The 56805-nt window shown below is 61.9% G+C and carries 54 protein-coding genes (2 of these 54 cut by a window edge); 30 read left to right on the forward strand and 24 right to left on the reverse strand.

The genetic code is table 11. The annotated features are described in order from the left end of the window. Positions 1 to 893, forward strand: partial view of an excinuclease ABC subunit UvrA gene (locus ACKAMS_RS05690; RefSeq protein ID WP_019745212.1) — the 3' portion only. 1468 nt of this gene lie to the left of the window's left edge; the window shows 893 of its 2361 coding nt (coding positions 1469-2361); the start codon falls outside the window, past its left edge; its stop codon occupies positions 891 to 893. A 13-nt stretch (positions 894 to 906) separates the two neighbouring features. On the opposite strand, the gene ACKAMS_RS05695 is transcribed toward ACKAMS_RS05690, so the two are convergent. The 6 genes from ACKAMS_RS05695 to ACKAMS_RS05720 form a co-directional block, all read right to left on the reverse strand. Then, positions 907 to 1890, reverse strand: a complete 984-nt coding sequence (locus ACKAMS_RS05695) for an intradiol ring-cleavage dioxygenase (protein WP_007731412.1) — start codon at positions 1888 to 1890, stop codon at positions 907 to 909. A gap of 66 nt (positions 1891 to 1956) precedes the next feature. Continuing rightward, entirely contained in the window at positions 1957 to 2883 is a 927-nt protein-coding gene (locus ACKAMS_RS05700; protein WP_097386919.1) for a PaaI family thioesterase, read from the reverse strand. A gap of 44 nt (positions 2884 to 2927) precedes the next feature. Further along, positions 2928 to 3710 (reverse strand): pirin family protein, encoded by a 783-nt coding sequence (locus ACKAMS_RS05705; protein WP_408988731.1) that lies wholly within the window; start codon positions 3708 to 3710, stop codon positions 2928 to 2930. 114 nt (positions 3711 to 3824) lie between these two features. Beyond that, on the reverse strand, positions 3825 to 4571 hold the full coding sequence (locus ACKAMS_RS05710; protein ID WP_020970713.1) for a pirin-like bicupin family protein: 747 nt from the start codon (positions 4569 to 4571) through the stop codon (positions 3825 to 3827). Between the two features lies 1 nt (position 4572). After that, a complete protein-coding gene (locus ACKAMS_RS05715; protein ID WP_020970712.1) occupies positions 4573 to 5538 on the reverse strand; it encodes a pirin family protein in 966 nt (321 codons plus the stop codon). 131 nt (positions 5539 to 5669) lie between these two features. Beyond that, positions 5670 to 6392 (reverse strand): IclR family transcriptional regulator, encoded by a 723-nt coding sequence (locus ACKAMS_RS05720; RefSeq protein ID WP_029256190.1) that lies wholly within the window; start codon positions 6390 to 6392, stop codon positions 5670 to 5672. A 138-nt stretch (positions 6393 to 6530) separates the two neighbouring features. Here ACKAMS_RS05720 and ACKAMS_RS05725 point away from each other — a divergent pair, with 138 nt between their 5' ends. From ACKAMS_RS05725 to ACKAMS_RS05750, 6 genes are all read left to right on the forward strand, one after another. Further along, entirely contained in the window at positions 6531 to 6980 is a 450-nt protein-coding gene (locus ACKAMS_RS05725) for a nuclear transport factor 2 family protein (protein ID WP_021345469.1), read from the forward strand. A 49-nt stretch (positions 6981 to 7029) separates the two neighbouring features. After that, positions 7030 to 7866, forward strand: coding sequence for an SDR family NAD(P)-dependent oxidoreductase (locus ACKAMS_RS05730; RefSeq protein ID WP_007731420.1), 837 nt, complete (start codon positions 7030 to 7032; stop codon positions 7864 to 7866). After that, positions 7859 to 8641 carry an SDR family NAD(P)-dependent oxidoreductase gene (locus ACKAMS_RS05735; protein ID WP_408988732.1) on the forward strand — a complete coding sequence of 261 codons (783 nt, stop codon included), beginning with the start codon at positions 7859 to 7861 and terminating at the stop codon, positions 8639 to 8641. Before ACKAMS_RS05730 ends, ACKAMS_RS05735 begins: the two co-directional genes overlap by 8 nt. After that, positions 8638 to 10095 carry an FAD-dependent oxidoreductase gene (locus ACKAMS_RS05740; RefSeq protein WP_408988733.1) on the forward strand — a complete coding sequence of 486 codons (1458 nt, stop codon included), beginning with the start codon at positions 8638 to 8640 and terminating at the stop codon, positions 10093 to 10095. Before ACKAMS_RS05735 ends, ACKAMS_RS05740 begins: the two co-directional genes overlap by 4 nt. 76 nt (positions 10096 to 10171) lie before the next feature. After that, positions 10172 to 11485 (forward strand): MFS transporter, encoded by a 1314-nt coding sequence (locus tag ACKAMS_RS05745; protein WP_007731424.1) that lies wholly within the window; start codon positions 10172 to 10174, stop codon positions 11483 to 11485. A 27-nt stretch (positions 11486 to 11512) separates the two neighbouring features. Further along, positions 11513 to 12001, forward strand: coding sequence for a nuclear transport factor 2 family protein (locus ACKAMS_RS05750; protein WP_042952875.1), 489 nt, complete (start codon positions 11513 to 11515; stop codon positions 11999 to 12001). A 69-nt stretch (positions 12002 to 12070) separates the two neighbouring features. Here the strand turns inward: ACKAMS_RS05750 and ACKAMS_RS05755 are convergent, their stop codons facing one another. Then, on the reverse strand, positions 12071 to 13711 hold the full coding sequence (locus ACKAMS_RS05755) for an ABC-F family ATP-binding cassette domain-containing protein (protein ID WP_092764343.1): 1641 nt from the start codon (positions 13709 to 13711) through the stop codon (positions 12071 to 12073). A 208-nt stretch (positions 13712 to 13919) separates the two neighbouring features. Further along, complete coding sequence (locus ACKAMS_RS05760; RefSeq protein ID WP_003940110.1) at positions 13920 to 14477, reverse strand: TetR/AcrR family transcriptional regulator; 558 nt, start codon at positions 14475 to 14477, stop codon at positions 13920 to 13922. A gap of 51 nt (positions 14478 to 14528) precedes the next feature. On the opposite strand from ACKAMS_RS05760, the gene ACKAMS_RS05765 reads away from it, so the two are divergent. The 11 genes from ACKAMS_RS05765 (at position 14529) to ACKAMS_RS05815 (ending at position 26017) form a co-directional block, all read left to right on the forward strand. Beyond that, complete coding sequence (locus ACKAMS_RS05765) at positions 14529 to 15488, forward strand: DMT family transporter (protein ID WP_070386419.1); 960 nt, start codon at positions 14529 to 14531, stop codon at positions 15486 to 15488. Beyond that, positions 15485 to 17080 (forward strand): amidohydrolase, encoded by a 1596-nt coding sequence (locus ACKAMS_RS05770; protein WP_408988734.1) that lies wholly within the window; start codon positions 15485 to 15487, stop codon positions 17078 to 17080. Before ACKAMS_RS05765 ends, ACKAMS_RS05770 begins: the two co-directional genes overlap by 4 nt. A 727-nt stretch (positions 17081 to 17807) precedes the next feature. Then, positions 17808 to 18749 carry an Ig-like domain-containing protein gene (locus ACKAMS_RS05775; protein WP_257209792.1) on the forward strand — a complete coding sequence of 314 codons (942 nt, stop codon included), beginning with the start codon at positions 17808 to 17810 and terminating at the stop codon, positions 18747 to 18749. Positions 18750 to 18967: 218 nt separating this feature from the next. Continuing rightward, complete coding sequence (locus tag ACKAMS_RS05780) at positions 18968 to 19468, forward strand: alternate-type signal peptide domain-containing protein (RefSeq protein WP_020970703.1); 501 nt, start codon at positions 18968 to 18970, stop codon at positions 19466 to 19468. Positions 19469 to 19490: 22 nt separating this feature from the next. Further along, positions 19491 to 20033, forward strand: coding sequence for a hypothetical protein (locus ACKAMS_RS05785; protein ID WP_408988735.1), 543 nt, complete (start codon positions 19491 to 19493; stop codon positions 20031 to 20033). After that, positions 20030 to 20770: a signal peptidase I gene (locus tag ACKAMS_RS05790; RefSeq protein WP_019745194.1), complete on the forward strand. Its 741-nt coding sequence runs from the start codon at positions 20030 to 20032 to the stop codon at positions 20768 to 20770. Before ACKAMS_RS05785 ends, ACKAMS_RS05790 begins: the two co-directional genes overlap by 4 nt. Positions 20771 to 20779: 9 nt before the next feature. Then, positions 20780 to 21385, forward strand: a complete 606-nt coding sequence (locus ACKAMS_RS05795; RefSeq protein WP_021345457.1) for a SipW-dependent-type signal peptide-containing protein — start codon at positions 20780 to 20782, stop codon at positions 21383 to 21385. Positions 21386 to 21393: 8 nt separating this feature from the next. Further along, complete coding sequence (locus ACKAMS_RS05800; protein ID WP_046380050.1) at positions 21394 to 21993, forward strand: signal peptidase I; 600 nt, start codon at positions 21394 to 21396, stop codon at positions 21991 to 21993. 1 nt (position 21994) lies between these two features. Next, entirely contained in the window at positions 21995 to 23053 is a 1059-nt protein-coding gene (locus ACKAMS_RS05805; protein ID WP_256921993.1) for a hypothetical protein, read from the forward strand. A 295-nt stretch (positions 23054 to 23348) separates the two neighbouring features. Further along, positions 23349 to 24632, forward strand: coding sequence for a hypothetical protein (locus tag ACKAMS_RS05810; RefSeq protein WP_408988736.1), 1284 nt, complete (start codon positions 23349 to 23351; stop codon positions 24630 to 24632). Further along, entirely contained in the window at positions 24632 to 26017 is a 1386-nt protein-coding gene (locus tag ACKAMS_RS05815; protein ID WP_370627621.1) for a lipase family protein, read from the forward strand. The genes ACKAMS_RS05810 and ACKAMS_RS05815 overlap by 1 nt, the downstream gene beginning before the upstream one ends. Positions 26018 to 26023: 6 nt before the next feature. Here the strand turns inward: ACKAMS_RS05815 and ACKAMS_RS05820 are convergent, their stop codons facing one another. Further along, positions 26024 to 27247 (reverse strand): cytochrome P450, encoded by a 1224-nt coding sequence (locus ACKAMS_RS05820; protein WP_042952863.1) that lies wholly within the window; start codon positions 27245 to 27247, stop codon positions 26024 to 26026. 185 nt (positions 27248 to 27432) lie between these two features. Between ACKAMS_RS05820 and ACKAMS_RS05825 the strand changes: the two genes are divergently transcribed. Then, positions 27433 to 27987 (forward strand): TetR/AcrR family transcriptional regulator, encoded by a 555-nt coding sequence (locus ACKAMS_RS05825; RefSeq protein WP_151531366.1) that lies wholly within the window; start codon positions 27433 to 27435, stop codon positions 27985 to 27987. 10 nt (positions 27988 to 27997) lie between these two features. Here the strand turns inward: ACKAMS_RS05825 and ACKAMS_RS05830 are convergent, their stop codons facing one another. Continuing rightward, the gene (locus ACKAMS_RS05830; RefSeq protein WP_019745186.1) at positions 27998 to 28951 is read right to left on the reverse strand and encodes a TauD/TfdA family dioxygenase; all 954 of its coding nucleotides are present in this window, start codon (positions 28949 to 28951) and stop codon (positions 27998 to 28000) included. Positions 28952 to 29135: 184 nt separating this feature from the next. On the opposite strand from ACKAMS_RS05830, the gene ACKAMS_RS05835 reads away from it, so the two are divergent. Next, positions 29136 to 30581, forward strand: a complete 1446-nt coding sequence (locus tag ACKAMS_RS05835; protein WP_408988737.1) for an aldehyde dehydrogenase — start codon at positions 29136 to 29138, stop codon at positions 30579 to 30581. A 64-nt stretch (positions 30582 to 30645) separates the two neighbouring features. Here the strand turns inward: ACKAMS_RS05835 and ACKAMS_RS05840 are convergent, their stop codons facing one another. After that, a complete protein-coding gene (locus ACKAMS_RS05840) occupies positions 30646 to 31803 on the reverse strand; it encodes an acyl-CoA dehydrogenase family protein (protein ID WP_408988738.1) in 1158 nt (385 codons plus the stop codon). A gap of 219 nt (positions 31804 to 32022) precedes the next feature. Here ACKAMS_RS05840 and ACKAMS_RS05845 point away from each other — a divergent pair, with 219 nt between their 5' ends. From ACKAMS_RS05845 to ACKAMS_RS05865, 5 genes are all read left to right on the forward strand, one after another. Further along, positions 32023 to 33171, forward strand: coding sequence for a TetR/AcrR family transcriptional regulator (locus ACKAMS_RS05845; RefSeq protein ID WP_408988739.1), 1149 nt, complete (start codon positions 32023 to 32025; stop codon positions 33169 to 33171). Between the two features lie 111 nt (positions 33172 to 33282). After that, positions 33283 to 34410, forward strand: coding sequence for an acyl-CoA dehydrogenase family protein (locus ACKAMS_RS05850; protein WP_408988740.1), 1128 nt, complete (start codon positions 33283 to 33285; stop codon positions 34408 to 34410). After that, complete coding sequence (locus ACKAMS_RS05855) at positions 34407 to 35477, forward strand: acyl-CoA dehydrogenase (protein ID WP_020909014.1); 1071 nt, start codon at positions 34407 to 34409, stop codon at positions 35475 to 35477. Before ACKAMS_RS05850 ends, ACKAMS_RS05855 begins: the two co-directional genes overlap by 4 nt. Then, a complete protein-coding gene (locus tag ACKAMS_RS05860; RefSeq protein ID WP_070386426.1) occupies positions 35474 to 36241 on the forward strand; it encodes an enoyl-CoA hydratase/isomerase family protein in 768 nt (255 codons plus the stop codon). Before ACKAMS_RS05855 ends, ACKAMS_RS05860 begins: the two co-directional genes overlap by 4 nt. 28 nt (positions 36242 to 36269) lie before the next feature. Next, positions 36270 to 36917 (forward strand): GntR family transcriptional regulator, encoded by a 648-nt coding sequence (locus ACKAMS_RS05865; RefSeq protein ID WP_019745179.1) that lies wholly within the window; start codon positions 36270 to 36272, stop codon positions 36915 to 36917. Positions 36918 to 37000: 83 nt separating this feature from the next. Here ACKAMS_RS05865 and ACKAMS_RS05870 read toward each other — a convergent pair whose 3' ends face one another. From ACKAMS_RS05870 to ACKAMS_RS05920, 11 genes are all read right to left on the reverse strand, one after another. Then, the gene (locus ACKAMS_RS05870; RefSeq protein WP_041816201.1) at positions 37001 to 38671 is read right to left on the reverse strand and encodes a class I adenylate-forming enzyme family protein; all 1671 of its coding nucleotides are present in this window, start codon (positions 38669 to 38671) and stop codon (positions 37001 to 37003) included. 31 nt (positions 38672 to 38702) lie between these two features. Next, positions 38703 to 39869: a thiolase family protein gene (locus ACKAMS_RS05875; protein WP_408988741.1), complete on the reverse strand. Its 1167-nt coding sequence runs from the start codon at positions 39867 to 39869 to the stop codon at positions 38703 to 38705. A gap of 49 nt (positions 39870 to 39918) precedes the next feature. After that, the gene (locus ACKAMS_RS05880; RefSeq protein ID WP_408988742.1) at positions 39919 to 41076 is read right to left on the reverse strand and encodes an acyl-CoA dehydrogenase family protein; all 1158 of its coding nucleotides are present in this window, start codon (positions 41074 to 41076) and stop codon (positions 39919 to 39921) included. Between the two features lie 24 nt (positions 41077 to 41100). Beyond that, positions 41101 to 41481: a MaoC/PaaZ C-terminal domain-containing protein gene (locus tag ACKAMS_RS05885; RefSeq protein WP_042952859.1), complete on the reverse strand. Its 381-nt coding sequence runs from the start codon at positions 41479 to 41481 to the stop codon at positions 41101 to 41103. Between the two features lies 1 nt (position 41482). After that, positions 41483 to 42670, reverse strand: a complete 1188-nt coding sequence (locus tag ACKAMS_RS05890; protein ID WP_019745174.1) for a lipid-transfer protein — start codon at positions 42668 to 42670, stop codon at positions 41483 to 41485. A gap of 30 nt (positions 42671 to 42700) precedes the next feature. Then, entirely contained in the window at positions 42701 to 43504 is an 804-nt protein-coding gene (locus ACKAMS_RS05895) for an SDR family NAD(P)-dependent oxidoreductase (RefSeq protein WP_020970686.1), read from the reverse strand. A 19-nt stretch (positions 43505 to 43523) separates the two neighbouring features. Beyond that, complete coding sequence (locus ACKAMS_RS05900) at positions 43524 to 44651, reverse strand: CaiB/BaiF CoA-transferase family protein (protein WP_020970685.1); 1128 nt, start codon at positions 44649 to 44651, stop codon at positions 43524 to 43526. A 30-nt stretch (positions 44652 to 44681) separates the two neighbouring features. Continuing rightward, the gene (locus tag ACKAMS_RS05905; protein WP_019745171.1) at positions 44682 to 45485 is read right to left on the reverse strand and encodes an SDR family NAD(P)-dependent oxidoreductase; all 804 of its coding nucleotides are present in this window, start codon (positions 45483 to 45485) and stop codon (positions 44682 to 44684) included. Between the two features lie 37 nt (positions 45486 to 45522). Then, on the reverse strand, positions 45523 to 45975 hold the full coding sequence (locus ACKAMS_RS05910; protein WP_408988743.1) for a MaoC family dehydratase N-terminal domain-containing protein: 453 nt from the start codon (positions 45973 to 45975) through the stop codon (positions 45523 to 45525). Positions 45976 to 46139: 164 nt separating this feature from the next. Further along, positions 46140 to 47672: a long-chain fatty acid--CoA ligase gene (locus ACKAMS_RS05915; protein ID WP_020970683.1), complete on the reverse strand. Its 1533-nt coding sequence runs from the start codon at positions 47670 to 47672 to the stop codon at positions 46140 to 46142. 37 nt (positions 47673 to 47709) lie between these two features. Further along, positions 47710 to 48876, reverse strand: coding sequence for a thiolase family protein (locus ACKAMS_RS05920; protein WP_084324865.1), 1167 nt, complete (start codon positions 48874 to 48876; stop codon positions 47710 to 47712). Between the two features lie 196 nt (positions 48877 to 49072). On the opposite strand from ACKAMS_RS05920, the gene ACKAMS_RS05925 reads away from it, so the two are divergent. The 5 genes from ACKAMS_RS05925 (at position 49073) to ACKAMS_RS05945 (ending at position 55127) form a co-directional block, all read left to right on the forward strand. Then, a complete protein-coding gene (locus ACKAMS_RS05925; RefSeq protein ID WP_408988744.1) occupies positions 49073 to 50563 on the forward strand; it encodes an MFS transporter in 1491 nt (496 codons plus the stop codon). Between the two features lie 10 nt (positions 50564 to 50573). Beyond that, positions 50574 to 51455: an acyl-CoA thioesterase gene (locus ACKAMS_RS05930; RefSeq protein WP_408988745.1), complete on the forward strand. Its 882-nt coding sequence runs from the start codon at positions 50574 to 50576 to the stop codon at positions 51453 to 51455. 42 nt (positions 51456 to 51497) lie between these two features. After that, positions 51498 to 53192 (forward strand): class I adenylate-forming enzyme family protein, encoded by a 1695-nt coding sequence (locus ACKAMS_RS05935; RefSeq protein ID WP_408988746.1) that lies wholly within the window; start codon positions 51498 to 51500, stop codon positions 53190 to 53192. A gap of 67 nt (positions 53193 to 53259) precedes the next feature. Next, a complete protein-coding gene (locus tag ACKAMS_RS05940) occupies positions 53260 to 54306 on the forward strand; it encodes a phosphatidylinositol-specific phospholipase C domain-containing protein (protein ID WP_202022750.1) in 1047 nt (348 codons plus the stop codon). Between the two features lie 44 nt (positions 54307 to 54350). Continuing rightward, complete coding sequence (locus ACKAMS_RS05945; RefSeq protein WP_020908998.1) at positions 54351 to 55127, forward strand: trans-aconitate 2-methyltransferase; 777 nt, start codon at positions 54351 to 54353, stop codon at positions 55125 to 55127. A gap of 27 nt (positions 55128 to 55154) precedes the next feature. On the opposite strand, the gene ACKAMS_RS05950 is transcribed toward ACKAMS_RS05945, so the two are convergent. Together ACKAMS_RS05950 and ACKAMS_RS05955 are read right to left on the reverse strand one after the other, a co-directional pair. Further along, on the reverse strand, positions 55155 to 56150 hold the full coding sequence (locus tag ACKAMS_RS05950) for a glycine betaine ABC transporter substrate-binding protein (RefSeq protein ID WP_019745161.1): 996 nt from the start codon (positions 56148 to 56150) through the stop codon (positions 55155 to 55157). Further along, positions 56147 to 56805 carry the 3' portion of an ABC transporter permease gene (locus tag ACKAMS_RS05955; RefSeq protein ID WP_003939758.1) on the reverse strand. The gene runs 160 nt beyond the window's last position, so 659 of the gene's 819 nt are visible here — the last part of the coding sequence; its start codon lies beyond the right edge, outside the window; the stop codon is at positions 56147 to 56149. Before ACKAMS_RS05955 ends, ACKAMS_RS05950 begins: the two co-directional genes overlap by 4 nt.

Consider the following 56805-nt stretch of genomic DNA (forward strand, 5'->3'; position numbering starts at 1 on the left):
GTGGAGCGAACTCACACAACCTCCAAGATGTAGATGTCGACGTACCGCTCGGTGTACTGGTCGTGGTGACTGGTGTGGCCGGATCGGGTAAGAGTTCGCTGATCCACGGCTCGCTCGCGAAACGCGAGGACGTGGTGTCGGTCGATCAGAGTGCGATCCGCGGCTCGCGTCGGAGCAACCCGGCAACGTACACCGGGCTGCTCGACCCGATCCGCAAGGCATTCGCGAAGGCCAACGGCGTGAAGCCGGCGCTCTTCAGTGCCAACTCCGAAGGCGCCTGCCCGACGTGCAACGGCAACGGCGTCATCTACAGCGACCTGGCGATGATGGCCGGCGTTGCCACTCTCTGCGAGGAGTGCGAAGGCAAGCGCTTCCAGGCGGAAGTTCTCGAATACAAATTCGGTGGCAAGGACATCAACGAGGTTCTCACGATGTCGGTGGCCGAGGCCGAGGAGTTCTTCGGCGACGGTGAGGCGAAGACGCTCGCTGCGCACAAGATCCTCGTCCGACTGGTCGACGTGGGGCTCGGGTACCTCACGATCGGCCAGCCGTTGACGACGCTGTCGGGCGGTGAGCGTCAGCGCATCAAGCTGGCGACGCACCTCGGCGAGAAGGGTGGCGTGTACGTCCTCGACGAGCCGACCACCGGACTGCACCTGGCCGACGTCGAGCAGTTGCTCGGCCTGCTCGATCGACTCGTCGATTCCGGTAAGTCCGTCATCGTCATCGAGCACCACCAGGCCGTGATGGCGCACGCCGACTGGATCATCGACCTCGGCCCTGGAGCCGGTCACGACGGCGGTCGGATCGTCTTCGAAGGCACTCCCGAGGAGCTCGTCGCCGACGGCTCCACCCTCACCGGAAAGCACCTCGCGGCATACGTCGGCGGCTGAGTCGGCTCCTACCTCAGGCGTCGATACCCAGGTTGATGACGGCGAGGTAGGAACCGTCCGACTGCTTCTCGACGGTCATGAGGCCGGTGTCGTCGTAGATACCGTCACTGGCGTTGTTCGTGTTGTTCTCACGACCGGTGTGCTCGCTGTACGGGGACTGCGAGTACACCTCGTCGAGAAGGGTCTCGTCGAAGAAGGTCTGCGACGTGAGGACCGTCTTCTTGTCGATGTGCACCTTGACGTGAATGTGGGTGGTGCGGCCCATGTACCAGCCGGGAAAGATCGTGGTGAACTGCGCGATGCCGTTTGCATCGGTGGTCTGGGCGCCGCGCAGGTAGGTGCCGTCGTCGGTGGTGGTGGCTTCGGTGTCGCCGACGCTGTACGAACCGTCGGAGGTCTCTCCGGAACCGCCCATGCCGCCGCCCATTCCTCCGGGTGCACCTGACGGAGGTTCGCCCATTCCACCTCCGGGTGCACCTGACGGAGGTTCACCCATCCCGCCGGCCGGGGGAGTTCCGCCACCGCCGCCGCCGTTGGCGCTCAGCGAACCGGATTCGAAGCCGGAGTACACGCCGCCGGCGTCGCAGTGCCAGATCTCGACGACGGCGTTGGAGACCGCGCCGATGCTGCCGTCGACGTTGCACTGGCTGTTGTCCTGCACGCGCATTGCCACCTGCAGTGTGGTGCCCGGACGGTCTTCGCGGATGTCGCCGCGAATGGAGTCGACGTCGAACCAGTAGGGGCCCTGTGTCTCTTCCTTGCTCATGACGCACTGCGGTGCTTTGGCCAGAAGTGCGGTGACGGCATCGCCGGACGTGGCCGCTGCGGAAGCGCCGGAAGTGGTTGTCGTCGATGCAGCCGCGGCCGAAGTCGTCGTGGCGGTGCCACTGTTACCGGAACAGGCTGCGATGAGCCCGCCGAGACTGATGGTTCCGCCGAGAGCGAGGGCCCGTCGACGGCTCACGCGTAGCCTGCTCGCTTCGATGTCTTTGTTCACGCCGCTGTACCTCCATTGTGTGGGCTGTTGTCTCAATGGTGGACGGGCGACCTGGTGCGGAACTGGTTATCCGCTGTGAACTTGCTGGGAGAGCATCTGGATGCTCGAGGTGGCCCGTACGTAGACCTGCCCGCCGGCGTCGACGATGCGCGTTTCGATCAGCGCGAGCCTGCGCCCGGCACGAATCACGGAGGCCTCGGCGCGTAAGACCGGCCCGCCGATGTCGGGTGAGCGCAGGAAGTCGATCTTGTGGTCGAGGACGCGATAGTCCTGATCGGAGCTGGTCAGGGTCTGTGCTGCCAGTCCCGTAATGGCGTCGACTGCCGAGATGAGGACACCACCCTGCACGGCGCCCAGCGGGTTGGCCATCCAGGCGACGGGTGCGAACTCCCCGACGACGGAACCTGGCGTCACGTCGACGACAGCAAGATCGAGTAGCCCGGCGAGCGGTCCGCGTTCGAGTTTGCCGCCTCGGATACCTTCGACGACGTCGGACCCCGACAACCCACTCAGGTTGCTCGTTTTCTCCGGCGTCGGGACCGGTAGCGGCGCACCGTCCACGTAGTCGTCGATTCCGACGACGGGTGGACGCGAGACCACCATTGCGCGGCCGGCCATCACGGCCAGGAGGGTGCCGTTCTCGTCGCGAAGTTGACCGGACGCGAGCCCGACGCCGTCGTCGAGATGCACGAGCGTGCCGGTGGCGCCGACGTCTGCGAGAGCGGGAATGTCGGCGCCCGCGCTGACCGTGACCTGCGCGAGCACGGATTGATGGCCCGAGGTCAGTCCCGAGTACACCGCGCCGCCCATGGCACCGTCGATCATGACGCCGATGGAACCGAGCACCGTCTTGCCACGGTGATCGTGGAAGCGCGGGCCGACTGCCTGCGCGAAGGCCAAGTCGCCCGGCACGACCGATACGGCGCGCACACCCATCAAGGTGTTGAGGGGGTCAAGTTGTGTGACGGGTGCGGCGGAGTTGTCGATGCTCATCCGTCGAGTATCTCCAGCGCGCCCAGTCCTGCCGAGACCGGGTCTCAACCACCGATACGTGAATGCATCTCCCAGACGAGGACTTCCGCCCGGGCATCGGAGGTCAGTTGCTGCCCACCCGAATCGCTCAACCGGACGGCATCACCCTCGTACAGTGTGCCGACGCCCTCCATCTCGGCAGTGCCCTGCGCAACGAAGACGTGCAGGAACGGTGCGCTGGGAAGATTCACGGAGGTGCCGGGCAGAATCCGCGCGACGTGCATGGCGGCGTTCTTGTTGTTGATGCGAATCGCCGAATGATCCTTGTAGCGCTCCATTCCGGAGGCCACCGGGATCAGACCGCCGCGCAGCAGTTCGTCGTCGATCTCGAGTTGTTCGTAGCCGGGAGTCAGTCCACCTTCGTCGGGTACCACCCACATCTGGATGAAATGCACGGGGTCGGAATGCTGTTCGCCGCCAATACGCCACGAATCGTTCTTCTCACTGTGCATGATTCCGGTGCCGGCGCTCATGCGCTGGGCGAGGCCTGGATAGATGACGCCGGTGTGGCCGATGGAATCCTGGTGCACGAGCGAACCGCGAAGCACCCAGGTCACGATTTCCATGTCCTTGTGCGGATGGGTATCGAAACCGGTTCCCGCCAGTACGGTGTCGTCGTTGTTGACGAGCAGCAATCCGTGATGAGTGTTGTCCGGATCGTAATGCTGTCCGAACGAGAACGAATGTTTCGAATCCAGCCAGGAGACGCGGGATTTCAAGCGATCACCGGAGCGGTGCACATCGATGTGCGGTGTCGTCCGTGGGGCCTGTGCTCGACCAGATGCCATGGCTCCTCCTTCTGTGCCACCGGGATCCATCACTACCGGATCCACCACTACCGGCATCCACCCTACGACGAACCTGCTGTGTAGTCCGAACATTGGGCGTACTCGGTGGTGTCGTCAGTTCGTCGACGCGTGCATCTCCCACACGAGTATCTCCGCATCGTCGATTCCCTCGACTCGTTGACCGCCAGTGTCCTTGAGTCGCAACGAATCTCCTGGTCCCAGCAATCCGACTCCCTCGACGTCGACAGTGCCGCTGGCGATGAACCCGTGCACGTACGGCGCATCCGGAAGAGATACCGACCCGCCGGTCTCGAGGCGAGCAACATGTAGTGCCGCATGTTTGTTGTGCAGGCCGATGGCGCTGTGACCGCGATGCGCAGGCATCCCCGATGCCAGGGTGATCAGGCCACCGCCGTCGAGTTCGGAGTTGATGTCGAGTTCCTGATAGCTCGGGGTCACTCCGGATTCGTCCGGCGGTATCCACATCTGAACGACGTGAACGGGTTCGGTGACGCGTGAGCCGTCGGCCCGGAAGCGATCGTTGCGCTCGGAGTGCAGGATTCCGGTACCGGCGCTCATTCTCTGCGCGAGTCCGCGATGGATGACGCCGGAGTGCCCAGCGGAATCCTGGTGAACCAGAGATCCGCTGAGCACCCACGTCACGATCTCGGTATCGCGGTGCTGATGAGTGTCGAAACCGGAGCCGGCTTCGATGATGTCGTCGTTGTTCACCAACAGAAGTCCGTGCGCGTACGCGGCGTGATCGAAGTTTCCGGCGAAGGGGAAACTGTGACGCGCGGTGAGCCAGCCGTAGTTGAGGTGCGCACGTTCGGCTGCTCGTTGGACGACCACCGACGACATGTCAGCTCAGCTTTTCGTGTGCTGCCGGGATGGATCCGAGGCGTCCGGCCTGGAAGTCCTCGAAGGCCTGCATGACCTCGGACTTGGTGTTCATGACGAACGGCCCGGCCATCGCGATGGGCTCACGAATCGGTTTGCCACCGAGGATGAATACCTCGAGGGATTCGGTCCGCGAATCCTGGCGATCGGAAGCGGCGACGGTGATGGAGTCACCGCGTCCGAAGACAGCCGTCTGCCCTACTCGAATGGGTCGACGCTCGGCTCCGACCGTTCCTTCGCCGGCGAGCACGTAGACGATGGCGTTGAACTCGGGGTTCCAGGGCAGAGTCAGGCTCGCACCCGGGGCAATAGTGGTGTGGGAGAGCGCGATGGGTGTGTACGTCGATCCGGGTCCGGCGTGGCCGGCGATGTCTCCGGCGATGACGCGCACCAAGGCTCCGCCGTCCGGCGAGGAAAGCAGGGCCACCTTGTTGCCCGTGATGTCCTGGTACCGCGGAGATGCCATCTTGTTGTCGCGAGGCAGGTTGACCCACAGTTGGACGCCGTGGAACAGGCCGCCGCTGAGGACGAGGTGCTCTGGCGGAGTTTCGATGTGAAGGATGCCGCCACCCGCGGTCATCCACTGGGTGTCGCCGCCGCCGATTACACCGCCGCCACCGTTGGAGTCCTGGTGCTCCATGATGCCGTCGATCATGTAGGTGACGGTTTCGAAGCCGCGGTGCGGGTGCCACGGAGTGCCCTTGGGCTCTCCGGGTGCGTAGTTGACTTCGCCCATCTGGTCCATGTGGATGAACGGGTCGAGGGCGGAGAGGTCGATGCCGGCGAACGCGCGGTGGACGGGAAAGCCTTCACCTTCGTATCCGACCGGTGCGGTGGTGATGCTCTTGACGGGGCGGTCGACTGCTGACTCTGCCGGCTCGTCGAGGCGGGGCAGGGCCAAGATGTTCTCGACTGTCACAGCAGGCATGTCGTACTCCTTGTATCCGTGAAGCTGATGTCAGGTAGTTGATTGTTCAACTATCTCATTCGGAGTCAACAAAGTCGAGCCCCGGGTATTCCCGGGGCTCGACTGGTGTTCGGATCAGCCTGTTGTCTGGATCAGCGCAACATGCTGCCGAGGGTTTTTGCCGCTGCCATGACCTCGGCGCCCAGGGCTGCTTGATCCTCGGAGTCGAACACGGAGATTCCGAGGCTGGAGATGGCGTCGCGGCGTCTGCCGGGGATGACTGCCGAGATTCCCAGGACGGACGGGATGACCTCCCCGACGGTCACTGCGTAACCCCGTGCGCGGGCCGCCGTCACTTCCTCTCGTTCCCCGCTCACCGGTGGGAGTGAGGCAAGAATGGAAAGCCCGGCGGAGCCGCGGTCGATCGGATCAACCTGCCCTGGATGAAACGCGACGTGAACCTTGGCGCTGCGCGGTTCGACCACCATCAGTGCGCGCACTTCGGTGTCGCTCTCGCGGACCACCAGGTGTGCTGTCGCCTCGGTGGCCTCGGCAAGTTCTTGAAGTATCGGGCGGGCCAGGGTTCGCAAATCCTGTTCCACCGGTTCGGCGAGGGTGACCAGTCCGGCGCCGAGAGTGACGCGCTTGAAGGAGTCTTTGCGGCACAGGTGATGAGCCTCGAGCGTGCGGATCAACCGATGTGCGACAGTCCGGTGGACTCCCACTCCGTCGGCAATGTCCGTGACTGACAAACCGTGCGGATAGGACGTCAGGAGTTCCAAGATCTCGAGTCCGTGGTGCAGCGTTTTCGACATGCTCGAGTCCACTTGAACTGCGCTTTTGCGCGGTCGGTGTTCCTCGCTCAGCTCTGACATCAAATCCCTTTCTTGACGTTTGTGAGGTATGCCACCTACGCTTTGAACATATCGCACAGTGTGTGCGATTATCGCACACTTTACGGAGCTGCACAACCTTCGGGTGGATGCAGCGCAGCGTGTTCGGAGAGAACCTTCATGAGCAACTATCGCGTCGTGGCAACGGAGGATGTTGTCGCAATCCAACAGCTGTACGGCCACCAGAGTCATTGCATAGACTCTGGGCGCCAGCAGGATTGGGCGCAGACATTCACGGCCAACGGTGAATTTCATTCACCCAGTTATCCGGAACCCGTGGTCGGTTTCGGCGACCTTGCAGCGTTTGCTGCTCGCTTTTACGCTGCTGCGGAAGCCGTCGACGAGGTGCATCGGCACGTTCTGACCAATCTCGTAGTCGAGGCGGTGGACGAGAGTGCTCTCGCAGTGCGCGGGTACCTGCAGATAGTTGCCACCGCTCGCGGCGGTGAATCGCGACTGGTGCGGATGACGACTGTCGATGACCGCGTGGTTCGGGTCGGTGAGGAATGGAAGATCGCCCGCCGCACCGTCTCCCGAGACGACGCACCTCGAGTGTCCGAACAAGGCTGAAGTACCGAAAAGTTTCTTGCACAACAATATTCAGTAGGAGAAGTACATCATGACCGAAAGCTCTGACCAGACGAACCCGGGCCGCACCGTTGTGACGCAGATGTCGGCGGTGTACCCGGAGTTGGCAGGCAAGGTCGCAGTGGTGACCGGCGCGGCTCAGGGTATGGGTGCGACGTTCGCCGAAGGGCTGGCAACACGCGGCGTACATGTCGTCGGTGCCGACATCAACGAAGAGCAGATGCTCGCCACGGCCGCACGAATCAATACGGACCTGGAATCGAATGCACTGGCGGACAAGCCGGGTCGCGTCGTCGGAGCTCGGGTCGACGTCACCAAGCCGGACGAGCACGAACTGCTTGCGCAGTTGGCGTTGAAGGAGTTCGGCCGGGTCGATTTCTGGATCAACAATGCGGGTATCTTCCCGTTCGCGCTGGCCGAGGAGATCACCCCGGAGCAGATCGGCGCAACGCTGAGTGTCAATGTCGAAGGAGTGCTCTACGGTGCTCAGGCAGCGGCACGCCACCTCGGTCCCGGCGGCGCCATCGTCAACATGTCCTCGGTATCTGCGCTGCGTGTGCGGAAGGGGAGAGGCGCTTACTGCACGTCGAAAGCTGCCGTCGCGCACCTCACTGAGTCGCTCGCAGTGGAGTTCGGAGACAAGGGTATTCGGGTCAACTCCATAGCGCCCGGCTACATCGACACGGCTATGACGAAGTGGGTCCAAGAAGATCCGATCGCGCTCGCGAACGCACTCGACGCGGTGCCGCTGCATCGTCTGGGCTCGCCCGAAGAGGTCTTCGGCCCGCTGCTGTTCCTGCTCTCGGACAGCGCGCGCTACGTCACCGGGCACAGCATTGCGGTGGACGGTGGTTCGCGGCATGTCTGAGTCCACGAAATATCCCGGCGTCGTTCTCGTTACCGGCGGTGCTGCCGGGATGGGAGCGCATCACGCGCGCACTCTCGCCGCGCGCGGTTCGCATGTCTGCATTGCCGATGTTTCGGATTCATCCGGCGCGGTCGACGACATTGTCTCCGCCGGCGGATCGGCGTCCGCTCATCTTCTAGACGTCACCGATGCCGAGGCCTGGGACCGGGTTGTCGACGAAATTCGCACCACCCGTGGGGAACTCGGTGGACTGGTCAACAACGCCGGCATCTCGCGTCGGCTCGAATTCATGGACACCCCGAACGACATCTGGGAACTGACCATGAAGATCAACCTCTTCGGTCCGTTCTACGGTATGAAGGCGGTGGCGCCGCTGATGCGCGAGAGTGGTGGCGGATCGATCGTCAACATCTCGTCCATCGCCGGTCAGATCGGATACTTCTCTCCGGCTTACTCGTCGAGCAAGTGGGGTTTGACCGGTCTGTCGAAGTCGGCCGCGGGCAACTTCGCGCAGTGGGGGATTCGCGTCAACTCTGTGCACCCGGGACTGGTCGGTACGTCGCTGCTCGGCGGCGCAAACGACTTCGTCGCCGCGTCACTGAAGTCGGTTCCCTTCGGACGCATGGGAACTCTCGACGAGATCACCGAAGCAGTGCTGTTCCTGCTCTCGAACAGTTCGACCTACACCACCGGTACGGAGCTCACCGTCGACGGCGGGTTGGTGTCGAACGGTCTTTACCACCGCATCATCGCGGAGACTGGAGAACTTTCATGACCGAGCACTGGGACGTCGTTGTCATCGGTGGCGGCGGAGCAGGCCTCGCGGCTGCGGTGTCCGCGGCAGAAGAAGGTGCATCCGTTCTGCTGTTCGAGTCCGAAACCGAACTCGGTGGATCCACTGCGCTTTCGGCCGGAATCTTCACGGCCGCCGGAACAAGCGTGCAGGCCGGCCTCGGCGTCGACGACTCGGCGGAGAAGTTCTTCCAGCACTACATGGACCTCAACCAGTGGATGCTCTCGCCCGGGTTGATTCGTGCGTTCTGCGAAAACGCGGGTCCGACACTGGAATGGCTCATCGGGCTCGGCGTCGAGATTCCAGCGGCGATCTCGGGTAACGCTCACCAACCGGGACTCGCCCAGGCCGGCGTCGAGGATGTCTGGCGCGGCCATGTGCCGAAGGATCAGGGATACGGACTGATTCAGGTGCTGGACAAGGCTCGTCGTAAGCACGGGATCGAGGTCATCTTCGGAACGCGGGTGCAGAAGCTGATCGAGGAAGACGGTCGGGTTGTCGGTGTTGTCGCCGACGACATCGAGGTACGTGCGGGCGCCGTCGTTGTTGCTTCCGGTGGATTCGCGCAAGATCCTGGCTTGGTGGCGCGCCACTTCCCGGACGCGAACAAGGCCGGAGACGCCTTGTTCGTCGTCGCAGCCGAGGGGAGTCGCGGAGACCATCTTCGTTTTGCCGAAAACCTCGGTGCTTCCGTGGCGGGCGACGGCTGGGGCCTGATGCTGCCCACGGTCTACTTCCAGCGATTCCATCACTGGCAGGCCGGTTTTCCGCCGAAGTCGCGGATCTACGTCAACCAGGACGGCCGTCGATTCATGGACGAGGACAGCTCGTACGCCGTCTCGACCGGCATCATCGACCATCAGGGTGGATACGGTTGGATGATCTTCGACGAGAACGCTCGCGTGAATCTGGCTCCGGGATATGCGGATTGGAATCCCGAACGCATCGAGGAAGAAGTTGCCGCCGGTGGCACGATTCGCGCGGATACGATCGAAGACCTCGCAGTGGCTACGGGTGTTCCGGTTGCGACGTTGACGCAAACCCTGCGTCGATGGAACGACCAACTGCCCAGCGGTCACGACGACGACTTCCTCCGTCATCGCACGCTGCGAAACAAGGGTGCCGTCGGCAACCCGGATCCTATTGCGACAGCACCGTTCTATGCCGCGAAAATCCTTCCGGCGGAGCTCGTATGCACGCACGCGGGAATGGAGATCAACACCGATGCGGCCGTGCTCGGCAGCACCGGAGTACCTATCGAGGGTCTGTACGCGGCCGGTGAGGCCGGCGCCGGAATCCTCGGACTGAGATACGTGGGCGGCGGCAATGCAGTTGCCAACGCTTTGACCATGGGCCGCGTAGCGGGACGTAATGCGGCGAATTACACCAGGACCAGCGCTGAGCGCGCACCGGTCCATTCCATCGCGCACTCCTGACGTCCGACGTCTGCGCGGCACCGAATCCAGTCAGTATCCAATCCAGGCAGGGAACAACATGTCAGAGAATGAGACCATGGCGAGAGCCGAATCCACCGAGGGCAGCAGCGTGGCAACCGAACGACAGTCGACGACGAAGGTAATTCGCGCGGCCATCGTCGGTACCGTCGTCGAGTACTACGACTTCGGTATCTACGGATACATGGCCACGACAATCGCCGCGCTGTTCTTCGTTTCCCACGACCCGAACGCAGCACTGCTCGGTACCTTTGCAGCATTTGCCGTGGCCTTCTTCCTACGCGTGCCCGGCGGAATCTTCTTCGGCCACATCGGCGACAAGTACGGCCGAAAGAATGCTCTCTCCTGGACCATCCTTCTGATGGTTCTGGCGACAGCAGGCATGGGCTTGCTGCCGACGTACGCCACGCTGGGTGTGTGGGCCACGTCCATCCTCGTTCTGGCTCGTTGCCTGCAGGGCTTCGCGGCCGGCGGTGAACTCGGCGGTGCCAACGCTTTTGTCTCCGAGTCCGCTCCCAAGCGGTGGCGAGCGACGCAGACGTCGATGGTCAATACCGGCACCTACCTGGGTTCGCTGGCTGCTTCGCTCATGGCCCTCGGCCTGACGTCGGTATTCTCGCAAGAGCAGATCCTCGAGTGGGCGTGGCGTATCCCGTTCCTGCTCAGCCTGCTGATCGGTGGCATCGGTATCTGGATCCGTAGCCAGATGGAAGACACTCCTCAGTTCGAAGAACTGCAGGACAAGGGTGAGACCAAGAAGCTTCCCATCCGTGAGCTGCTCAGCACCTCCGGTGGCAGCGTCGTCAAGATCATCCTGCTGGGCGCACTCATCACCGGTGGCTACTACATCGCCTCGGTATATGCCGCGACGTACCTGCAGACCACCGGCGGTCACTCGTCGCGCGTTGCCTTCCTTTCCACTTCTCTTGCGCTGGTTCTCGGCGTCATCACGTTGCCGATCTCGGGATACATGGCAGACAAGTACGGGCGTCGGCCGGTGCTGTTCGCCGGTAGTGCCGCCGCAGTGGTTCTCGGAATCCCGATGTTCATGATGATGGCCGGTTCTGGTATCTGGCAGGCGGTTGTCGGTCAGTCGGTGCTCTTCATCTGCGTTTCCGTTGTCAACGGTGCTTCGTACGTGACCTATGTCGAAATGCTGAAAGCATCTGTGCGGTACAGCGGTCTGGCCTTGGGTAACAACGTCACCAACATGTTCCTCGGTGGCACCGCGCCCTTCATCGCCACCTATCTCATCAGCTTGACCGGTAACTCTCTCGCCCCGGCCGGATACTTCGTGTTCTGTGCCGTGATCACCCTCGTCACGGTCTTCTTCATCAAGGAGACCAAGGGCGTTGAACTGCAGGTTGATTGATCACCTCGGGAGAACAGGAGACGGGCTGTGTCCCTCGCTGACAAGCAAGAAATCACCGAAGTTCTGTATCGCTACGCTCGGGCCGTCGATCGGAAAGATTTCGACAGCGTAGCCTTCTGCTACTTCGACGACGCGATAGACAACCACGGTGGTTACATCGGAACTGTCGACGGGCTCATCGAAGACATGAAGCTCAGGCACAAGACGATCGACTCGTCGATTCACTGCATTTCCAACATACTGATCGACGTCAACGGCGATGTCGCTCAGTGTGAGTCGTACTGTTTGTGTTTTCTGCGGCAGGAGCGTTCCGGTACGGATTCGGTGCAGACGCTTGCCACGATCAAGTGCCGTTACGTCGACAGGTTCGAAAGGCGCCGTGGTGAGTGGCGAATCGCCGATCGGATCGTCGTGTTCGACGAATCCCGTGAAGACGTGATCGAAAACGTTCTGCCCACTGACTGGGTGACCCAACGCCGATCCTTCGACGATCCGGTGTACACCAGGACGCCTTGACCAGTAGTGCAGACGAAAGGCCTTCACACACGATGTGTGTGAAGGCCTTTCGCCTGTTCACTGGTCGTGTCAGCCCACTGCGTCCGGTGCGGCGACCTCGGTCAAACGGCCGTCCGAGAGCCTGAGCCAGCGTTCGACCTTGACCTCGGCCAGGAATCTCTCGTCGTGGCTGACCACCACGAACGCCCCCTGATATGCATTCAGGGCACTTTCGAGTTGAGCAACGCTCACCAAGTCGAGGTTGTTGGTCGGCTCGTCGAGAAGAAGCAATTGCGGGGCCGGATCGGCGAAGAGAACGCATGCCAACGTAGCCCGCAGCCGTTCACCGCCCGAGAGTGCAGCGACGGGTAGGTGAGCACCCGCACCCCGAAAGAGGAAGCGCGCCAGGATGTTCATGCGTTCCGGGGCCGGAAGGCCTGGAGCCGACAATGCAAAGTTCTCGGCGACGGTGCGTGCGGGGTCGAGTAGGTCGAGCCTCTGCGACAGATATGCCACCCGGCCGTCGGCTCGCTTGACCTCACCGGAAGTCGGCGCAACATCCCCGTTGACGATGCGAAGTAGCGTCGACTTTCCGGCGCCGTTCGGCCCGGTCAACGCGATACGCTCCGGTCCTCGAATGGCCAGGTCAATGCCGGGGTCGGCGAAGATCTCACGATCGCCGAACGCGAATTGCATTCGCTCACCAAAGAACACCATGCGTCCGGCGGGTACGTGAGTGCCTGGCAGTTCGAGCGAAATCGTCTGGTCGTCTCGAAGAGCGCGGCCCGCTCTGTCGAGTCGGTCCTTTGCCGCGTCGACCCGGGCGAGGTGTGTCTCGTTCGCCTTGCCGGCCGACTCCTGAGCATTGCGCTTCATGGTCCCCGCAAAGATCTTGGGCAAGCCCGCGTTCCCGAGATTGCGGGCAGCGTTACTTGCGCGTCGTGAAGCGCGTTCTCGGGCCTGCTGCAGTTCGCGCTTCTCGCGTTTGACGTCCTGCTCGGCGTTGCGGATGTTCTTCTCCGCCACCTCGCGAGCCGAGCGTGCCGCAGCTTCGTAGTCGGTGAAATTGCCACCGTAGAAGCTGATCTCGCCGCTGTGAAGTTCGGCGATGCGGTCCATACGGTCGAGTAGTCCTCGATCGTGGCTGACTACCAACAGACAGCCACTCCAGTCGTCGAGAACGTCGTAAAGTCTGCGGCGCGCGTCAAGGTCGAGATTGTTGGTGGGTTCGTCGAGGAGAAGGACATCGGGGCGTCGCAGGAGTTGAGCCACCAGTCCGAGCGAGACGACCTGCCCGCCGCTCAGAGTGTCGAGACGACGATCAAACGTCATGTCACTCAAACTGAGTCGGCCGAGTTGGGCTCGGGTCCGCTCTTCGACGTCCCAGTCGGACCCGATTGTCGTGAAGTGTTCTTCTCGTGTGTCTCCGGATTCGACAGCGTCCAGCGCAGCGAGCGTCGGGGCGATGCCCAAGACCTCGGCAACGGTCAGATCGCCCGTCAGTGGAAGGTCTTGCGGAAGGTATCCGAGAACGCCGTCGACGGACACACTGCCGGCGCGTGGGCGGAGTTGACCGGCGATCAATCTGAGCAGAGTGCTTTTCCCGACGCCGTTCTGGGCAACCAGCCCGGTTCGGCCACCGGGCACCGTGAAGGACAATTCGTCGAAGACCGGAGTGTCGTCCGGCCAGGCAAAAGACAGATTCGAGCAAACGATGTAGGTATCGGACATGAATAGACCTCAGGTGTCGTGCGGGCGCGGCAACGCTGCTCCGCAAAAAGTCGGGTAAGTGAACGACAACATGGCCACTACGGCAGCGCTCCGAGGCGTCTGCCGGTGGCCGTCATGCCCGGTTTTATCCGGAGATGTCGAGTTCACCAACCATGTCTGATCCTTTTTGGTCTGTGCGGTTTCATCCGACGATAACAGGAGCCGGTATTTACATACGAGCAATACCGGCGCAGAGAAGTTCGACCAGTCTTCGATACACCCGATCCGGGTCGGTGCCGGCCGGTTGGCCCTCTACCGATTCGAGGATGCAGAAACCGTGCAGCGCGCTACGAAGAGACCACGCCGCCTGCTCCGAATCATCCGGGCTCAGACCGTATCCCGCGATCACCTTGTTGATGACGTCTACCACCTCGCCCACGGCGGAGACCAGATCGGGATGCGGAGCAGTGGGGTAGCGGTCGGTGATGGCGTAGAGCCCGGGGTGCACCCGGACGAAGGCACGCCATGCGTCTGCGAGCGCCATGACGGCGTCGTCGCGCGAGAGACCAACCGCGGCGGCACGCAGTTGTTCGGCGAGAAGGTTGCGTGCGAGGAGGCTGAGTTGATGGTGGACGTCGTCGACCCCGTCGACGTGTTTGTACAGGGCTGACTGCCGGACGTCGAGGGTCTCGGCGAGTTGACTCAGTACCAGAGCGTCGGCGCCTTTGCTGTCGACCAGGTCGGCTGCGGCAGCGATCACGCGTTCACGGGTAACCGGAGTTCTCATGCACGCATCTTCCCTGTATGACAGGCTTTGCGTCGGTGATACATTATCACCATGAGTGATGAAGTATCGCCACGCGTGCCGTCCGGCGATCAACTACGCCGTCGTGACCTGCGCGTAGTCGTCACCGGTGCATGCATCCTCGGGTTGACCTCGGTGCTCTATGAACTCTCAGGAGTGTCTCCGTCGACGGGTGCCTTCTTTCGGTGTCTCTATGCGCTCATCCCTCTCGGCATACTCGTGCTCGTTCAGCGTCGTCGGTCATCCCGGCCTTCGATCTCGGCGCCCTGGATCGTGAAGTCTTTGCTTGCCGGCGCGTTCCTCGGAATCGATCTGGTGCTCTGGCACGAGTCGATTCATTCGATCGGGGCAGGTCTTTCGACTGTGATCCTGAATTTGCAAGTGCTGTTCGTCGCAATCCTCGGCTACGTTGTTCTGCGCCAACGGATCGGCCGGGAACTGGTCGCCAGCCTTCCGTTGCTCTTCGTCGGAGTTGCTCTGGTAGCCGGGACGAGCACAACGCTCACGGGGTCGAATCCTGCTGTCGGAGTGTCGTTTGCCGTGATCGCCGCAGGCGCCTACGCGGTCTACATCTTCCTGATGGGTCTGGCTACTCGGGCGGCGGGTAGAACGGCTCTGCCGATGTTCGTCTCGACGGGAGCCACTGCCCTCACTGCAGGTGTATACGGCCTCGTGAGTGGAACTTTGGATCTGACCCCTTCGCTCGTAGCTCAAGGCTGGCTTGTGCTGCTCGCGTTGGTATCTCAGGTGATCGGGTGGCTCCTGGTGGCAAGCGCCAGTCAGCGTCTGCCTGCCAGTGCAGTCGCCGCCAGCCTGGTGTTGCAATCGGCGTCGGCACTGCTGTTCGGCGCGGTGATGCTTGCGCAGACCCCAACACTCGTCCAACTTGCGGGTGCCGGAATGATTTTGGCCGGAGTGGTTGTGGCGACGCGGATACCTGCGAAGAAGTCCTCGACGACTGTAGTCGGAAAACGAATGGAGACAAGCGTATGACACCGGTGGCTGACCACATCTACATCAACGGCGAGATCAGGACCATGGACGGTGCTGTCAGCGATAACGCGACCGCTGTGGCCGTCAAGGACGGCAGATTTGTCGCTCTCGGAACTGACGCCGAGATCTCGGCGCTGACCGATTCCGAAACCTCCGTTGTCGATCTCGCCGGAGCGGTGATTGTTCCGGGGTTCATCGAGACGCACCTTCATCCGATGATGTGGGGTTTGATGCTCAGTGGGGTCGACGCAACGACGAGTGCGTGCCCGACCATCGAGCAGTTGATCACGGCGTTGGCCGCGCGGGCCGCGATCACACCAGTTGGCGAGCCCATAGAAGCGTGGGGCTTCGACGACAGCCTCGTGGCGGAGGATCGAGGTCTGACCGCAGCTGATCTGGACAAGGCATCCACCGAGCATCCGATTCTGGTGCGGCACTTGTCTGCTCACGGGATCTATGTCAACTCGGTCGCACTGGAGAAGGCCGGGATCGATGCCACCACGGTCGATCCGGAGGGTGGTGTCATCGTTCGGGACAGCGCCGGTGTACCCACCGGTGAACTGTGCGAGGTTCCGGCAATGTCTCTGGTACACGGACTTGTTCCGGATATGAACCCGGATGCGTCCAAGATCGCGATGCTGCGGGCGCAGGAAGTCATGGCTTCGGTGGGCGTGACAAGTTTTCACGACATGTACGTCACAGCCGAGATGTACGAGGCGTACCGACAACTGGACGCTGATGGTGAACTGCGTCTGCGTGCGCGCCTCTACCTCGGCCACGGGGTGCACGATCAATTGGGTGAACTCGCCGATTCGACAGACCGAGTTCGTGTGGGCGGCGTCAAACTCATTTCGGACGGGTCGATTCAGTTGCACACCGCTGCCCTGACCGAGCCGTACCACGATCTGGGCGGATGCCACTGCGGCGGAATGGCAATCCCGGCAGGTGCACTCGGGGTGCTCGTCGCGGAACATCACGCTGCCGGCCGGCAGGTTGCGATTCATACCAACGGTGATCAAGCCATCGATTTTGCACTGGACGCAATTGCAGCGGCACGGACGGCACACCCGGACGTCGAAGTTTCGCATCGACTCGAGCACGTTCAGACGTTGCGGGAAGATCAGATCGTGCGGATGGTCGAACTCGGGGCGGTGGCGTCGATCTTCGTGAACCACGTCTACTACTGGGGCGACCGGCACCGTGATCGGTTCCTCGGACCGGTTCGTGGCGAGCGGATCAGCCCCGTGGCGTCGGTCGTGGCGGCGGGGCTTGCCTACGCGCTGCATTGCGACTGCCCTGTCACTCCCGTGAACCCGCTCTTCACGATGAACACAGCCGTACACCGTGTGACGCGAGAAGGTCATGTTCTGGGTGCAGAGCAACGGGTTTCCGCGTCCGATGCGTTGGCCGGTTACACAAGCGCTGCCGCCCGTCTCACCGGTGAGTCATCGGACAAAGGTCGGATAGCGGTGGGACTTTTGGCGGATTTTGTTGTGCTCGACGGAGATCCGTTGCGGAGCGCTTCTCAGGAATTGAACGAACTGTCGGTCCTGCGCACGGTTGTCGGCGGTGAGACCGTCTTCGAGGTGTAGGTGCTCGTAGTTTTACCTTGGGATTGGGTGCCGGTAGTCAACTCCTTACCGGCTTCGCAACTGTAGACGCACGTGGGCCGGGTAGCGAATTTGCTTCCCGGCCCACAGCTTTGGATGCGCCAGGGGCAGTCGCTATTCGATGGTCGGACAAAGTTATTGGTGGAGTGCTGGTTTCGGGGCGTGCGAGGGTTTGTCATGGCCGTCTGATCCGGCGAGGCGCAGCGATCGACGATGCCCGTGTCCGTGGCGTTCGTGAACGAAATGCAGCACGTGCTCGAAACGGTTCGATCCTTCTGTTTGCTCGAGGGTCGCTGTTCTCGGCGAGTTCGTTCGTGAATATCCTCGGACATACCAAGAGTATGTAGAACGTGTTCTCGTAACGAGCGGAACGAATCGCCCCTTCGGCACCAAAAGGTTTTTCGGGAACAAGTTACGAAGCGCAGCTAACTGTTTCCAACAGTACTGGTCAGCGCGCATAATTCACCCGCATGGAGTGTTCGAATTCCTCCTGAACGTTTGACCAGTAAAACCGCCACAAAAGCTGATACGTGTGATAAAAATTGATCCGAAGCGGAGCAGTAGCTATGTATGAGCGAGGGCATGCACAGCGTCACGGTTCGGCTCGCAAGCCTTCTGCAACATGTTCGGCACCGATGGCGGATGTACCTGGATCTGTCGTCTTACCACCCCAATGCCCGGCAACGGGACAGACGAAATGAGTCTTCACATGCCTCGATTTTTCCCGGTCGGGGACGGACGCGAATCCCGTCTCCCCCGGCGCGCCACTGCTGTGTTGGCGGCGCTGCCGGCTGCAGTGCTCCTCGCGACCTCGGGTGCGCTGCTTGCTCCCGGTACCGCCGTGGCTGCCCCGGGCGACGACATCACTGACCAGTGCCTGGAGATGTCCCAGAACGGTGGACCGTGGGTCAAGCCGCCAGCCTTCGGGCCCGATGGAACCGACTACATCCCGATTCCCGGAGATGAGGGCACGCAGATGGCCTTCGACGTCCGCAATGTCTGCGACCTTCCCGCTACGCTCACACTCTTCAGCGAGGGCTGGTCCGTCTCGGGCGGCGGCACCGCGACAGTGCGGGGCAAAATCGGCAGCCAGGTCGGCCAGCAATTCGTGATCGGACCGGATGCGAATTCCGCGACTCGGATCGAGTTGGTGAAGACGCCTCTCGCGCAGAACGTCAACGTGATGGTCGGTTTCATGATTGGTATCCCGGCCAGCGAAGTCCTGCAGGGATACGAGATCAACCCCGGCTGGGGTCTGGTTCTGGTGGAGGGCGAGCCTGCTGTGGTCGCCCCCAGTGCTCCGACCGACTTGTCTCTGGGCGCCGCCGAGGTAGAGGCGGGTACACCCGTCAAGGTCTCCGGCAAGGCAGAGCCGAACAGCACCGTCACTGTCACCGGAGGGGGTGCCACCTGCACCGCCACCGCGGATGCGAGTGGGGACTTCAGCTGCAACTTGACTATCACCACACCCGGCAGTCATCCGATCACCGCCACTGCGACAAATGCGGGTGGGACCAGCCCCGCCTCCGCGGGAGTCACGGTCAAGGTCACGGCGAAAACTACCGATCCGGGTGGCAGCAGCAGCGGTTCGCTCGGCAGTAGCACCGGTTCGCTCGGAAGCCTGGATCTCTTCGGAAGCCTCGGCGGATAACCACTCCGGCCCAACCGGCCACTTAGAACTCGCGATGCGCGGGGCGATCTCGACCATCTCCGCGCATCGCCGGCCTTCTCGGTCACCGAATTCAATTCGGCGGCTTCATTTCCCATGCCCCTTCCTGGGGCTGTTTCACCGGAGTGCACATCCGCACGGCCCGGGCTCAACCAAGCGCGTCGGATGTCCCGCCGCGAACTGCACAGGAGGAATACCAGATGAACAAGACCACAAAGGGTGCGATCGCCGCAGGTGCGGCTGCTGTTCTGCTCGCAGGCGGTGCGGGCACCATGGCCGCGTGGAATGCATCGACCGGCACTGGCGGAAGCCAGACAGTAGGCGCGGGCTCGATGACGATCAGCGAAGCGGCGGGCTCCGGTGTGTGGAAGCTCGGCGGGAATGCATTCAACCCGACCACCGACAAAATCGTCCCCGGTGACGTCCTCACCTACACCGCGACGTACAACTACAACCTCGTCGGCACCAACCTCAAGGCCACGCTCACACCGACCGTCGGCGGTATTTCCGGGGCTCTCGCGAGCAAGCTGGAGGTCGCGACTGCCGGTGGCCAGAACGCGAGCGTCACCGCGGGCACCGGCACGCGGGATATCACCACCACGATCACGTTCAAGCCAGCCACCACCGACACGGACGGTGCGGGCGAGGCCGCCACGCTGTCCGGAGCCTCGGTCACCCTCGAGCAGACGCTCACCCCGTAATTCGAGACCAGAAGAAGGTCACGTGAAGACCCAATACAAATGGGCGATCGCAGCGTCGTCGGTTCTGCTCATCGGGTTCGTCTCGGTGCAGCAGACCGGCGCGCTGTGGCGCGATACCGCAGAATCGACCGGCGGCACTATTCAGGCAGGCATGCTCGATATCTCTGCCGGCGGTGAAGGGGTCAAGCAGTTCAACCTCGATGGGTTCAAGTTGGACAACAAGGGCCCGGGCGACAGCATTCAGATGCCCTTGCCGGTGATCAACTCCGGCAATGTGCAGATGAACTACATGCTTTCCGATGTTGTACTCAACGGCGCCACCCCACCGCCGCTGAGCCTGCGCGTGGCCAAGGTAGCCAACGAGGCGGCCTGCACCGCCACTGGTGACGTGGGCACTGAGCTCTACAACGGTGCCATGGACGGTGCGGCCTTTTCGGAGCAGCTGGTTCCGGCCGGGCAGATGCAGGTGTTGTGCCTGCGGGCCACGCTGGGCCAGGGCGCGGCAGCGAGCCAACAGTCCAACGCGACGTTCACCTTCGACGCAAGCTCAGTGAGCCAGTCATGACCGTCACCGCGAGAAGCCGGCGCGCGGGCGAACGTGCCGAGTATCGACCCCGGCACAGCGCACACGTGGAAACATCTGAGCGGCAACATGATCCCGAACAAGACTCAGGAGAGAAGACCACCCTCTGGTGGTGGACTCGCACCATCGTCTCGTGGGTGCTGTTGCTGTTGATGATCGGCGTTCTCGCGGTGATGGTCGTTATCCCTCGACTCACCGGCTCCACCGCGTACACGGTTCTCACCGGCTCGATGGAACCCACCATGCCCCCTGGCACGCTCATAGTGGTCAAGCCGACTCCCAACGAGGATCTGACCACCGGGGACGTGATCACGTTCCAGCCCGTCTCCGGCGATCCAGCGGTGGTCACCCACCGCATCGAGGGCATCTACTACACCGGGGAAGGGGAGCGTCGCATCCACACTCGCGGCGACAACAACCCCGTCGCCGACTCGTGGTCGCTGGTGCCCGAGCAGATCCGTGGTCGGGTCATCTACTCGGTGCCGTATCTGGGCCGGGTGAACTCGGTGATCAACGGGCAATCGCGTTCGATTCTCACGACGGGAGTGGCTGCGGGCCTGGCTGTATATGCCGTGTGGATGGTCGTCAGTGGCATCCGCGACAAGCGGGGCAAGGCCGATGACGACGAAAGTGGCACCGACCCGACTCTTTCCGGCCCTGAACTCGGCGCGCCGGTATTGCCCGCCGATCCATCGGCACCAAACTCCGAATCGAAATAGGACAGCAGAATGTCTACAGAACAGAAATCGGGCGGCGGCGCGCGTCTCGGGGCGCGGATGCGAAGCCGTCTGGGCGAGACCGGTTGGATACGTACCCGGGCCGTGCTCTCTCTCGGCATGGTCCTGGGCCTCGGAGCGGTCGGCACGATGGCGGCGTGGTCCGACAGCGCTACCGCGACCACCGGCATGTTCAGCACTTCGTCGGTCCAGCTGAAAGTCGACAACCAGCGGCCCGCACACCAATTCACCGAACTCAAGCGCAACAGCATGCTGCCAGGCCAGAGTGAGGCCGGGGCATTGACGGTTCAGAACACCGGAACGGCCAACTTCCAGTGGGCAGTATCGGCAACGGCCACCGGCTCGTCCGCGCTGATCGGGAAGCTCAAGGTTTCTCTACATCAGAGCGGTGCCAACGACGGCAGTACCTGTTCAGGACCGATCATCGGGACGCAGCAAGCGTTCTCCGGCAACCCGACACTCGTCTCCGGCAGATCACTCGCTGCCGGTGTTTCGGAGCAGGTGTGTATCAAGGTGACCGTCGATTCGACCGCAGGTCAGACGGAGCAGTTCAAGATCGCCGATCTGGGCTTCAACTTCACCGCAACGGGGCAGTGATCATCGCGATGGACAGCACCGATGAGGAGGTGACCGTGGGACGCAGTCGCGGCAAGGAAATTGCCCTGAATGTGGCTGCGGTCGCCGGGCTCATCTGCATAATCGCCACTCTCGCGTCCCTGATATTCGGGATCAAACCACTGGTGTTCCGCTCGGGTTCGATGGAACCTGCAATCTCCACCGGTGCGCTGGCGCTGGCGAAGACCGTGCCTGCAACTGAACTCGCTGTCGGCGACGTGATCAGCGTCGACAACGACCAAGGCGTGCGCATCACCCACCGCGTGGTCGAACTCGAATCGGCAGGAGCGGACACCGTGCTCGCCACGCTCAAGGGCGATGCCAACAATGTGGCTGATCGGCTGCCGTACACCATCACCGAGGCGGACCGCGTGTTCACCAGTGTCGGTGGGCTCGGCTATGTCGTTGCTTGGCTTTCCAGTCCGCTCGCAACTTTCCTCGGTGGCGGATTGGTAGGCGCGGTGCTGGTCATCGCATTTGGACGAACTAAAGACCGGCGTCTGGAGAATGCCCGCGCCGCCACTACAAATGACGCCCGCGTCGATGCTGACGAAACCTGCGGGGAGCTTCAGGAGGCTCATAATGATTGAAATGCGTCGGGCTAGCACCCGCATGAAGTCGCTGCGGTCGTTGATCGCCATCGGCGGCGCTGCTGCAATGGCTTTCGGCCTGGCTCAGACCACCGGGACGTTGGCCAATCCAACTGACGCGGTCAATTCGACTGGCGCACAGGTGGCGACGGGCAACTTTTATCCGACGCCGTTGACCTCGACTGTGAACTGCTCGACGTCGGGAGGAGCAGACCTATTGGGACGTAGAGCAAACCTGAGCTGGCCCGCGGTTCCAGGTGTCACGGGGTACAAGGTGGTTTTCGTGAGGAAATCCGATCCGAGCTACATCGTTCGAACGGATAATCTGTCGGCGAGCCAAACGTCGATCAGTGGAATTACCCATGGCAGTCGCAATGTGATGTGGGCGCGGGTGTACACCGTGAACGGGCCGGCAATCTCATCTGGTTTCATGTCGTCTGTCGAGATAACCCATAAGGACCTCGTAAGTAACAGGACCGAATGCGAGGGTAATCGTGGTCCGCAATTGGCTAACCAGGCCTGGGAAAATACCAACACCTGGGATCCGACGACACCGGCACCCAACGGGGCGAACCCTCTGAGCAGGATGCAGGCCGAAGCGATGGTGCCGAACGAGCCGGATGCGTTGGAGACGACCACTACCCAAGCTCCGTCCACGAGCGAGACCGTCGATCCGACAACGTCCACCGAGCCGACCAGCACAACCGAGGCCACGACCACGACGGCACCGAGCACGACAACTCCGGCCCCGACCACCCCGGAAACCACGTCGCCGGAGACCACTCCCTCGGCGGATCCGAAGCCGGTTCTCACGGACACAGTCGAGAGTGGCGGCCTCACCGGCGGCTGGACTGCGGGTGGCAACAAGGTTGCAGTGGTCGACGCCGACGGCAACGAACTCGCAAGTGGCCGTGTCGAATCGGGTTCCACTCTGCACTGGTACGACGGCCAGTTGTGGATTGTCGGGGCAACCGAGGTCTACCGCATCATGGAGTCGCCGCAGGACGGCACGTGGAAGTTCTACAAGGACAGCGGGCAGAACATGCCTGACTTCGGGTAGCGGCTGATCACTCGATATCTCGTCTGTGCCCCCGAGTCTGCGGACCCGGGGGCACAGGCGTGGATCCGCATGCTCTGATCGTGTCGGGCAACAGGTAACCGGCCGGTCGCCCGCTGGTGAGGTTTCGGCGATTCGGGAACGGGATAAGCAACTGCAGGTGGCAACGACGTGTAGAAGTGCCAAGAGTGCTCGTACGGAATTGGTATTTCTTCAGGTCTCGAGCTATCTTACTGCAAAGTAAGTTTGGTGTCGGCAATCGATCGGGGCGATTGCCGACCTGAGTACGAGGACCGATATGCGGTTAAACCTGGGGGCCGTAGTTCGGCGACGTCGTTGGGCGCGCGACGTATTGGCAGCCACGGCGGCATGTGCGCTGGCGATGTCCGCGTTGCTGTCGGTCCAGACATCAGCCTCGGCGTCCGAACTAGACGAGTACGTGAATTTGCCTTTGGTGAATCGGAATGCCGAACACGGTCCGGGCGGTGTCCATCCCGCGTTGCCGACTGATCTCGGCACCTTGCAAGCCCTTGTGGAAGAAGCCCGCGCCAGTGGTCGCAGTCCGGAATCCTATGCGGCCTTGCTGTTTCAGTATCGATTGGTCGCTGCCACGGAAGCCGCCGGAATCGATCTCTCATCGTGGAATCCGCGCGCCGGAGTGTCGGCTAATCGCACGAACCTGGTGAAGTCGTACCGCTACTACGAGGATCTGCAACTCGGTCACCCGGAATTGCAGTGGGCGGGCATGGGCGGACAGGTAGGCGCGGATTTCGGCGGGGGACTGATCGACTTCGAACTGATGGCGGACGTGTACTCGTTTCCGAATCTCCAGCAGGTTGCCAATTCGATAGTTTCTCAGTTCACGGATCAGGTTGGCGTGCAAGCGCTGAACCAATTGCCGGCAGGGCTGCGCGCACTCGCGGCGGTGGGCAGGAACGTCACGGCGGACGACTTGGATTATGCGCTGGGGATGATCCTGGTGATGCAGAAGAACATCTTCTCGGATCTGATGCCGATGCATCAGGCGTACGTGGATGAAGGGCTTCCCGCACTGGAGGAAATGCAGAGTGCCGGACTATTCGGCAAGGATGTCATGGACGCCTGGCGTGATGTCGCGTCCGGCGATCCGGATCGAATTGCACTGGGGAACGCGGCGCTGCTCCAGCGTGAGCAAGGGGTGATCATCCGCGACCAGTGGGATACCGTGCGCGCCTACAAAGGTGATGTGGGAGAAGCGATCACCTACGCATCGACCGTTGCCGGCTCGCCCTCGGTCGCCGGCGTGGTCCCGCCTCGCTCGTTCCGGCCCCTCGAGTTCACGACGACACTTGCCGACGGACGCACCGCGAACGTGACGATGCCACTGCCGGATTGGAACTGGTCGGTGTACGAGGACCGGTGGGACTACATCACCTCACAGCTATTGCCGAAGTACCGAGCGATGGTCGAAGAAGATTGGCCACGGCTCGTAGCCACATTGAGTGTTCCCTACGAAATTCAATTGGAGAGCCACCGCCCGATGATGACCCTCCCACAAACTCTCGAATCGGCCCTCTCCAGTTTGAAAGTGACGGTTCAGTGATGTCGTCGGCGACATTCCGAAGGTTGGCGCCGCTGGTAGCGCTGACCGTTGCGCTGGTCCTGCCAGCAACGGCTGGAGCTGAGGTGCCGGACAGTGATGCCCCGAAAGACGTGCAAACTCCTGTATCCGAGGAGTTTCGGACCGACACCCCAACTCTGGGAGAGGTATTCAACGGGTTCACCGTCGGTGCTCTCAGTTCAGGGGAGTTCGCATCCGAAGAGGAGATCTTCACTGCACTCACCGCCGATGATCCGTTTTACGACGAGCCGGTGTTGACCGGCGCCGAGCGTCCCGGTGATCTCCTGAAGTCGAAGAAGGTGGATGTACTGTTCACCGGATACAAACCGGGACAGCTCGACGCCTACAAGATCATGTATGTCACAACCGGAATCGACGGCTCGACGCCGGTAGTGAGCACTGGAATCATGATGATCCCGATCGACGGAACGCCGGCGTCGGAGAAGAAGATCATCAGCTATCAGGAGGCCAACGACAGCGTCGGCGGCTACTGTCATCCGAGTTCACACTGGACCGGCGGCGATCCGCTGGACGGCGCCTCCTGGTCGGCCTTGGGTCCACTGGCGCTGATGTTCGGAAAAGGCTATGCCGTAGTGATTTCCGACGTCGGGAACAACGGAGACCGTGATCCCCACGGTGTCTTCGCGGGTAAGTTCGCCGGGCACGCCCAGTTGGATGCAGTGCGCGCAGCATTTCAGCTGCAGGATTCCGAGCTGAATCCGGAGGCGGAGATTGCGTTGTTCGGAATCGCTGGTGGTGGAGTCGGTTCGGCATTCGCCGCAGAATCTGCGCAGTCCTACGCGCCGGAACTCGATATCGTCTCGACAGTCCTCGAGGGCATGGTGATCAAGCCCCGAACATTCATGGAGACAACAGATTCCTCGGTCGGCGCGGGCTTCGGATTTGCGACGCTCCTCGGTCTCGAACCGTGGTATCCCGAGATGAAGTTGAACGACAAGCTCAATCCCGTGGGCCGAGTGATTGCCGACGTGTACCGGGGTGAGTGCCAGATGCCGGCGTACTTCACGCTTCCGTTCGTACCGTTGGCAAGCCTTTTCGCGCCGGGAATCGATCCGATCACAGAACCCAGCTTCCAGCGTGCGTACGACGACAACGTATTGGGCCACGGCGCTCCGGCGTCGAAGGTATTGATAACTTCGTGCGCAAAGGACGACTCCCCGATGTCACTTGTACCGGCAGCTGATGCGCGAGAACTGGCGGACACGTACAGAAGCCGAGGGACGGACGTGAGCTATCAGCCCACCGACTGCAGTATGGATCGCGCAGTCGCGGATCCATACGGTTGGGGGACAGACCTGTTCGGAATGCAGACAATCGATTGGATTGCCCACAATTTCGACAACTGAGTGAAACTATCCGGTGACAGCGAGACGCAAACTCTGATGGCGGCGTACGAACATGCTGGGGACCCAACGTGGCGGGAATTCGGAATCGACTGTGACATGCGAACTGTTTTCGAGAAGTACACCGATGGCGGTCTTTGCTTCCAGTCTGGCCAGCGCGGCCCCGACACAGAAATGTGCTCCCTTGCCGAAGGCGAAATGCGCTCGGAGATTGGCCCGGTCGAGGTTCATCGCGTGTGGCTCGGCGAACGACTCCGGGTCGCGGTTCGCCGAGCCCCACAGCAGTATGAGATGACTGCCGGCGGGGAGCGCCACCCCGCCGAGTGTTGTGTCCGCATTGACATGTCGGTGGTGTCCGCGAAAAGGCGACTCGAGTCTGAGCGTCTCCTCCAGGAATGCGCTCACGAGTAGAGGGTCCTCGCGCAGCTGCGTCTGTATCTCGGGGCGCTCGGCGAGTAGCCGTGCAGAGTTGGCGATCAGTCCGGCGGTTGATTCGCCACCCGCACCGACGAGTTGCACCAGCATCAGCACGGCCACGTCTTCGCTGAGTTCGCCTGCGTCACAGCAGTGGACGAGGTCTCCGAGTAGATCGTCGACCGGGTTTGTCCGCGCCTCACGAAACTTGCCGTAGAGGTACCCGGTGAGCTCGGCCGCCGAGGTGACGACGTCTGTCAACCGTTCCGCCGTCACGATGCCGCTGAGAAGTTCGGTGCTGTCGTAAGACCACGCCAGCAATTGGGGGACGTCGTGTGCCGGCAGGCCGATCAGTGTGGCAACCATCTGCAGCGGCAGTGTGTCCGCTACCGACGTGACCCATTCGATCTGTCGACCGTCGAAGCCGTTGTCCCACAACTGCTGCGTGTACTCGAGCATCGTCGGCTCGAGTGCTCGTATGCGTTTGGCGACCAGTGTCGGCAGGACAAGTTTGCGCTGGTGCTGATGGTCGGGCTCGTCGGCAGTCGCGAGAACGTGAACAGCTTTCCCGCCGCTGTCCATATCGAAGGTCACGGCCGAACCGTCCGGTGTACGGACCAGCACCCCGGTGAGGTTGGAGGAGAAGTCCTCCGTACGGGAAACGGCTTCGGTGACCAGTTCCCACGTCGACACCAGATAGAAGTCGGTATCGGGAATTCGGTACACGGGGTGCTCGCGCCGGAGTACGTCGTAGAGCGGGTACGGGTCGTCGATGTTCGAGAGGAGGAAGGGGTTGATGTCGAGCGTCGATGGTGTCACGAAGGGAAGATTTCACGGTCAGGAAGGAGAAGTCAACAGGTAGAAAATGCCTCTGAACTGGCATTTTGTGAAAATCTCACGCACATTCTGACTTCTCTGCTTCTCCCAGGTCAGAGGCTCTCCGCCTTCCCCCACGGAGAGATTTCTGATTAAATCTGTCTCAGAGTGAGACGAGGTGACGGAGAGTGACCGGTGCGAACCAGCGCCACGCCGCCGATTGGTTGGCCGGCGGTAACCGCCGTGAACTCGCAACCGAGCGCATCTTCGCGGCTGCAGCAGAGCTGATTCGAGAACAGGGATTCGATCGGTTCAATGCCGACGACGTCGCTTCCCGCGCAGGCTGTTCGCGGGCGACGCTCTACCGCTACGTGGGTGGCAAGTCCGCGATCCGTGAGGGGCTGTTGTCGCGAGGTGCGGCGTCCGTGGCGAGCCAGGTTGCGGCTGCCGTCGAATCACTGCGTGGCGACCAGCGGATCGTGGAGTCGATCCTCGTCGCCGTCGACGCGATCAGAGCCGACGCCGCCATGAGCCATGGCCTTGCGGCGGCGCGGGCCAACGGTATCGACGAGTATCTCGTGTCTTCTCCGTTGCTGCCGCGTACTGCGCTCGAACTTGCTGGATTGGATCCCGAAGGTCAACAGTCGCAGTGGGTGGTTCGGATCGTGTTGATGCTGTTGGCGTGGCCTCTTGCAGACAGGGCCGCCGAACGACGGATGGTCGAGTCGTTCGTCAGCTCCTGAGGCTGCCGCGTCAGCGAGTGCCCACGGGTCTGTCGCCGACTATCGAGATTCGATCCATCACTCTGCGGGCGGGGAAGTAGTCGCTGGCCGCGTAGTGCTGACAAGTTCGGTTGTCCCAGAATGCAATCGTATTCGTCCGCCACTTGAGTCGTACTTGGAACTCGGGACGATGTACGTGTCGGTAGAGCAGGGTGAGTAGCTCGTCGGACTCGGCTTCGGACACCCCGACGATCCTCTGGGTGAAGCTGAGATTGACGAAGAGAACCTTTCGGCCGGTCTCGGGAATCACTCTCACCACCGGATGTCGAACCGCCGGGAACTGTGGACGCAACTTCGCCACCGTCGACGGATCCATGTGCTTGCCGAACGAATTGATCCAATCATGCTCGGCAACAAGCTGGTCGATGCGTTCTTTGATGCCCTCTGGGAGTAGCTCGTATGCCGCTCCGGTATCGGCCCACAAGGTATCGCCTCCGACCGGGGGTACCTCGACTGCGCGCAATACCGCTGCGAACGAGGGGAATTCGTGCCAACTGACGTCGTTGTGCCAGTTGTTCTCGACCCCGCCGGTCATCGCATCTTTTGCAAGTGTGACTATGTCGGCTTCGCTTTGACCGGGTTGGGTGTACTTGAAAAACGGATGCTGTTCCAGTGAGCCCCATCGACTCGCGAAATCTCGGTGTTCGCTGCGATCGATAGTTTGATCGCGGAAGAAGAGTACTTTCCATTCGAGTAGCGCTCGGCGAAGTTCCGACATCGTCTCATCCGAGAGTTGGCCACTCAGTTGGATTCCCGAGATTTCTGCACCGATGGTAGGCGTCGTCGGAGTGAGTGTGAAACGTGTGTACGGCAACACTTCGAATCCCTCCGCGGTGCGAGAGGCCACGAGCGGCCCGTAGGCGGCGAGGGGATCGGTTGCTACCGGATAGATCTGTCCGCTCACGAATGCCGTCATGTCCGTCATCCTTACTCGTTCGGGTGGGGTCTTACGCCACGGTAAGGCAATATCCTTAAATGTGTCAAGGGTGAGCGAAAAGCATGGTTGCATTATTGAGAATTAACTTTATGATCTGAATCAGATGGTCTGCGGCAGATTCGATGGTTCGAAACACTGATCCGTTGAACACTAATCCTAGGAGTGGACGAGCATGGAAACACGTGTCGAGTACACGGAACTATTCATCGGCGGTGAATGGGTGACGCCGTCCGGTAGTGGAGTCATCGAGGTGATGTCGCCGCACACGGAGCGCGTGATCGGTTCGGTCCCAGCGGCGTCGACGGCGGACGTCGACCACGCAGTGGAGATCGCGAGGGCGGCATTCGATTCCGGGGAGTGGACACAGACACCTCTTGCTGATCGCATCGCGGTCGTCACTCGCATCAAGGACGCGATCCTCGCCAGGAGTGAGGAATTCGCAGCGCTGATCTCGCGGCAGAACGGTGCTCCGGCCAGTTCAGCGATGCGCACCCAGGTGTTGGGAGCCGTTGCGGCCTACGGCGCGGCGTGTGCCGTTGCGGCGCAGTTCCCGTTCGACGAGTCGCGTGCGGGCGTCGGCGGCCCGATGTTGATCCGTCACGAACCGGTGGGTGTGGTGGCCGCAATCGTTCCGTGGAACGTGCCACAGTTGGTGATCGCTGCGAAACTTGCTCCGGCACTCTTGAGTGGATGCGCGGTGATCTTGAAACCGGCTCCGGAGACACCGCTCGATTCGAACTTGCTGGCCGAGATCTGTTCACAGGCAGGGCTTCCAAAGGGAGTGCTGACCGTCTTGCCTGCCGAACGAGACGTGAGCGCTTATCTGGTTGCCCACCCCGGAATCGACAAGGTGGCCTTCACCGGTTCGGTGGCAGCAGGTAAGGCGATCATGACCGCTGCGGCGGCGAATCTCACGCGGGTAACCCTCGAACTCGGTGGCAAGTCGGCTGCGATAGTCCTCGAAGACGCAGATGTCGATCAGGCGCTGCCCAATATCTTGGCCGGATCGTTCGCCAACAGCGGTCAAGCCTGCGTCGCGCTGACGCGTATTTTGTTGCCCGTCAGCAGGTATGACGAGATCGCGGAGAAGTTCGCTGCCGCAGTCGCGGCGATGAAGGTCGGCGATCCTACCGATCCGGCGACTGTGATCGGCCCGATGACAAGTGCGGCGCAGCAGCGACGAGTGCTCGACTATGTCGGAATCGGCGAGGCAGAGGGTGCGAAGATCTTGACGGGAGGGTCTGTTCCGGAGGGGCTTTCGACGGGCTGGTACGTCGAACCCACGGTCTTCGGCAACGTCGACAACTCCATGCGGATTGCTCGCGAGGAAATCTTCGGGCCGGTCGTCTGTTTGATTCCTTTCGAAGACGAAGCCCACGCAATCGCGATTGCCAACGATTCCGATCTAGGACTCTCCGGAGCGGTCTGGACCGCGGACACTGAGCACGGCGTCGAGGTGGCACGGCAGATTCGCACCGGCACCTTCTCGGTCAACTGCCAACGATTCGACGTCGTTGGTCCCTTCGGCGGTTACAAGAATTCGGGAGTGGGGCGCGAATTCGGCCCGGAAGGTCTGGCGGCGTACCTCGAAGCCAAGAGCATCTTCCTCCCTGCTTGATCAGGCGAAATCACAAAGATTCAGCCCCACTTCGACTGTCGAGGTGGGGCCGAATCAGCTTGAGTCAAATGCCAATGTCCTTGGCGATGATCGTCTTCATCACTTCACTCGAACCCGCATAGATTCGGTTGACCCGTGTGTCCGCATACAGACGAGAGATCGGGTACTCACGCATGTAGCCGTATCCGCCGTGTAGTTGCAGGCACTTGTCGATGACTCGGCCGGCCATTTCAGTACAGAAGAGCTTGATCCTCGCGGCGTCCGCGACGGTCAGCTCGCGGATCTCGTCCAGATCGAGTGCTCGGTCGACCGCAGCTTGCGCGGCCGCGACTTCAGCCGAGCATTCTGCCAAGACGAATTTCGTGTTCTGGAACTGAGCCACGGGGGTGCCGAAGACCTCGCGCTCCTTGACGTATGCGGTCGCGAACTCGATTGCTGCGCTCGCATTCGCGTAAGACCCCACGGCGGCGCCGAGTCGTTCCCGAACGAGATTTCGGGTGAGGTAGCCGAACCCGGCACCTTCCTCGCCGAGGAGGTTCTCGATCGGCACGCGGACATCGGTGAACGACAGTTCTGCGGTGTCCTGCGCTCGCAGCCCCAACTTCTCGAGCTTGCGACCGACGCTGAAGCCTTCCGACGTGGTGTCGACGCAGAGAATCGACAGACCAGAGCGGCGGTCCGCATCGCCTGCAGGACTGGTGCGGGCGACCACGAGAATCAAGTCGGCCTGCACTCCGCCCGTGATGAACGTCTTGGATCCGTTGAGCACGTAGTGGCTGCCGTCACCGGACAGTTTCGCAGTTGTCTTGATCCCGGCAAGGTCGGAACCGGCGCCCGGTTCCGTCATCGCGATGGCGGTCATCAGTTCACCGGAGAGGAAACCGGGAAGCCACCGCGCTTTCTGTTCGTCGTTGCCGTACTCGACCAGATAGGGAAGGACGAGGCACGTGTGGACGACGTCGGCGCCGAAAGTGACCCCTGCCCGTGCGGTCTCCTCACGGATCACTGCTTGATACTTGAAGCTCGTCTCGCCGCCGCCGCCATAGTCCTCGGGTAGCTCGATTCCGAATACTCCGAGGTCACCCAACTGCCGATACAGTGACCGGGGAACCATGCCGGCTTCCTCCCATTCTGCGAAGTGTGGGACGACCTCACGGGCGATGAACGTCCGAATCATGTGACGGAACGTATCGTGATCGCTGTTGTAGACGGTTCGTTGCACGTGATTCTCCTTGGGCTCGGTACCCTGAAGTCAGGTGTCCGGTTCTGAGGTGAGGTAAGGTTCTCTAACCAGATGTTGAGAGAAAATTGCGGAATGAGCTGTTGTTTTCCGGCAATAAGTGAATAATAACTCATAGACGTGTGTTTGACGATGCAACACTGGTTGTTCGGAATTCCGGTTTGTTCGGAAATTCCGGTTGTCGCGAAGGAGAGAGTTAGGATGGTCGTACGTCGGCCCCACGACCGCAAGCAGCAGATACTTGCTGCTGCTGGTGAACTTTTCCGTGAGCACGGCTATCACAACGTGTCCGTTGCGCAAGTGGCTGCGGCAGTTGGAATCACGGCGCCTGCCCTGTATCGGCACTTCAAGAACAAGCCGGATCTTCTCTACGCCGCGGTCAACGCGGGCATCGAATCGCTCTACGACCGGGTCGCCGGGTCCGAGGATCTGAAATCGATGATCGCCGAGCTTGCGGCTTCGGTATCTCGTCGTCGAGGGCTCTCGCTGCTGTGGCAACGCGAAGCCCGCTACCTACCCGACGAGCAACGGGAAGAAATGCGCGCGACGCTCAAGAGTGCCGCCGCACGCGATGCTGCGCTGATCCGAACGGAACGCCCCGAGCTCGACGAGGAAGACAGCTATCTACTCGCCTGGGCTCTCATCGCTGTCTTCAACAGTGTGTCCTCGCATCGGGTGTCCCTGCCGAGACGTCAGATGGAACTGCTGCTGGCGGAGTTGGCGGAGCGGGCGGTGCATACGGAACTCGGCCACTCCGAGGTGAAGGTGGAGACGCCGACCGGTCACGTTCCGTTGGCGATGCCCAGGCGTGAACTCTTGTTGACCGAAGCAATTCGTCTGTTCGACGAGCGTGGGTACCAGGCGGTCAACACCGAGGACATCGGTGAGGCTGCCGGAACTACGGGCCCCAATGTGTACAACCACTTCGATGCCAAGATCGACCTTCTGATCGCGGCGGTTTCGCGAGGTGGTGAGCGGCGGCGGATCGGTGTTGCGCAGGCGCTCGCTGCCGCATCGGGACCGGAGGATGCGTTGTCCGGATTGCTTGCGGCACATATTGATTTCGCGATCAACGAGCGTCATCTGATCGGACTGTTGATCAGTGAACTCGACCAATTGCCGGACAAGTTCCGCCGCACGTGCGAACAGAATCAGCGTGAGTACGTCGCGTTGTGGGTCAAGATGCTCGACGACGTTCGTCCGGGGCTCGAACCCGCGACGGCCAGAATAACCGTCAATGCCGCATTGACCGTTGTGGAAAACGCGGTGCGTATCGGCCGGCTACGTCGTCGTGACGACCTGCCTGAGCGCCTGTTCGAGATCGGCTCCGCAGTTCTGCTGGGCGGCTAGTCGAGAGAGTAGCCGGGTGCTGTTGGCGGACAGTCACATTCAAGATGGTATACATTTTTGTATATGTTTCTTGAGAACCTAGTCGATGAATTCAACTGATCGGAGACGTCCATGCGTTTCGACGCAACAGAACTGACGATCGAGGAACTCGAACTTCAGGCAGAAGTGCGGGAGTACCTCGACGAGCGGCTCACCCCCGGTAGCTACCCGCTCGGACTCGGGATGTCCGGGGCAGTGGATCCGGAGTTCTCGCGAGATCTCGGTAGCCGTGGCTGGCTCGGAATGTCTCTGCCGAAGGAATACGGCGGGGGCGGGCGGTCGGCAGTGGATCGATTGGTCGTCGTGGAAGAACTTCTCGCGCGGGGAGCGCCGGTCGGCTATCACTGGATCGGAGACAGACAGTCGGGTCCGAGCATCGCAGCCAACGGCACGGAAGAACAGAAGCGGTACTTCCTGCCAGGTATCGCGAGCGGTGAGTTCTCGTTCTCGATCGGAATGAGTGAACCCGACTCGGGTTCGGACCTGGCATCGGTAAGAACTCGCGCCGAATGTGTCGAGGGCGGATGGAAAGTCAACGGAACCAAGATCTGGACCACCGGTGCCTTCCACGCCACACACATACTCGCCCTGCTTCGAACCTCGGCAGACAAGCACAACGGACTCACTCAGCTGATCGTCGATCGCGACAGCGATGGCCTGACCGTCTCACCCATTCCGTTCATCGACGGAAGCGAGGACTTCTGCGAGGTGTCGTTCCAGAACGTTTTCGTGCCGGACTCGCGCCGCCTCGGCGACGTCGGAGCGGGCTGGGGACAAAACACCGGTGAACTCGCACTCGAGCGAGGTGGCGTCGACCGTTGGATGTCGCTGATGCCGGTCCTCGAGAACTGGGCAGCCAACCAGGCGGCGCAGGGCGGCCCCGCGGCCTTGGCCGATCTGGGCTCGATTGCCGCGCGCTGCTGGGCTTTTCGTGGGATGTCGCTGTCCATTGCACGAATGGTCGACGCGGGTCGCTCGCCGGTCACGGAGGCCGCGCTGATCAAGGAAATGGCAACACGCTTCGAACAGGACTGTGTTGCCACCGTGGCACGGCACCTCGGCCGGGCTCCGGACCTTGCATCCGACGACCCGTACGAGTCACTACTCGCCCGGGCTGTGCTGGTGGCACCGTCGTGGTCGATTCGCGGTGGCACCAACGAAATTCTCCGCACCGTGATCGTGAAAGGGTTGAACCGATGAATTCGGGGTCAGAGATCAACGCGTACACATTCGACGCCGACCTCGAAGCGATGGTCGAGCAATTCTTCGCCGAGAAGTCCGGCACCGAAGTGGTGGCGCAGGCCGAGATCGACGGTCTTCCCAGCGAACTTTGGAACGCAGCAGTGGAACTGGGGTTGCCGCTGGTCGGTCTTCCCGAATCTGTTGGTGGTTCCGGTGGCTCGCTCCTCGACGCCGTGACTGTGCAGCGCGCTGCTGCGAGGCACGCTGCGCCGTTGCCTCTCGCCGAGACTTACCTCGCGGGCAGGCTGGCAGCAGCGGCCGGGCTACCGGTGCCCTCCGGAATCGCAACCGTCGCCCCGGGATCGCAGCGCGACGATGCGCGTCGGATCGGCGACGGCCACGTATCGGGAACCTTTCACGATGTGCCATGGGGGAGCGCAGCATCAGTGCTGGCGGCAGTTCTCGGTGATCGAGTTGTACTTCTGGACATCTCCGATGCCGAGATCGGGTCCGGGACGGATTTCGCAGGGCAACCGCGTCAGAGTCTGACGTTCACCGAAGCGCGCACCGTCGACGGTGACAACCCGGTCGATGCCCGGATTCTCAGTAGACTCGGTGCCTTCTTGCGCTCGGTACAGATGGCAGGAGCCATGGAGTCGGTGTCGACGTTGACCCGTCGCTACGTTTCGGAGCGGGTGCAGTTCGGCAGGCCGATTGCGCAGTTCCAAGCCGTCCAGCAGCACATCGTCACCCTCGCACAGATGGCATCGATGTCCACACTGGCCGTGGATCGCACGGCGCACGCGCTCACCCGTCGCGACGCCGACTTCGAAGTGTGTGCAACCAAATTGGTGGTTTCGCAGAATGCGCTCGCGAGCGTGCGCGCCGCCCACCAGGCACACGGTGCGATCGGCATGACCCGCGAATACCGCTTGCAACAACTCACCCGACGACTGCATGCCTGGCGATCGGAGTTCGGCGACGACATCGCGCTTGCAACGCAACTCGGAAGTGCTGTCGCGACGAGGCCCTCCCTGCCGCGCTTGATCACCGACCCACAACCGACCTTGGAGCTGAAGTCATGACCGATGCCGTGCACGTGGAAATCGACGGACACGTCGGAACCATCGAGTTCTCACGCCCGCCCGCCAACTACTTCGATCAGGAGATTCTGCAGCAGATCGCCGATGCGGCAGCCGGTCTCGTCAACGGTGGAGACATTCGCGCGATAGTTCTCGCCTCGGCGGGCAAACACTTCTGTGCCGGCGCGAACTTCGGTGAGGGTGGACTGGGGCCCGATCGCGCCGACACGGTGCGCGCGATCTACACCGAGGCGTTGCGGCTGTTCGAGATTCCGGTTCCCGTGATTGCGGCAGTGCAGGGATCCGCGGTGGGCGGTGGTCTCGGCCTCGCCTGCGCCGCGGACTTCCGCATCGCCGGGCCGTCGACACGGTTGCACGCGAACTTCGCTGCGTTGGGGTTCCACCAGGGATTCGGCCTCAGCGTCACCTTGCCCCGAATCGTCTCGATGCAGTCTGCAGCGGATCTGCTGTACACGGCGCGGCGGCTGACGGGCGTACAGGCGCACGAACTCGGTTTGGTGGACCGATTGGCCGAAGATGCGAACATTCGGCAAGAGGCACTGGCGTACGCCCACGAAATTGCCTCGAGTGCACCGTTGGCCGTCCGCTCCATGAAGGCGACGTTGCGCGCGGGGCTACGGGACGAGGTTGCCACTGTTCTCGAGCGCGAGTTGGCGGAGCAGGTTGTTCTGTGGGGGACCGAGGACTGCGTCGCCGGCATCGAGGCCAACCTCGCACGAGTGCAACCGCAGTTCAACGCGAGGTGAAGTCGACGCGACCACTATCGTATCCACCGTGAAGGAACCAACCGGTGCGCAACGCTGCCTGCAACAGATCCGGCAGATGATCGTCTCGGGTGAGCTGCTGCCTGGACAGAAAGTCCACCAAAGCGAGCTCGCCGAGCGGTTGAACGTCAGCCGAATTCCGGTCCGTGAGGCACTTTCGACCTTGCAGGCAGAGGGCGTCCTCGAACACAAGTCCAACACTGGGTACACCGTCGCCAGATTCAGCAGCGAAGATCTTTCCGAGCTCTACCTGATGCGGCGTCTGCTCGAAACGGAGATCCTGGCGTCGATCGATCTCGGTGGCGTCGATGTCGCCGAGTTGGAACGAATCCAGGAGCAGGTCGACCAGGCGGAACCGAGCGAGCAGGGTCCAGAGTTTCAGGAAGCCAACCGTGAGTTCCACTTTCGTCTGTTCTCGTACTCGCCCCTGCAGCGTGTGCTGCAGGAAGTGGATCGGCTCTGGTACATGTCGGACTTCTATCGTGCCCTGTACATCCACGAGCCGTCGTCGCGTCGGAAGGTTTCCGAGGACCACGGCCGGATTCTCCAGGCCGTTCGCGATCAAGATTCGGCCGAACTGATCCGGGCGAGCGACGAACATCGATCTGCTACAGAAGATCTGGTCGTACGAAGGCTGGGTCGCAGTCGACCTCGCTGAGCGAGGACGAAGAGCAAACAGGTGCGCGGTATCCTTCCGGTTCTCGGATACCGCGCACCTGTGGTCGTGGGACGGCCGAACGCTCAGGGCGCCAGAGTGTCGCGAAGTTCGTTCTTACGGATCTTCCCGGTCTGCGTCGACGGTAGCTCGTCGAGTACGTATACCTCGCGTATCTTCTGGTACGGAGCAACCTGCGTGGCAACATGATCCATGATCTCGGTCGCAATCTGCTCGATGCGATCGACCGACTCCGGGTTGACCACGACGAAGGCCACCGGAATCTCCCCGGCCAGTTGGTCGGGCGCGCCGACCACGGCCGCCTGCAGTACGTCGGGGTGCGTGCACACCAACTCTTCGAGCGGTTGCGGGTAGACGTTGTAACCCTTGTAGATGATCAAGTCCTTGGAGCGGCCGCCGATGAACAGGTTGCCATGCTCGTCACGCCAACCCATGTCTCCGGTATGAAGCCAACCGCCGATGAACTGACCGGCGCTGAGTTCGGGTTCGTTGTGGTATCCGTCGGTGATCTGTGGCCCGCGGGCCCAGATCTGCCCGGTCTCACCCGTAGCCAAGACGGCTTCGGTGACTTCGTCGCGGATCTCGATCTCGGTGTCGGGGAAGGGGAGCCCGACGCTTCCCAACGGAGTGGGGCGTTCGTCGCACGGTGAACCCATGGTCAGACCCATTGTTGCTTCGCTGAGCCCGTAGCCTTCGGTGACGAGCGCGTTCGGGAAGACCTCTCGCAGTGTACGGATCGCCGTCGTATCGAGTGGGGCTGCTCCGGATCCGAGAATCCGAACCGAACCCAGACCGTGCTCACGCAGAGTCCGTGCGCGTAGCAACGCGTAGTACATCGTGGGAGATCCGCCGATGTACGTCACCTGATACTTGTCGACGTCGGCGAGAAATCGGTCCGGATCGAAGCGCGTCCCTAGTATCACCGTGCCACCGAGCAAGGTGGTGAAGTTGTGACTGACCAGACCGAGGCCGTGGAACAGAGGCGCGATCGAAATCGACGCGCCTTCACCCGGAACGATGGAGTAACGCGTGACTGCGCCCTCGATCGGCCGAACGAGAAGTGCACCGTCGACGAGTTCGGTTCGATGCCCGGAGCGCCAACAGGCGGATTGGAGCACGTTGGCCACGAGATTCCGGTGAAGTACCCGTACGGCCTTGGACTTTCCGGTTGTGCCGCCGGTCAATTGCAGGTGAGCAACAAGGTTGGGATCCACCCGGTAGTCGGCCAATGGTTTCGACGAGGCGAGGTCCGTGATGGAGGTGAGGCCTTCGCAATGGCCTGACTGCGCGCCGACTCCCGGAACCAGTACCAGGATGCGAGGCGGTGCGGACAGTGTGTTGGCCTCGATTGCCGTTGCAGCACAGGATGGATGGGTGAATACGACCTTGGCGTCGACGTCGTCGAGCTGGCGCTTCAATTCGGTCACAGGCTGCGCCGGATTTATCGGAGCCACTGCTGCTCCGGCGCACAGTGCGCCGTAGTACGCGACAATGAACCAGATCGAGTTCGGCATGTGCAGTCCCACTGCGTCACCCGGCTGGACACCACGCTCCCGCAGACCCTGCGCTACGCGCAGCGCTTGGTCATGCAATTGCGAGTAGGTCAGTGACGTGTCGCCGTCGACGAGGGCGAGACGTTCGGGGTACGAGCGGGCCGCTCCGGCCAGAATCGCGTCGGCACCGCATTCGGGATATTCCAAGCTGCGTGGCAGTCCGAGCGGCCAACTCGAACTCATGTCAGGGCTCTGAATTTCTGTAGCCGTCATCTCAGATCAGCTCGAGAATCGTGGCATTGGCCATTCCGCCGCCTTCACACATGGACTGCAATCCGTAGCGGATGCCGTTCTCTCTCATGTGATGTACGAGAGTGGTCATCAGACGTGCGCCGGAACCACCGATCGGATGACCCAATGCCATCGCGCCACCGTTTGGGTTCATGCGTTCGTAATCGGCGCCGGTCTCACGGAGCCAGGCCAGCGACACCGAGGCGAAAGCTTCGTTGATCTCGAACGCACCGATGTCACTGATCGAGAGACCGGACTTCGCAAGAGCTTTCGCCGTAGCCGGAATGGGACCCTCGAGCATGGTGACCGGATCCGTACCGGTGACCACCGCGGTGTGAATACGTGCGATGGGTGCCCAACCTCGAGATTTCGCGAACTCGCTGGTGGTCACGAGCAGCGCGGCGGAACCGTCGGAGATCTGCGACGAATTGCCGGCAGTGATCGAGCCGTCTTCGGAGAAAGCAGGTTTGAGCGATCCGAGCTTCTCGAGAGTGCCACCGCGACGCACCCCCTCGTCCTTCTCGAAGACACTGCTGCGGCCGTCGGCGTCGGTCACCGTCACAGCAGTGATCTGATCCTTGAAACGGCCTTCGTCGATCGCGGCGGCGGCGCGCTCGTGCGAATCCAGCGCATGCTGATCCAGTTCGGCCCGCGAGATGCCGTACTTTTCGGCAATCATCTGGGCGCCCATACCCTGGTTGAAACGAATACCGTTGTAGCGCTCCCAGACAAGCGGCCCGTGCGGCTCACCGAAACGTGCGTCGGCACGTGCGGAGCCCATCGGTACGGCGCTCATCATCTCGACGCCGCCCGCGATTGCGACATCGTACTGGCCGGAGATCACGCCGGCGGCCGCCTGGTGAACTGCCTGTTGGGACGATCCGCACTGGCGATCGACGGTTACCCCTGGCACATGTTCGGGCCAACCGGCCGCCAGGACCGAAGACCGGGCGATGCACCCGGACTGCATCCCGAGCGTGCCGACGCAACCCCAGATCACGTCGTCCACGAGCGCCGGATCGAGATCGACTCGATCGGCCAAGGCCTCGAGAACATGTGCAGACAGCGAGACTGCATGCATTCGGGAAAGTGCACCGTTTCGTTTACCGACTGCGGTTCGGACGGCGTCGACGACGACTGCGTCACGCATGGGAACTCCTTCGATCGTTCGTGTGACTGGGAAGATCTGGATCCGGTCTCTACAGACCCATGTCCCTGGCGATGATCGTCTTCATGACTTCACTTGTACCGCCGTAGATACGGCTCACCCGAGTGTCTGCGTACAAACGTGCGATCGGGTACTCGAGCATGTAGCCGTATCCGCCGTGTAATTGCAGGCACTTGTCGATGACGCGCGCGGCGACCTCGGTACCGAACAGCTTGATGCGCGCTGCGTCGGCGGCGGTGAGTTCGCCTGAATCGTCGAGTTCGATGCCTCGATCGGCGAGTGCCTGCGCGGCCTCGACCTCGGCAGAGCACTCCGCGAGAACGAACTTGGTGTTCTGGAACGCCGCGACGGGCTTGCCGAACACTTGGCGTTCCTGGACGTAGGCCTTCGCGAATTCGATTGCAGCCCGGGCAGATGCCACACCACGACTGCCGATCGAGAGGCGCTCTCGCGGCAGGTTCTGCCCCAGGTACGAGAAGCCCTTGTCCTGCTCTCCGAGGAGATCGGCAACCGGAACCTTGACGTCGGTGAACGAAAGTTCGCTGGTGTCACTGGCGCGCAGGCCGAGCTTCTCGAGTTTGCGACCGTATTCGAAGCCGGGTGCGTCGGTGGGAACCACCATCAGGCTCAGTCCGAAGCGGCGATCGTCCTCTGCGGGCGCGGACGTGCGTGCAACCACCACGCACAGTTCGGAATTCACCGCACCGGTGATGAAGGTCTTCGCTCCGTTGAGGATGTAGTGAGTGCCGTCGTCGGAGAGCTTGGCAGTGGTGCGGATGCCGGCCAGATCTGATCCGGTACCGGGCTCGGTCATGGCGATGCACAGCGTCTTCTCACCCGTGGCGATCGAGGGGAGCCAACGCTGCTTCTGCTCTTCGTTCGCCAGACGCAGGAGGTACGGCAGGACGATTCCGGTACTGACCGTGTAGTGGCCGAAGCTGACTGCAGCGCGCGAGGTTTCCTCGTCCATCACGGCCTGGAACTTGTAGCTGATCGTGCCGGTTCCGCCGTATTCCTCGGGGATGTCGAAACCCATGACACCGAGATCGCCGAGTTTGTGGAACAACTCGCGTGGGACGCGGTTGTCGCGTTCCCAGTCTGCGTAGAACGGAGTGACTTCCTTCGCGATGAACGTGCGGATCGTCTCGCGGAAATCCTCGTGCTCCTGGGTGAAGAGGTTGCGCTTCATCTCGTCCTGCTTTCTCGTGGAGGGTTAGTTGACCGCGACGACTGCGGAACCGCGCAGTGTCACGGTGCCGTCGGGCAGCGTCATGGTGAGGTCGAGGTGACCGAGGCCGTCTTCGACCTTGACGACCGTCCCGGTGCACCGTGGCGTCGAGTTCACCGGGGTGATCGCTGAGAACCTGACCGAGAAGGAACGGATGCGCTCCTGCTCGTAGTGATCGGTGAGTAGTCGTCCGAGGTACGCCATGGACAACATGCCGTGGGCGAAGACGTCGGGGATACCAACTGCTGCACAGGCATCCATGTCGATGTGGACGGGATTGTGGTCTCCCGAAGCGCCGGCGTACAGAGCGAGTGCGGTGCGTGTGATCTTCGGGACCGTCAGGTCCAGGATGTCTCCGGTATTCAACTCAGCTCACCTTTTCGTAGAGGGTGACGACTCCGGCACCGCCGAGGCCGAGGTTGTGCTGCAGCGCGAGGGTTGCACCGTCCACCTGACGTGGACCGGCGTCGCCACGAAGCTGCCATACCAACTCTGCGCATTGGGCGAGGCCGGTGGCGCCGAGTGGGTGGCCCTTGGACAGAAGGCCGCCGGACGGGTTGACCACCACTCGTCCGCCGTAGGTGTTGTCGCCGCTGAGGATGAACTGCTCGGCGCCGCCCTCTTCCACGAGTCCGAGAGCTTCGTAGCAGAGCACCTCGTTCACCGTGAAGCAGTCGTGAAGTTCGACGACCTTGATATCGCGGGGGTCGACGCCCGAGGCCTCGTAAACGTTACGAGCGGCCGAGGCGGTGACGTCGTAGCCGACGGCCTTGATCATGCTTCCTTCGTCGAAGGTGCTGGGTAGATCGGAAGTCATCGACTGCGCCTTGATCGCGACGTCTGTACGAAGTCCGTTGGCGCGGGCGAATTCTTCGGTGCAGATGATCGCTGCCGCGGCGCCACACGTGGGTGGGCAGGCCTGATACCGCGTGACGGGTCCGAAGAGCGTCGGCGCTGCCAGCACTTCTTCTTCGGTGAGTTGGGTGCGGAACACCGCGTACGGGTTGTCGGCCGAGTGCTTGCGTGCCTTCACCTGAATCTTGGCGAACGTTTCGGCCTTCATACCGAACTTCTCCATGTATTCCATACCCGCCACACCGAAGTACTGCGCAGCCCGCGGAACTGATGCGTCGATCCCGGCGGCGGCCTCTAGTACCTCGTCGAAGCGACCGAGGGGGCGTGGGCGGTCCGTCCAGGCACCCTTGAGGGCGCCGGGTTGCATCTGTTCGAAGCCGAGCGCCAGAGCACATTCCACCGCGCCGCTCTCGACTGCCTGGCGGGCCAGCCAGAGCGCAGTCGAACCGGTGGCGCAGTTGTTGTTGACGTTGATCACCGGGATGCCGGTCTCGCCGAGGTTGTACAGCGCGCGCTGGCCACTGGTGGAATCGCCGTACACATACCCGACGTAGGCCTGCTGAACCTTCGAGTACTCGAGGCCTGCGTCCTCGAGTGCCGCGGTGGCCGCGCCTGCTCCCATGACGTCGTAGTCGTCGCTCTTACCTGGCTTGGTGAAAGGGATCATGCCGACCCCGGCTACAAATGCTTTACGGCTCATCATTTCTCCGAATGATCGAGGGGAGCGGTATCAGACTCGTCCGCCGTCGACAACCAGGCACTGGCTGTTGACGTAGTCGGATTCCGGTGTGCAGAGCAGGTATACGGCACCCGCGGCTTCCACCGGAGTCGCACCTCGACCGAAGGGGATGGTGGTTGCCATGGCTGCCATGCGGTCGGGATTGACTCCGACACGAATGTCGCGACCGTCGATCGTGATCTTGGTGTCGGAATCGGCTGTCACCTCAGTCATTCGGGTGACGACGAAGCCGAATGCAACCGCGTTGACATTGACCTTGTAGCGGCCCCACTCCTTGGCCAGCGTTTTGGTGAGACCGACGATGCCGGCTTTCGCGCTGCCGTAATTGGATTGTCCTGCATTGCCGAAGACACCCGAAGTGGAGGAGATGTTGACGACCTTGCGGTGGTAGTCGGTGGGATTGGCCTTGATGTACGGCTGGGCGGCACGCAGGATCCGGAACGGCGCCTTGAGGTTGACGTCGAGGATGGTGTCCCACTGCTCGTCGGTCATTTTCTGGATCACGCTGTCCCAGGTGTATCCCGCGTTGTTGACGATGACGTCGAGTCCGCCGAATGATTCGACGGCAGTGTTCACGAAGCGTTCGGCGAACCCGTCCTCGGCAACGGAGCCGACGCACGAGACAGCCTGTCCACCTGTGGCTTTGATATCGCGCTCGGTCTGAGCGGCAGGTTCGGGATCGAGGTCGTTGACCACTACCGAGGCGCCTTCGGAAGCGAGCTTGAGAGCGATTTCACGGCCGATCCCGCGTCCCGAGCCAGAGACGATGGCAACTTTGCCGTCGAGTGTTCCCATGATGCGATCCTTTTCGTTTTCAGCTTGCGGCAGTGACTACGCCGATTTCGGCGAGCACTTCGTCGGTGTGTCGGCCGATGACGGGTGCGGGACGCGGGTCGTCGGCCGGTGTATCGGAGTAACGCGGAGCGGGATTCGGTTGGATGTGACCGTCGCCGAATTTTCCAAATGTCGCTCGGAAGGCATTGTGCGGGTGTACCGCTGCTTCGTCGAAGTTCAATACCGGGGAGACGCAGGCGCCCTGCATGTCGAATGCAGCGTCCCATTCGTCGCGGGTACGGGTCGCGAAGAGATCGGCAAGCCGGTCCGCCATTGCCGTCCATGCTTCTCTGTTGTGCTGCTGTGCGAACAGTGGATCTTCGGTCAGTCCGAGCACTCTCATGGTTGCGGCATAGAACTGTGGCTCCACGCAACCCACCGCCATGAATCCACCGTCGGCGCAACGATAGTTCCGGTAGAAGGGAGCGCCGCCGTCGAACATGTTGGATGCGCGCTCGTCCACCCAGCGATCTCGCGCGAGTAGTCCGTGGATCAATGCCAGCTGCACGGCGGTGCCGTCGGTCATCGCCGCGTCGACCACTTGTCCGCGGCCGTCGATTCGTGCGCGCAACATTGCGGTTGTGATGCCGAGTGCCAGCAGCATTCCGCCACCGCCCATGTCTCCGACCAGATTCAGCGGAACCGGAGGGACCTCCCCGGGGGCTCCCATGGCCCCGAGTGCGCCGGTCAGGGCAATGTAGTTGAGATCGTGGCCCGGTTCCTGTGCCAACGGCCCATTCTGGCCCCACCCGGTCATCCGGCCGTACACGAGCTTCGGGTTCCTGGCGAGGCAGGTGTCCGGGCCGAGCCCCAAACGCTCGGTGACTCCCGGCCGGAAGCCCTCGATTACCGCGTCGGCGGTGTCGATGATCTTCAAGACGGTGTCGACGTCGTGAGGATCCTTGAGATCAAGAGCTACCGAACGCCGGTTGCGATGCAGCACAGGATGTCCGGACTGCTTTCCGGCCTCGGTGCTTCGGTCGATCCGAATCACGTCAGCGCCTTGATCGGCAAGTAGCATGCCGCAGAACGGGCCTGGCCCGATACCGCCGAGTTCGACGACACGAAGGCCGGCGAGCGGACCGCTGGGACTGGCGTCAATCGTCATGGAAATAGACATCTTTCGCTGGTAGGGAGACTAACGCGAGCCGGCATCGACGGTCAGGCACTGCCCACTGACGTAGTCGGTGTCCTGCGTGCAGAGCACGTACACGGCGCCGGCAGCCTCTGCGGGAGTACCCGGGCGACCGAGTGGGTTGGACGTCTTGACTCGTTCCATGACGGCCGCGCTGACACCGGCCTTGATCTTGCGGCCGCCGATCTCGACAAACGAATCGTCGCCGGCAACTGCTTCGGTCATGCGGGTGAGGATGAACCCGTAGGCAACCGCATTGACGTTGACCTTGTAGCGTCCCCATTCCTTGGCGAGAGTCTTTGTCAGTCCGACGATTCCGGCCTTCGCGGCTGCGTAGTTGGACTGTCCGGGGTTTCCGTAGAGGCCGGCCACCGAGGAGACGTTGACGACCTTGCGGTGGTAGTCGGTGGGGTTGGCCTTGATGTACGGCTGGGCGGCCCGAAGAATACGGAAAGGTGCCTTGAGATGGACGTCGAGAATGGTGTCCCACTGCTCGTCGGTCATCTTCTGGATGACGGTGTCCCAGGTGAATCCCGCGTTGTTGACGATGATGTCGAGTCCGTCGAACGCATCGATCGCGGTGCCGACGAAACGCTCGGCGAAATCGGCGTCCGTCACGGATCCGACGCAGGCGATTGCGTGTCCGCCTGCAGCCTTGATGTCTTCGACCGTTTCGTGGGCCGGTTCGGGATCGAGGTCGTTGACCACTACGGATGCGCCTTCGGAAGCGAGGCGGAGTGCGATGTCGCGACCGATTCCGCGGCCGGAACCGGAGACGATGGCGACCTTGCCGTCGAGAGTGCCCATGTTCGATGTCCTTGCAGTCTAGGTGGAATGAGTGTCGTCAAGCTCGAGGATCACGGATGACCGTGGTGGAGCGGAGGGTCGCAATCGGTTGCCCCTCGCGTGTCACCTCGGTGGTGCGGACCAGAAACTGCAGTGCACCAGACTTTTTCGCGTAGCAATCCGTGACCGAAGTGGAGAAATGGAGAGTGTCACCTGCATGCGCGGTCTTCAGGTAGGTGAACTCCTGCTCGCCGTGCAGGATCGTCCGGATGTCGATTCCGAGATCCGCGTAGAAGGTGGAGGGATTCGGTCGCTCCATGTCGAGGCAGAACAAGAACGTCGGTGGGACAGGGATGTCGCGGTGTCCGGCCTGTTCGGCGGCGCTCCGGTCGGTGTAGATCGGGTCGTCCTGTCCGGTGGCGCGGGCAAAGAAGGCGAGTCGCCCGCGCTCGACCTCCACCGAGTGCTCGGGAATTCGGGTGCCGATGACCCCGGCGTCGAGGCTGGTCATGACAAACTCCTCGGAATCTGGGCGAAAGTGTCCGCCATCTGATGAATGAGTTTCGAATCGCGGTTAGCGCATATTCACTTTGACCCAGATAGGTGCAGTTGTCAAGGAGTCTGAGAACCTAATCCGAGTGATGGGTGATTCCCGAGCCTGGTGGAGAGGACAGACTAGTCCGACGTGGCGGCCAGGGCACGCAGATCGCGTTTGAGTACCTTGCCGGCACCGTTGACCGGCAACGCATCGACGAACTGGAAGGAGCGAGGAACCTTGTACCCGGCGATGAGTGTCTTCACATGCGCGCGCAATGCGTCGACGTCGACGTTCGAATCCGCTCGAAGGACGACCACGGCATGTACGCGTTCGCCCCACTGGGAATCGGGTAGGCCGATGACAGAGCACGCTGCCACGGATTCATGTCGAGCCAAGGCGTTTTCGACCTCGGTGGAGTAGACGTTCTCGCCTCCGGTGACGATCATGTCCTTGATGCGATCGACGATGAACAGGTAACCGCGCTCGTCGAGGTATCCCGCATCGCCCGTGTGCATCCAGCCGTCGCGTAGTACCTCGGCGGTCTCGATCGGTTTGTTCCAGTATCCGAGCATGATGTGGCTGCCGAACGTGACGATTTCGCCAACCTCACCCGGAGGCAGTTCCGTGCCTGCCGGATCGACGATCCGGACCTCGCAGTGCGGGAGAATGCGACCGGCGCTACGGAGCAACTCGCCGCCTTCCAGATGATCAGCGGGGCTGAGAACACTGATGTGGGCGGTCTCCGTCATCCCGTAGCCCTGCGCGAAGGCGCTGTTGGGGAACATCTGCATGACTTGCCCCAGAAGCGTCGGAGAAATGGGGGAGGCGCCGTACCTCAGGACTCGAACACTGGTCAGATCGTAGGAAGCCGTGTCCTCGTGCGAGATCAACATCTGAAGCATCGTCGGGACCAGGCCGACGGTCGTCGGCCGATGGCGGTCAACTGCTTCGAGGAATATGCCCGGACTGAATCTCGACAGGAAGACCTGAGTGCCACCCATCAGCGACTGGGCCAGCCACCCGACGATCCCAGCGATGTGGAACAGAGGGTTGACCGCTAGGTTCACTCCACCACTGACAGCGACATTTCCTGCGGCGAGTGTGCCCAAGGCAGAGGTGATCAGCGATCGATGGCTGACCATCACACCTTTCGGTACGCCCGTCGTACCACCTGTGTACAGGAGGAGTGCCAGGGTGTCGCCGCCGACGCGTAGATCGGCGACAGGTACCGATTCCGAGATCACCCGTTCGTAGTCGAGCATTCCCTCGGGGGCCTGTCCTTCGCCGCAGTAGATCACAGTCGCCAGACTTGGGCACGATTCGCGGAGGGCGCTCGCGGCGGGAGCGAAGTTGTCGTCGACCAGCAGGAAGGTCGAGCCGGAATCCTCGAGTGCGTAAGTGATTTCCGCTGGGCTCCAACGGGTGTTGACGGGACTCGCCACCGCTCCCGACCACCAACAGGCGACGAGCGCCTCGTGGTACCAGTCCGAATTCAATGCCAGAATCGCGACGCGATCGCCGGGTTGCAGGCCCATCGCCTGCAACCCGCCCGCCAGCTTCGTGATTCGTTCGACCGATTGTCGGCAGCTTCGGACTCGATCTCCGAACACTGTCATCGGGGTTTCCGGGGCTGCTCGCATGGATCGGTGAACGAATTGAGTCAGTTGCATGTGCTTCCTCCAAGGAGTCCGGGGCGCGTGGCCTGATTCAGATCAGTTCCAGGATCATGGCATTGGCCTGACCGCCAGCCTCGCACATCGACTGCAATCCGTACCGAATGCCGTTGTCGCGCATGTGGTGTACGAGGGTGGTCGTCAGACGTGCGCCCGAACCGCCGAGAGGATGACCGAGTGCCATCGCGCCGCCGAGAGGGTTGAGCTTGGCATAGTCGGCGCCGGTCGCCTGCAGCCAAGCCAGAGTGACCGAAGCGAAAGCCTCGTTGATCTCGAATGCCCCGATGTCGGACAGTGACAGCCCCGAACGCTCGAGGACCTTGGCGGTGGCCGGAATGGGACCGGTAGCCATGGTGATCGGGTCGACGCCTGCCAATGCCACGGTGTGGACCCGGGCGATGGGCTTCCACCCTCTGCGAGCCGCCAATTCGCTGCTGGTGACCAGAAGCGCAGCGGCGCCGTCGGAGATCTGTGACGAGTTGGCAGCGGTGATACGTCCGTCGTCCTTGAACGGGGTAGGGAGCGCAGCCAATCGCTCGAGAGTCGATCCGCGCCGGACCCCCTCGTCGGTGTCGACCATGGACACGGTGCCGTCTTCGGCCGTGGTCTTCACCGGGCTGATCTGACTCTCGAATGCGCCCGAGTCGATTGCCGCGCCAGCTCGCTCGTGGGAATCGAGAGCGTGCTGATCCAGCTGCGTTCGGGTCAGCCCGAAGTTCTCGGCGATCATTTCTGCGCCCACACCCTGGTTGAATTCCACTCCGTTGTATCGCTTGCGGACCAGCGGGCCGAACGGCTTGCCGAATTGGGTGGCGCTGCGTGCCGAGCCGATTGGGACGCGGCTCATGCTCTCGACGCCTCCGGCGACGGCGATGTCGTAGTGGCCACTGATGATTCCGGCCGCGGCGAAATGCAAGGACTGCTGCGAGGATCCGCAAGCCCGGTCCACGGTCACACCGGTGACCGATTCGGGCCAACCCGCGGCGAGTACGGCGTATCGGCCGACGCCGCCGGCTTGTTCACCAACCTGGCTGACGCAACCCCACAAGACGTCGTCGACTGTGCTCGGATCCAGGTCGTTGCGTTCGGTGAGGGCGCGAAGGACATGTGCGGACAGGTCGACGGGGTGAACCCCGGACAGCCCTCCGTTCCGCTTTCCGATCGGTGTGCGAACTGCGTCGACGATGACGGCGTCGTTCATGGCGTGCTCCTTCGTTGCCGACTTCGAGGTCGGCGTCTTTGCGGTTGGACAGATAAGTGAATTACCAATAACTTTTGTTTGGATGTCGATCCATTTCGATCATTGACCCTGCATCTAGTTATGGCAAATTCACATTATTCATTGAACTGCTTGCTAGGAAGCTATTTTAGTGATTGAATCCTGCCCAGCAGGCAATGTGACGCCCATCACCGAATCGGGCATGTCGGGCGCCAACGGCGAAGTCGTGGCGAATCTTCCCTTACCAGTTCAAGGAGATTTAGTGGTACTCGAACAGCAGGTGAACCGGCCTCGGGCCAAGCTCGGAGAAGCAGGCGAATCCAGGACAGTGGCCTGGGGGATGACCAGCGTGCTGGTCGCCATGTATGTCATCAACTTCGCCGACAAAGCAGTTCTCGGCATCATCGCTCAGCCCTTGGCCAAGGAGTTGGGACTCTCCGCTTCGGATATCGGTCTGACCGGTAGTGCCTTTTTTCTGATGCTCTCGCTCGGTGGCTTGTTCTCGGGCGCTCTCGACAAGTGGCTCGGACTGCGCTGGGCGCTCGTCCTGCTGGTCGTCCTGTGGTCCGTGGCGATGTTGCCGCTCATTCTCTCGGCCAGCTTCGTGACCCTGCTGGTGAGTCGGATGATTCTCGGCTTCGCCGAAGGACCCAACTCGCCCCTGCTGTTCTCCGCCGCGTACTCCTGGCATGCGCCGGCGCGACGCGGACTGCCGGGAGCCGTCCTGACCTGCTCGGCGTCGATCGCGAAGATTGCGATCGCACCCATCCTCGCGTACGTGGCCGTCACCTGGGGTTGGCGTTCTGCGCTGGTCGCATTGGCGATCGCGGGTCTGTTGTGGGCTGTGCTGTGGCTGGCAATGTGGAAGGAAGGTCCGTACGGCCGCAGTGGCAACTCGGGTAAGGCCGATAGCGTCGACTCGGGCCCTGAAGAATCGGGCCCTGAAGACTCGGATCCGGCATCGGCATCGGCATCGGCAACGGCGCCCGCGACTGACGCTGAGCCGGCTGTGCCCTGGCTGCGCATCTTCCGTACCCGCACCTTCATCGGCGGAGTTCTGCTCATTGCAGCCGCCTATGCACTCGCAGCAGTGGTCCTCACCTGGTTGCCGTCGTATTTCGAACTGGGCCTTGGTTATTCACGGCTCCAGGCCGGTTCCATGTTCTCCATCCCCAGCCTCATCGGCCTTGTGATCATGTTGAGCAGCACGTGGCTCAGTGACAGGCTCATCACCAAAGGCGTCAGCATGCGGGCTGCTCGGGTGGTCTTTCCTGCGGTCGGCATGCTGATCGGCGGCACGATGTTGGTCTTCCTGCCGTTCGTCAGTGCGCCCGTCATGGCTGTGTTCATGGTGTCCTTGGGCTATGCGATATGCACTCCGGTGCTGCCGCTTCTCAATGCCTGTGTGAGCGAATTGTGCCCGCCGAAGCAAATTTCCGGGGTACTCGGGGTGTTCCTGTCGCTCATGGCGTTCGGTGGTTTCATCGCGCCGTACATGATGGGACGCATCGTCGATGCGGCCGGCGACGGTGGTGACGGCTACGCGACCGCCTTCCAGATCCTCGGTGGGGTTGCACTCGTCGTGGCCGTTGTCGGCATCGTCATCATCGACCCTGCCCGTGACAAGAACTTGGTGCGCCCCAACGCTCCCGTTGTTGCTGCCCGATAGGCCGATCTCGATGACCTTCGTACTCGATCATCATGTTTCGCCTGACTTCGAGAGCCTACTCACTTTGGAAGAGTTGAGCAGCAACGATTTTCGCGGCTACTGCCATGCCGGGCATCCGATGAGGGCGTTCGGCGGGCAGGTGGCGGCTCAGGCTCTGACCGCCGCCGGCTGTACCGTTCCACCGGAAAATCTTGCGCATTCGCTGCACGGTTATTTCCTCAGCGCGGGCGATCCCACCAAACCGATCGTCTACGAGGTGGAACGACTCCGAGACGGGCGGTCGTATCACTCCCGTCGAGTCACTGCGAGACAAGATGGCGAACCGATCTTCACGTTGTCGGCCTCCTTCAAACTGCCCGAAGGCGGCGCGGATCGGCAGTTGACGATGCCCGAAGTGCCGCCACCCGAGGAACTTCCGGATCCGTACGAGCACTGGGCGCAAGAGCGGCCTGAGGAGTACCAGGCCGCGACAACAGTGCGAGTGATGTCCCTGCGCTTCGTTCCGCAGGATCGGGTATCGGACCACCGTGCAGTACCGGGACTTTCAGAGCAGACGGTGTGGCTCAAACCCGCTCGAGCCTTGCCCGACAATCCGTTGCTTCACGTCTGCGCCCTCACGTACGGCTCCGACATGACATTGGCGTCGACAGCGTCACTGGACATTCAACCGCATCGCTCGATGCTCAAGGGTCAATCCAGGGCGATCGTGACTTCCCTCGATCACGCTGTGTGGTTCCATCGACCCTTCCGCGCTGACGACTGGATGCTCTTCTCACAGAGCAGCCCATCGTCCTGCGACGGGCGCGGACTGTCGAGTGGGCACTTCTGGAGTAGGGAAGGAGATTTGGTAGCCACTGTTGTCCAAGAGTCGCTGGTTCGCCGACTCGACTAGAAGATTCTTTCCATCCATTCCGAACAGCTGGAGGTTCTACTCATGACGCTCGCCTGGCCGACCGATATGCCTCGGTGCCTCGACTATCCGACGACGGGAATCGACGCAGTTCTCGCGGGAGCTGCGCGCGCTTACCCTGATCGAATCGCGTTGCAAGACGGCGCCCTTGCACTCACCTTCGCCGAGTTGCATGATCGTGCACAACGAGCGGCCGGGGGATTGCGTGCACTCGGAGTGCAACCGGGGCACGTCGTGGCGCTCCATATGGCGAACAACCTGTGGTACGTCGTGGCGTACTACGGTGCGTTGTGTGCGGGTGCTGCTGTGGCGCCGGTCAATCCGACTCTCCCGCCCGCCGGTCTCCGCGATCAGTTGGACGATGCGAAGGCCCGGGTGGTCATCTCGCACCCCGAAACCGTCGGCATCGTTCTGGCAGCGGACGCGCAGTGCGTCGACGCAGTGGTGTGCGTATCCGCGACACCCTCGGCGCCGGCGACCGAAACGGTTCTGCCAGAGGGCGTTCGTGCATTCGGCGATCTACTGCAAGCGCAGCCGTTGGTGTCGTACCGCGTCGATCCGGAGCTCGTCGCCCATCTGCAGCTGACCGGTGGTACGACCGGACGCTCCAAAGCTGTTCGCGTACTTAACCGTAACCTGGTTTCGAATGTCATCCAGATGGCGTCCTGGCGATCGGGACTTCTCACCGAACTCGACGAATTCGGTGGGCTTCGCATGCAGTCGACCGTCGATCGCGGTCCTCACGCGCTGGTGCCTGGCGAAGGCGTCAACATCGCAGTGGCGCCCCTCTTCCACGGTCTGGGCTTGGTCGGACAGAACGTCAGTACGCTGCTCGGTTCGACCGTTGTCTTCACCGGCCGCTTCGATCCGGACCGGATGTTGGCAGACATCGAGCGCCTCGGCGTCACGCACATCACCGGTTCGCCTGCGATGTACTACGCATTGTTGGCGAGCAGCAGGATCGGAGCGCACGACTTGTCCTCCGTGCGTGCGATCAACTCCGGCGCAGCCCCGTTCGACACGACATCGCTGCGGAGCCTTCAAACGATCTTCGGCAACGCCTGGGTCACGGAGGGATACGGCCTGAGCGAAGCGACGATGGGCCTGACCGGTGCGCCTTTGAACAGTGATGTCGCGACGCCGCCGGACAGTGTCGGTGTCGCAATCTTCGACACCGAACTCGAGATCCGAGACGAGAATTCGGCAGTCCTCGGGCCCGGCGAGGTCGGTGAGGTCTGGGCCCGCGGGCCCCAGATCACCGACGGATACCAGAGCCAGCCGGAGCTGACCGCGGTTCAGTTTCGCGATGGTTGGCTCGCGACCGGCGACATGGGGCGGCTGGACGATGCGGGGCACCTGTTTCTGGTCGGGCGATCGAAGGACATGATCATCTACAAGGGCTACAACGTGTATCCGCAGCCGCTCGAAGAGATTCTGTGTTCGCATGCTGCCGTTGCGCAGGCAGCCGTCGTCGGCGAAAAGGTGCCGGTGGTCGGCGAGCGTGTGACGGCCTTCGTTCAATTGAACCGCGACTTCGCGTCCGAATCTGCATCGGACCTGCAATTGCTGGAACGGGAATTGACGGACTACGTGGCCGCGAAGGTGGCTCCGTATCAGAAGGTTCGTTCGATCAGATTCGTCGACCGGCTGCCTGTCACCGCAACGGGAAAAATACAGAAAAACGTATTGCGGAGCAGTCTTACCGTCGACACAGCCTAGGACGTTCGTCCAGTTGTCTCTTCCGATTCCGTCCTGCAGCGGCGTGATTTCTGCGAGAGTGTCGAACATGCGTGGAATTCTGGTAGCCGGTGTGAGTGCATTCGCGGCGGTCGTCTCGGTCGTCTCGGCTTCCACCGTCGGTGCCGAGACGACTGCGGACCGAGCTCGCTCGTTCTCCGAGACCACGTCCGTCGGCGTCCACAACTCCTACGAGAAGGCGACGTTTCCGTACTTCGCCGACGCTTTGGACTCCGGGGCCTCGCTGCTCGAATTGGATCTGTGGACCAACGGCGGTGGTCCGGACTGGCGTGTCTCGCACATGAATCCGGTGGTGAGTGACAGCAACTGCGTCGGTGCGCAGGACGCATCCGGGTTGCGAAGTGGTCAGCGAGATCAGGGACTGCGCGGATGCCTGGCAGATATGCGGGCGTGGCACGAAGCCGACCCCGAGCATCCTCCGGTGATGATCAAGTTGGAACTCAAGGACGGTTTCACCACCGGCTACGGACGCGGACCTGCCGATCTCGACGCCTTGATCCTCGGGACTCTCGGCGACGCGGTCTTCACTCCATCCGATCTGATGGGTGAGTCCTACTCGACCCCGGATGCCGCCGTCACCGACCGTGGATGGCCGACCATGTCCGAGATGAGCGGCAAATTTCTGTTCGAGCTGATTCCGGGAACGATCGAGGAGGGAAACCCGCTCGACACGGAGTGGACCGACCGGCAGTACGCGACGCACTTGCGAGATCTGTCCGCTGCCGGACTCGTCCAACTCGGCGCCGCCTTTCCCGCTGTTCACCGGGCGTCACCGGGAGACCCACGAATCGACCGTTACGCCGACCCGGGCATCCGCCCGTGGTTCGTGATCTTCGACGGCGACGCCCTCGATTACACCTCGGGCGTTGTGGATCCGCAGTGGTACCACGATCGTGGCTACCTGCTCGTCATGACCGACGCGCACAAGGTCGCTCCACAGATCGACGGTGCGCATGCCACCGAAGCCGAGGCGAGCGAGCGTCTCGACCGGTTGGCGGGTGATCACGCAAGTTACATCACCGCGGACTGGTCGAGGTTGCCGAACGTACTGTCCACCGTGGTGCCGCGTCGGTGATCTAGAGGGCGGCAATTCTCAGGAACAGGGTGCAGGATGGGTTCATGCGCACTGTCACGTGGAATCCCGAAGTCTACGGCCGCTATTCGGGTGAGCGGTCACGCCCGTTCGTGGACCTGGTGTCACGGGTGGCGACCGAAGACCCGACGCGGGTAGCCGACCTCGGCTGCGGATCAGGTAGCTTGACCGCGATGCTGGGGGAACGATGGCCGGACGCCTCGGTATCCGGATTCGACTCGTCTCCCGAAATGGTGGCGCAGGCCCCGACAGACCTACCGGGAAACGTCACCGTCGAGTTGGGGGACATCATGTCCTTCGATGCCACGGGTTACGACGTGGTCGTCAGTAACGCTGCATTGCAGTGGGTTCCGAGCCACCGCGAGCTGATCGACCAGTGGGCGGACACCCTGGCATCCGGGTCGTGGCTGGCGTGGCAGGTTCCGGGAAACTTCGATGCACCGTCACATGCGCTCATGCGAAGCCTCGCGGAGTCCGCGGAATGGAGCGAGCGACTGGGTGGCGTCCTACGCGGCCCGGAAGGCGTCGACAGTCCGGTTGCGTACGCGCAGCGTCTGCAGGAGCACGGATTCGACGTCGACGCCTGGGAGACGACGTACGTACACGTGCTGGCCGGTGCTGATCCGGTGCTCGGATGGGTTCGGGGGACTGGACTTCGGCCGGTGCTGGACGTTCTCGGCGAGGCCGACGCTCCGGAGTTCGAGCGCCAGTATTCGGATCTGCTGCGGGAGGCGTATCCCGCAACAGCCGCCGGAACGCTGTTTCCGTTCCGGCGGGTGTTCTGCGTGGGACGCAAGCGGTAACTACTCGGCTGTGCTGCGGTCCGCCGATCACTCAGCGGTGACAAAGCCTTCCGAGACCAGCCAGTCGCGAGCCACGTCCGCCGGCTCCTTGCCGTCGACGTCGACCTGCCGGTTGAGCTCGGTCATCACCTCGTTGGTCAGTTTCTCCGAGATCGGCGCCATGACTTCGGCAACCTCCGGATGTGCTTCCGCGAAGTCCTTTTTCATGACCAATGCCGGATTGTATTTCGGGAAGAACTGCAGATCGTCTTCGAGCAGAACGAGATCGAGTGCGATGATGCGACCGTCGGTGGTGAACACCTCGCCGAACTTGCACTGATCGCTGTCGGCTGTGGCCTGGTAGATGATGCCGGTCTGCAGGATCTGGCGTTGAGCACGCGAGGCGTCGAAACCGTATTTCGCTGCCAGGCCGGGGTATCCGTCCTGGCGGACGTTGAACTCGGTCTCCACGCACGTCACCGCGGCGCCGGGATCGGATTCGACCAACTTCGCGTAGTCGGAAACCGTCTTGACGCCGGTCTTCTCAGCGGTCTCCTTGCTCATCGCCAATGCGTACGTATTGTTCATCGGCGCCGGATCGGTCCACACCATGTCGTTCGCAGCAAGGTCCGCATCACGGACGGCCTCGAACTGCGCCTGCGAATCGGGAAGCGGAGTCTCGTTGCCGAGGTAGTTGATCCAGCCGGTCCCGGTGTACTCGTACGCAAGGTCGATCTGCCCGTTCAACTGTGCGTCACGGGTGCTGTTCGAGCCCTGGATGTTCGTGAGATCTCGAACATCTGCGCCCGCAGCGGCCATCGCGAATTCGATGACGTATCCGAGCACGATCTGCTCGGTGAAGTCCTTGGAGCCGACGGTCATCTTCACACCCTCGAGCTCCGGAACCGGCTCGATGCTGCCGGGGCCGACAGCCAGGGGCAGTGCGCCACCGGACTCGAGGCCACACGAAGCGACAAGTGTGAGGCCGATCGTGGCAACCGCGACTTTCCAGCCCCACGTTCTGGTGATCGAAGTCTTGGTCATCGTAATCCCTTGGGCCCGAGATAAGTTTCGGCGAGCGCGCCGAGCCAGTCGATCAGCAAGGCCAACGACACCGCCAGTACGGCACCGACCACGAGGGTGACGTTGTCGCGGAGCTTGTATCCGGTGTCGATCAGAATGCCGAGTCCGCCGGCACTGACCAGGAAGCACAGCGTCGCGGTGCCGACTGCCAGAACGAGCGAAGTGCGCAGTCCTGCAAGGATGTACGGGACGGCCATCGGGAATTCGAGTTGACGCAGGACCGTGAGCGAAGACATTCCCTGCCCGCGCCCGGCATCGATCAAGGTCTTGTCCACTTGCTGGTAGCCGAGGATGGTGTTGCGCAGCACCGGGAGCAGCGAATAGAACGCGATGGGAAACACGCCGATCCAGAAGCCCGTCGTTCTTGTTGCGAGATAGAACAGCACGAGCAGGCCGATGGCAGGCGCCGCGGCTCCGATGTTGGCTATTCCCACGAAGAACGGTGCCAGCCGGGTGAATTTCGGCCTGGTCAGCAGAGTTCCGAGTGGAACTGCGATGGCGACGACGATGATGACCACGGCGGCCGTGATCAGTACGTGCTGCCAGGTCAGTGTGACGATGTTGTCGAGATTGATGCTCGCCTTCTGCGTCGCGTTGAGATCTCGGCTGAATGCCC

Origin of the sequence: Rhodococcus sp. 5A-K4 (assembly GCF_046097995.1) — a bacterium.
GTDB classification, from domain to species: Bacteria; Actinomycetota; Actinomycetes; order Mycobacteriales; family Mycobacteriaceae; genus Rhodococcus_F; species Rhodococcus_F erythropolis.

Bases quoted from the DNA above. Each gene is read 5' to 3' on its own strand.
- ACKAMS_RS05880 (WP_408988742.1), bottom strand. From the start codon at position 41,076: ATGAAGCGCAACCTCTTCACCCAGGAGCACGAGGATTTCCGCGAGACG.
- ACKAMS_RS05730 (WP_007731420.1), top strand. From the start codon at position 7,030: ATGACCGAAAGCTCTGACCAGACGAACCCGGGCCGCACCGTTGTGACG.
- ACKAMS_RS05860 (WP_070386426.1), top strand. From the start codon at position 35,474: ATGACCGATGCCGTGCACGTGGAAATCGACGGACACGTCGGAACCATC.
- ACKAMS_RS05905 (WP_019745171.1), bottom strand. From the start codon at position 45,485: ATGGGCACTCTCGACGGCAAGGTCGCCATCGTCTCCGGTTCCGGCCGC.
- ACKAMS_RS05810 (WP_408988736.1), top strand. From the start codon at position 23,349: ATGCGGTTAAACCTGGGGGCCGTAGTTCGGCGACGTCGTTGGGCGCGC.
- ACKAMS_RS05920 (WP_084324865.1), bottom strand. From the start codon at position 48,876: ATGAACGACGCCGTCATCGTCGACGCAGTTCGCACACCGATCGGAAAG.
- ACKAMS_RS05850 (WP_408988740.1), top strand. From the start codon at position 33,283: ATGCGTTTCGACGCAACAGAACTGACGATCGAGGAACTCGAACTTCAG.
- ACKAMS_RS05835 (WP_408988737.1), top strand. From the start codon at position 29,136: ATGGAAACACGTGTCGAGTACACGGAACTATTCATCGGCGGTGAATGG.
- ACKAMS_RS05900 (WP_020970685.1), bottom strand. From the start codon at position 44,651: ATGACGATTGACGCCAGTCCCAGCGGTCCGCTCGCCGGCCTTCGTGTC.
- ACKAMS_RS05795 (WP_021345457.1), top strand. From the start codon at position 20,780: ATGTCTACAGAACAGAAATCGGGCGGCGGCGCGCGTCTCGGGGCGCGG.
- ACKAMS_RS05760 (WP_003940110.1), bottom strand. From the start codon at position 14,477: ATGAGAACTCCGGTTACCCGTGAACGCGTGATCGCTGCCGCAGCCGAC.
- ACKAMS_RS05855 (WP_020909014.1), top strand. From the start codon at position 34,407: ATGAATTCGGGGTCAGAGATCAACGCGTACACATTCGACGCCGACCTC.
- ACKAMS_RS05745 (WP_007731424.1), top strand. From the start codon at position 10,172: ATGGCGAGAGCCGAATCCACCGAGGGCAGCAGCGTGGCAACCGAACGA.
- ACKAMS_RS05950 (WP_019745161.1), bottom strand. From the start codon at position 56,150: ATGACCAAGACTTCGATCACCAGAACGTGGGGCTGGAAAGTCGCGGTT.
- ACKAMS_RS05890 (WP_019745174.1), bottom strand. From the start codon at position 42,670: ATGAGCCGTAAAGCATTTGTAGCCGGGGTCGGCATGATCCCTTTCACC.
- ACKAMS_RS05910 (WP_408988743.1), bottom strand. From the start codon at position 45,975: ATGACCAGCCTCGACGCCGGGGTCATCGGCACCCGAATTCCCGAGCAC.
- ACKAMS_RS05725 (WP_021345469.1), top strand. From the start codon at position 6,531: ATGAGCAACTATCGCGTCGTGGCAACGGAGGATGTTGTCGCAATCCAA.
- ACKAMS_RS05870 (WP_041816201.1), bottom strand. From the start codon at position 38,671: ATGAGTTCGAGTTGGCCGCTCGGACTGCCACGCAGCTTGGAATATCCC.
- ACKAMS_RS05740 (WP_408988733.1), top strand. From the start codon at position 8,638: ATGACCGAGCACTGGGACGTCGTTGTCATCGGTGGCGGCGGAGCAGGC.
- ACKAMS_RS05935 (WP_408988746.1), top strand. From the start codon at position 51,498: ATGACGCTCGCCTGGCCGACCGATATGCCTCGGTGCCTCGACTATCCG.
- ACKAMS_RS05895 (WP_020970686.1), bottom strand. From the start codon at position 43,504: ATGGGAACACTCGACGGCAAAGTTGCCATCGTCTCTGGCTCGGGACGC.
- ACKAMS_RS05780 (WP_020970703.1), top strand. From the start codon at position 18,968: ATGAACAAGACCACAAAGGGTGCGATCGCCGCAGGTGCGGCTGCTGTT.
- ACKAMS_RS05915 (WP_020970683.1), bottom strand. From the start codon at position 47,672: ATGCAACTGACTCAATTCGTTCACCGATCCATGCGAGCAGCCCCGGAA.
- ACKAMS_RS05875 (WP_408988741.1), bottom strand. From the start codon at position 39,869: ATGCGTGACGCAGTCGTCGTCGACGCCGTCCGAACCGCAGTCGGTAAA.
- ACKAMS_RS05770 (WP_408988734.1), top strand. From the start codon at position 15,485: ATGACACCGGTGGCTGACCACATCTACATCAACGGCGAGATCAGGACC.
- ACKAMS_RS05705 (WP_408988731.1), bottom strand. From the start codon at position 3,710: ATGGCATCTGGTCGAGCACAGGCCCCACGGACGACACCGCACATCGAT.
- ACKAMS_RS05735 (WP_408988732.1), top strand. From the start codon at position 7,859: ATGTCTGAGTCCACGAAATATCCCGGCGTCGTTCTCGTTACCGGCGGT.
- ACKAMS_RS05945 (WP_020908998.1), top strand. From the start codon at position 54,351: ATGCGCACTGTCACGTGGAATCCCGAAGTCTACGGCCGCTATTCGGGT.
- ACKAMS_RS05720 (WP_029256190.1), bottom strand. From the start codon at position 6,392: ATGTCAGAGCTGAGCGAGGAACACCGACCGCGCAAAAGCGCAGTTCAA.
- ACKAMS_RS05805 (WP_256921993.1), top strand. From the start codon at position 21,995: ATGCGTCGGGCTAGCACCCGCATGAAGTCGCTGCGGTCGTTGATCGCC.
- ACKAMS_RS05710 (WP_020970713.1), bottom strand. From the start codon at position 4,571: ATGTCGTCGGTGGTCGTCCAACGAGCAGCCGAACGTGCGCACCTCAAC.
- ACKAMS_RS05775 (WP_257209792.1), top strand. From the start codon at position 17,808: ATGCCTCGATTTTTCCCGGTCGGGGACGGACGCGAATCCCGTCTCCCC.
- ACKAMS_RS05830 (WP_019745186.1), bottom strand. From the start codon at position 28,951: ATGACGGACATGACGGCATTCGTGAGCGGACAGATCTATCCGGTAGCA.
- ACKAMS_RS05930 (WP_408988745.1), top strand. From the start codon at position 50,574: ATGACCTTCGTACTCGATCATCATGTTTCGCCTGACTTCGAGAGCCTA.
- ACKAMS_RS05765 (WP_070386419.1), top strand. From the start codon at position 14,529: ATGAGTGATGAAGTATCGCCACGCGTGCCGTCCGGCGATCAACTACGC.
- ACKAMS_RS05755 (WP_092764343.1), bottom strand. From the start codon at position 13,711: ATGTCCGATACCTACATCGTTTGCTCGAATCTGTCTTTTGCCTGGCCG.
- ACKAMS_RS05800 (WP_046380050.1), top strand. From the start codon at position 21,394: ATGGACAGCACCGATGAGGAGGTGACCGTGGGACGCAGTCGCGGCAAG.
- ACKAMS_RS05700 (WP_097386919.1), bottom strand. From the start codon at position 2,883: ATGAGCATCGACAACTCCGCCGCACCCGTCACACAACTTGACCCCCTC.
- ACKAMS_RS05940 (WP_202022750.1), top strand. From the start codon at position 53,260: ATGCGTGGAATTCTGGTAGCCGGTGTGAGTGCATTCGCGGCGGTCGTC.
- ACKAMS_RS05815 (WP_370627621.1), top strand. From the start codon at position 24,632: ATGTCGTCGGCGACATTCCGAAGGTTGGCGCCGCTGGTAGCGCTGACC.
- ACKAMS_RS05790 (WP_019745194.1), top strand. From the start codon at position 20,030: ATGACCGTCACCGCGAGAAGCCGGCGCGCGGGCGAACGTGCCGAGTAT.
- ACKAMS_RS05845 (WP_408988739.1), top strand. From the start codon at position 32,023: ATGGTCGTACGTCGGCCCCACGACCGCAAGCAGCAGATACTTGCTGCT.
- ACKAMS_RS05715 (WP_020970712.1), bottom strand. From the start codon at position 5,538: ATGCCTGCTGTGACAGTCGAGAACATCTTGGCCCTGCCCCGCCTCGAC.